The 56,731-nt window shown below is 55.9% G+C and carries 54 protein-coding genes and 1 tRNA gene (1 of these 55 running past the window's edge); 18 read left to right on the top strand and 37 right to left on the bottom strand.

The window, feature by feature from the left end:
- Positions 1–7 precede the first annotated feature (7 nt).
- Positions 8–940, bottom strand: a complete 933-nt coding sequence (locus BXY66_RS04465) for a pirin family protein (RefSeq protein WP_132858963.1) — start codon at positions 938–940, stop codon at positions 8–10.
- 96 nt (positions 941–1,036) lie between these two features.
- Positions 1,037–1,639 (bottom strand): LysE/ArgO family amino acid transporter, encoded by a 603-nt coding sequence (locus BXY66_RS04460; protein WP_132858962.1) that lies wholly within the window; start codon positions 1,637–1,639, stop codon positions 1,037–1,039.
- 88 nt (positions 1,640–1,727) lie between these two features.
- Between BXY66_RS04460 and BXY66_RS04455 the strand changes: the two genes are divergently transcribed.
- A complete protein-coding gene (locus BXY66_RS04455; RefSeq protein ID WP_132858961.1) occupies positions 1,728–2,603 on the top strand; it encodes a LysR family transcriptional regulator ArgP in 876 nt (291 codons plus the stop codon).
- Here BXY66_RS04455 and opgC read toward each other — a convergent pair.
- The 3 genes from opgC to BXY66_RS04440 all read right to left on the bottom strand — a co-directional run bounded on the left by opgC (position 2,600) and on the right by BXY66_RS04440 (position 5,250).
- Positions 2,600–3,685 (bottom strand): OpgC domain-containing protein, encoded by a 1,086-nt coding sequence (opgC, locus tag BXY66_RS04450; protein WP_132858960.1) that lies wholly within the window; start codon positions 3,683–3,685, stop codon positions 2,600–2,602. The two genes, BXY66_RS04455 and opgC, sit on opposite strands and share 4 nt — an antisense overlap.
- 105 nt (positions 3,686–3,790) lie before the next feature.
- Positions 3,791–4,321 carry a YdeI/OmpD-associated family protein gene (locus tag BXY66_RS04445; RefSeq protein ID WP_165929101.1) on the bottom strand — a complete coding sequence of 177 codons (531 nt, stop codon included), beginning with the start codon at positions 4,319–4,321 and terminating at the stop codon, positions 3,791–3,793.
- 188 nt (positions 4,322–4,509) lie between these two features.
- Positions 4,510–5,250, bottom strand: coding sequence for a YebC/PmpR family DNA-binding transcriptional regulator (locus BXY66_RS04440; RefSeq protein WP_132858958.1), 741 nt, complete (start codon positions 5,248–5,250; stop codon positions 4,510–4,512).
- Positions 5,251–5,389: 139 nt separating this feature from the next.
- Between BXY66_RS04440 and BXY66_RS04435 the strand changes: the two genes are divergently transcribed.
- Positions 5,390–7,162 carry an SLC13 family permease gene (locus BXY66_RS04435; RefSeq protein ID WP_132858957.1) on the top strand — a complete coding sequence of 591 codons (1,773 nt, stop codon included), beginning with the start codon at positions 5,390–5,392 and terminating at the stop codon, positions 7,160–7,162.
- A gap of 78 nt (positions 7,163–7,240) precedes the next feature.
- Here BXY66_RS04435 and BXY66_RS04430 read toward each other — a convergent pair whose 3' ends face one another.
- The 5 genes from BXY66_RS04430 to BXY66_RS04410 form a co-directional block, all read right to left on the bottom strand.
- Positions 7,241–9,517 (bottom strand): NADP-dependent malic enzyme, encoded by a 2,277-nt coding sequence (locus BXY66_RS04430; protein ID WP_132858956.1) that lies wholly within the window; start codon positions 9,515–9,517, stop codon positions 7,241–7,243.
- Positions 9,518–9,547: 30 nt separating this feature from the next.
- Positions 9,548–10,546 carry a type I glyceraldehyde-3-phosphate dehydrogenase gene (locus BXY66_RS04425; protein ID WP_132858955.1) on the bottom strand — a complete coding sequence of 333 codons (999 nt, stop codon included), beginning with the start codon at positions 10,544–10,546 and terminating at the stop codon, positions 9,548–9,550.
- 121 nt (positions 10,547–10,667) lie between these two features.
- Complete coding sequence (locus BXY66_RS04420; protein ID WP_132858954.1) at positions 10,668–11,822, bottom strand: DSD1 family PLP-dependent enzyme; 1,155 nt, start codon at positions 11,820–11,822, stop codon at positions 10,668–10,670.
- 29 nt (positions 11,823–11,851) lie between these two features.
- A complete protein-coding gene (locus BXY66_RS04415) occupies positions 11,852–12,673 on the bottom strand; it encodes a bifunctional allantoicase/(S)-ureidoglycine aminohydrolase (RefSeq protein ID WP_132858953.1) in 822 nt (273 codons plus the stop codon).
- Positions 12,674–12,801: 128 nt separating this feature from the next.
- A complete protein-coding gene (locus BXY66_RS04410) occupies positions 12,802–13,464 on the bottom strand; it encodes an SOS response-associated peptidase (protein ID WP_132860337.1) in 663 nt (220 codons plus the stop codon).
- Between the two features lie 125 nt (positions 13,465–13,589).
- On the opposite strand from BXY66_RS04410, the gene BXY66_RS04405 reads away from it, so the two are divergent.
- The gene (locus tag BXY66_RS04405) at positions 13,590–15,308 is read left to right on the top strand and encodes a tetratricopeptide repeat-containing sulfotransferase family protein (protein WP_165929100.1); all 1,719 of its coding nucleotides are present in this window, start codon (positions 13,590–13,592) and stop codon (positions 15,306–15,308) included.
- A 3-nt stretch (positions 15,309–15,311) separates the two neighbouring features.
- Here BXY66_RS04405 and BXY66_RS04400 read toward each other — a convergent pair whose 3' ends face one another.
- Entirely contained in the window at positions 15,312–15,617 is a 306-nt protein-coding gene (locus tag BXY66_RS04400) for a DnaJ family domain-containing protein (RefSeq protein WP_132858951.1), read from the bottom strand.
- Positions 15,618–15,680: 63 nt separating this feature from the next.
- Complete coding sequence (locus BXY66_RS04395) at positions 15,681–17,243, bottom strand: bifunctional metallophosphatase/5'-nucleotidase (protein WP_132858950.1); 1,563 nt, start codon at positions 17,241–17,243, stop codon at positions 15,681–15,683.
- A gap of 122 nt (positions 17,244–17,365) precedes the next feature.
- Between BXY66_RS04395 and BXY66_RS04390 the strand changes: the two genes are divergently transcribed.
- From BXY66_RS04390 to BXY66_RS04370, 5 genes are all read left to right on the top strand, one after another.
- Positions 17,366–17,707 carry a DUF952 domain-containing protein gene (locus BXY66_RS04390; RefSeq protein ID WP_132858949.1) on the top strand — a complete coding sequence of 114 codons (342 nt, stop codon included), beginning with the start codon at positions 17,366–17,368 and terminating at the stop codon, positions 17,705–17,707.
- 5 nt (positions 17,708–17,712) lie between these two features.
- Positions 17,713–18,771, top strand: a complete 1,059-nt coding sequence (locus BXY66_RS04385) for a quinone-dependent dihydroorotate dehydrogenase (RefSeq protein WP_132860336.1) — start codon at positions 17,713–17,715, stop codon at positions 18,769–18,771.
- On the top strand, positions 18,768–19,106 hold the full coding sequence (gene arsC / locus BXY66_RS04380; protein ID WP_132858948.1) for an arsenate reductase (glutaredoxin): 339 nt from the start codon (positions 18,768–18,770) through the stop codon (positions 19,104–19,106). Before BXY66_RS04385 ends, arsC begins: the two co-directional genes overlap by 4 nt.
- 99 nt (positions 19,107–19,205) lie before the next feature.
- Positions 19,206–20,606 carry a 30S ribosomal protein S12 methylthiotransferase RimO gene (rimO, locus tag BXY66_RS04375; protein WP_132858947.1) on the top strand — a complete coding sequence of 467 codons (1,401 nt, stop codon included), beginning with the start codon at positions 19,206–19,208 and terminating at the stop codon, positions 20,604–20,606.
- 41 nt (positions 20,607–20,647) lie between these two features.
- The gene (locus tag BXY66_RS04370) at positions 20,648–21,025 is read left to right on the top strand and encodes a thiol-disulfide oxidoreductase DCC family protein (RefSeq protein WP_132858946.1); all 378 of its coding nucleotides are present in this window, start codon (positions 20,648–20,650) and stop codon (positions 21,023–21,025) included.
- 5 nt (positions 21,026–21,030) lie between these two features.
- Here the strand turns inward: BXY66_RS04370 and BXY66_RS04365 are convergent, their stop codons facing one another.
- The 5 genes from BXY66_RS04365 to BXY66_RS04345 form a co-directional block, all read right to left on the bottom strand.
- Complete coding sequence (locus BXY66_RS04365; RefSeq protein ID WP_132858945.1) at positions 21,031–21,303, bottom strand: DUF6455 family protein; 273 nt, start codon at positions 21,301–21,303, stop codon at positions 21,031–21,033.
- Positions 21,300–21,575, bottom strand: coding sequence for a DUF6455 family protein (locus BXY66_RS04360; protein ID WP_132858944.1), 276 nt, complete (start codon positions 21,573–21,575; stop codon positions 21,300–21,302). The genes BXY66_RS04365 and BXY66_RS04360 overlap by 4 nt, the downstream gene beginning before the upstream one ends.
- On the bottom strand, positions 21,572–21,835 hold the full coding sequence (locus BXY66_RS04355) for a DUF6455 family protein (RefSeq protein ID WP_132858943.1): 264 nt from the start codon (positions 21,833–21,835) through the stop codon (positions 21,572–21,574). Before BXY66_RS04355 ends, BXY66_RS04360 begins: the two co-directional genes overlap by 4 nt.
- 62 nt (positions 21,836–21,897) lie before the next feature.
- Positions 21,898–22,251: a YigZ family protein gene (locus BXY66_RS04350; protein WP_132858942.1), complete on the bottom strand. Its 354-nt coding sequence runs from the start codon at positions 22,249–22,251 to the stop codon at positions 21,898–21,900.
- A gap of 2 nt (positions 22,252–22,253) precedes the next feature.
- A complete protein-coding gene (locus BXY66_RS04345) occupies positions 22,254–22,976 on the bottom strand; it encodes a M48 family metallopeptidase (RefSeq protein ID WP_207911286.1) in 723 nt (240 codons plus the stop codon).
- Positions 22,977–23,076: 100 nt separating this feature from the next.
- Between BXY66_RS04345 and BXY66_RS04340 the strand changes: the two genes are divergently transcribed.
- Entirely contained in the window at positions 23,077–23,316 is a 240-nt protein-coding gene (locus tag BXY66_RS04340; RefSeq protein ID WP_132858941.1) for a hypothetical protein, read from the top strand.
- On the opposite strand, the gene BXY66_RS04335 is transcribed toward BXY66_RS04340, so the two are convergent.
- The gene (locus BXY66_RS04335; protein ID WP_132860334.1) at positions 23,313–23,543 is read right to left on the bottom strand and encodes a DUF167 domain-containing protein; all 231 of its coding nucleotides are present in this window, start codon (positions 23,541–23,543) and stop codon (positions 23,313–23,315) included. The two genes, BXY66_RS04340 and BXY66_RS04335, sit on opposite strands and share 4 nt — an antisense overlap.
- Positions 23,544–23,637: 94 nt before the next feature.
- Between BXY66_RS04335 and BXY66_RS04330 the strand changes: the two genes are divergently transcribed.
- Genes BXY66_RS04330 through BXY66_RS04320 form a run of 3 tightly spaced genes read left to right on the top strand, consistent with a single transcriptional unit; the run spans position 23,638 to position 26,076 of the window.
- On the top strand, positions 23,638–24,759 hold the full coding sequence (locus BXY66_RS04330) for a class II histone deacetylase (protein ID WP_132858940.1): 1,122 nt from the start codon (positions 23,638–23,640) through the stop codon (positions 24,757–24,759).
- 52 nt (positions 24,760–24,811) lie between these two features.
- Positions 24,812–25,384, top strand: a complete 573-nt coding sequence (locus BXY66_RS04325; protein ID WP_132858939.1) for a nitroreductase family protein — start codon at positions 24,812–24,814, stop codon at positions 25,382–25,384.
- Positions 25,375–26,076, top strand: a complete 702-nt coding sequence (locus BXY66_RS04320; RefSeq protein WP_132858938.1) for an EI24 domain-containing protein — start codon at positions 25,375–25,377, stop codon at positions 26,074–26,076. The genes BXY66_RS04325 and BXY66_RS04320 overlap by 10 nt, the downstream gene beginning before the upstream one ends.
- Here the strand turns inward: BXY66_RS04320 and BXY66_RS04315 are convergent.
- Positions 26,042–26,347: a DUF1467 family protein gene (locus BXY66_RS04315; RefSeq protein ID WP_132858937.1), complete on the bottom strand. Its 306-nt coding sequence runs from the start codon at positions 26,345–26,347 to the stop codon at positions 26,042–26,044. The two genes, BXY66_RS04320 and BXY66_RS04315, sit on opposite strands and share 35 nt — an antisense overlap.
- Before the next feature lie 51 nt (positions 26,348–26,398).
- Entirely contained in the window at positions 26,399–26,803 is a 405-nt protein-coding gene (gene mce, locus BXY66_RS04310) for a methylmalonyl-CoA epimerase (protein WP_132858936.1), read from the bottom strand.
- Positions 26,804–26,967: 164 nt separating this feature from the next.
- On the opposite strand from mce, the gene BXY66_RS04305 reads away from it, so the two are divergent.
- Positions 26,968–27,687, top strand: a complete 720-nt coding sequence (locus BXY66_RS04305) for a response regulator (RefSeq protein WP_132858935.1) — start codon at positions 26,968–26,970, stop codon at positions 27,685–27,687.
- Here the strand turns inward: BXY66_RS04305 and BXY66_RS04300 are convergent.
- From BXY66_RS04300 to BXY66_RS04270, 7 genes are all read right to left on the bottom strand, one after another.
- Positions 27,684–28,397: a GNAT family N-acetyltransferase gene (locus BXY66_RS04300; RefSeq protein WP_132858934.1), complete on the bottom strand. Its 714-nt coding sequence runs from the start codon at positions 28,395–28,397 to the stop codon at positions 27,684–27,686. The genes BXY66_RS04305 and BXY66_RS04300 overlap by 4 nt on opposite strands.
- A 74-nt stretch (positions 28,398–28,471) precedes the next feature.
- Entirely contained in the window at positions 28,472–29,701 is a 1,230-nt protein-coding gene (locus BXY66_RS04295; protein ID WP_132858933.1) for a DUF1501 domain-containing protein, read from the bottom strand.
- Positions 29,702–29,708: 7 nt separating this feature from the next.
- The gene (locus tag BXY66_RS04290) at positions 29,709–31,103 is read right to left on the bottom strand and encodes a DUF1800 domain-containing protein (RefSeq protein ID WP_132858932.1); all 1,395 of its coding nucleotides are present in this window, start codon (positions 31,101–31,103) and stop codon (positions 29,709–29,711) included.
- 144 nt (positions 31,104–31,247) lie between these two features.
- Positions 31,248–33,104 (bottom strand): aspartate--tRNA ligase, encoded by a 1,857-nt coding sequence (gene aspS, locus BXY66_RS04285; protein ID WP_132858931.1) that lies wholly within the window; start codon positions 33,102–33,104, stop codon positions 31,248–31,250.
- Between the two features lie 91 nt (positions 33,105–33,195).
- On the bottom strand, positions 33,196–33,861 hold the full coding sequence (locus BXY66_RS04280; RefSeq protein ID WP_132858930.1) for a CPBP family intramembrane glutamic endopeptidase: 666 nt from the start codon (positions 33,859–33,861) through the stop codon (positions 33,196–33,198).
- 144 nt (positions 33,862–34,005) lie between these two features.
- Positions 34,006–34,671, bottom strand: coding sequence for an aminotransferase class IV family protein (locus BXY66_RS04275; protein WP_243694288.1), 666 nt, complete (start codon positions 34,669–34,671; stop codon positions 34,006–34,008).
- Positions 34,626–35,750, bottom strand: coding sequence for an aminodeoxychorismate synthase component I (locus tag BXY66_RS04270; protein ID WP_132858929.1), 1,125 nt, complete (start codon positions 35,748–35,750; stop codon positions 34,626–34,628). The genes BXY66_RS04275 and BXY66_RS04270 overlap by 46 nt, the downstream gene beginning before the upstream one ends.
- A gap of 207 nt (positions 35,751–35,957) precedes the next feature.
- Here BXY66_RS04270 and carB point away from each other — a divergent pair, with 207 nt between their 5' ends.
- Positions 35,958–39,299 (top strand): carbamoyl-phosphate synthase large subunit, encoded by a 3,342-nt coding sequence (gene carB / locus BXY66_RS04265; RefSeq protein ID WP_132858928.1) that lies wholly within the window; start codon positions 35,958–35,960, stop codon positions 39,297–39,299.
- A gap of 304 nt (positions 39,300–39,603) precedes the next feature.
- On the top strand, positions 39,604–40,842 hold the full coding sequence (locus BXY66_RS04260) for an Hsp70 family protein (protein ID WP_132858927.1): 1,239 nt from the start codon (positions 39,604–39,606) through the stop codon (positions 40,840–40,842).
- A 94-nt stretch (positions 40,843–40,936) separates the two neighbouring features.
- Here the strand turns inward: BXY66_RS04260 and BXY66_RS04255 are convergent, their stop codons facing one another.
- A complete protein-coding gene (locus tag BXY66_RS04255) occupies positions 40,937–42,166 on the bottom strand; it encodes an acyl-CoA dehydrogenase family protein (protein WP_132858926.1) in 1,230 nt (409 codons plus the stop codon).
- 200 nt (positions 42,167–42,366) lie between these two features.
- Here BXY66_RS04255 and BXY66_RS04250 point away from each other — a divergent pair.
- Positions 42,367–42,441 (top strand) — tRNA-Gln (locus BXY66_RS04250).
- 57 nt (positions 42,442–42,498) lie between these two features.
- On the opposite strand, the gene BXY66_RS04245 is transcribed toward BXY66_RS04250, so the two are convergent.
- The 4 genes from BXY66_RS04245 to BXY66_RS04230 are packed head-to-tail and all read right to left on the bottom strand — an operon-like array spanning position 42,499 to position 46,787.
- Positions 42,499–43,803 carry an alginate O-acetyltransferase AlgX-related protein gene (locus tag BXY66_RS04245; RefSeq protein WP_132858925.1) on the bottom strand — a complete coding sequence of 435 codons (1,305 nt, stop codon included), beginning with the start codon at positions 43,801–43,803 and terminating at the stop codon, positions 42,499–42,501.
- A gap of 4 nt (positions 43,804–43,807) precedes the next feature.
- On the bottom strand, positions 43,808–44,812 hold the full coding sequence (locus BXY66_RS04240; RefSeq protein ID WP_132858924.1) for an alginate O-acetyltransferase AlgX-related protein: 1,005 nt from the start codon (positions 44,810–44,812) through the stop codon (positions 43,808–43,810).
- A 10-nt stretch (positions 44,813–44,822) separates the two neighbouring features.
- Complete coding sequence (locus BXY66_RS04235) at positions 44,823–46,199, bottom strand: MBOAT family O-acyltransferase (protein WP_132858923.1); 1,377 nt, start codon at positions 46,197–46,199, stop codon at positions 44,823–44,825.
- 3 nt (positions 46,200–46,202) lie between these two features.
- A complete protein-coding gene (locus BXY66_RS04230; RefSeq protein ID WP_132858922.1) occupies positions 46,203–46,787 on the bottom strand; it encodes an alginate O-acetyltransferase AlgF in 585 nt (194 codons plus the stop codon).
- 339 nt (positions 46,788–47,126) lie between these two features.
- Between BXY66_RS04230 and BXY66_RS04225 the strand changes: the two genes are divergently transcribed.
- Positions 47,127–48,131, top strand: coding sequence for an AraC family transcriptional regulator (locus BXY66_RS04225; protein ID WP_165929099.1), 1,005 nt, complete (start codon positions 47,127–47,129; stop codon positions 48,129–48,131).
- A gap of 144 nt (positions 48,132–48,275) precedes the next feature.
- Here the strand turns inward: BXY66_RS04225 and BXY66_RS04220 are convergent, their stop codons facing one another.
- Positions 48,276–48,560, bottom strand: a complete 285-nt coding sequence (locus BXY66_RS04220; RefSeq protein WP_132858920.1) for a glycine zipper domain-containing protein — start codon at positions 48,558–48,560, stop codon at positions 48,276–48,278.
- A 233-nt stretch (positions 48,561–48,793) separates the two neighbouring features.
- Between BXY66_RS04220 and BXY66_RS04215 the strand changes: the two genes are divergently transcribed.
- Positions 48,794–50,614 (top strand): GGDEF domain-containing protein, encoded by a 1,821-nt coding sequence (locus BXY66_RS04215; RefSeq protein ID WP_132858919.1) that lies wholly within the window; start codon positions 48,794–48,796, stop codon positions 50,612–50,614.
- Between the two features lie 126 nt (positions 50,615–50,740).
- Here BXY66_RS04215 and BXY66_RS04210 read toward each other — a convergent pair whose 3' ends face one another.
- The 4 genes from BXY66_RS04210 to BXY66_RS04195 all read right to left on the bottom strand — a co-directional run.
- On the bottom strand, positions 50,741–52,216 hold the full coding sequence (locus BXY66_RS04210; protein ID WP_132858918.1) for a sulfotransferase family 2 domain-containing protein: 1,476 nt from the start codon (positions 52,214–52,216) through the stop codon (positions 50,741–50,743).
- A gap of 32 nt (positions 52,217–52,248) precedes the next feature.
- Positions 52,249–54,414, bottom strand: a complete 2,166-nt coding sequence (locus tag BXY66_RS04205) for an O-linked N-acetylglucosamine transferase, SPINDLY family protein (RefSeq protein WP_132858917.1) — start codon at positions 54,412–54,414, stop codon at positions 52,249–52,251.
- 499 nt (positions 54,415–54,913) lie between these two features.
- Positions 54,914–56,365 carry a vWA domain-containing protein gene (locus tag BXY66_RS04200; protein WP_132858916.1) on the bottom strand — a complete coding sequence of 484 codons (1,452 nt, stop codon included), beginning with the start codon at positions 56,363–56,365 and terminating at the stop codon, positions 54,914–54,916.
- A 5-nt stretch (positions 56,366–56,370) separates the two neighbouring features.
- Positions 56,371–56,731, bottom strand: the final stretch of a protein-coding gene (locus tag BXY66_RS04195; RefSeq protein WP_132858915.1) for a hypothetical protein. It continues 431 nt past the right edge of the window; the window shows 361 of its 792 coding nt (coding positions 432–792); its start codon lies off the right edge, out of view; its stop codon occupies positions 56,371–56,373.

Raw genomic sequence — 56,731 nt, 5'->3', positions numbered from 1 at the left:
TTATGTTTTAGGGCAAAGGAATAAACTCCGCATCGTCACCGGGAGGAAGCTGGAAGCGCCCGTGTTCCCAATCCCCTTCGGCCCAAGCCTGTTTGGCCGCTTCGATCTTCTCTTTGGAAGAACTCACAAAGTTCCACCAAATATGTCGCGGCCCATTCATTGTCTCGCCGCCCAGCGCCATCAATCGCGCGCCGGCAGGACCGGCCGTAACCGTGATCGCATCACCTGGGCGGAACACCATCATGCGACCCGCTTCAAACACTTCGCCAGCTATTTCAACCGAGCCTTCCGAAACATAGAGCCCACGGTCCTCGTGATCGTCAGGCATCGGGAGTTTCGCACCCGCCTGCAAGATCACGTCTGCATAGAATGTTTCGGACATCATCGTAACCGGGGCACGTTCGCCCCAAGCATTCCCGAGGATCAGGCGGAGCTGTTTTCCCTCGCCTTCCAGAAATGGAAGCGCTTCCTTGCCATGATGCTCAAACATTGCGGGATCGTCTTCACGATCTTCCGGCAAAGCAATCCAGGTCTGAATACCGAACAGACTTGACGGCGCTTTACGTGTTTCTTCGCTGGTGCGTTCCGAATGCGTCACACCGTTGCCCGCCACCATCCAGTTTACTTCACCCGGATAGATCATCTGGTGTGTCCCAAGGCTGTCGCGGTGCTCGAACTCGCCCTTGTAGAGATATGTGACAGTGCCAAGGCCAATGTGCGGATGTGGCCGGACGTCTACTCCAGAACCTGTGATGAACTCCGCAGGCCCTGCCTGATCGAAAAAAATGAATGGCCCAACCATCTGTCGTTTCGGAGCAGGGAGGGCGCGGCGTACTTCAAACCCGCCCAGATCCCGCGCGCGGGGCACAATAACGGTTTCGATCGAGTCGAGATTTGTAGTGTCGGGCATTGTTGGGTCAAGCGACGGGTTCCAGCTCATAACGTCCTCCACTGGTTGCTGTGCTTACAATATGCCATACGCACGGACGCACAAAACACCCACCCATCAACAGGGTATGTGCGAATTCGCAGCCCTCTAGAACGAGAAAACGAGGCTCGCTGCAATCACCCACATGGTCGTGCCAACGACGACATCCAGTACGCGCCAAGCTTGGGAACTTGTAAAAATCGGGCGCAAAAGACGGGCCCCAAAACCAAGCGAGAAGAAAAACACAAAGCTCGATAGGACCGCGCCAATACCAAACGCCCAACTTGGATCATATTGCGCCGAAATGCCTCCAAGCAGAACGACTGTGTCCAGATACACGTGTGGATTTGCCCAGGTCAGCGTCAGACAGGTGACCAGCGCGGCCTTTAACGACCCTGCCGTTCCACCCTTGTCATCAAGTTTGTCCCCCCCCTGAAATGCGGCCCGGAAATTCATGGCGCCGTAAACAAAAAGAAAGGCAGCTCCACCCCAACGAACAAGATTGAGCGCCCATGGATTGGCGGAAATCAACCCGCCAAAGCCAGCCACGCCTGCGGTGATCAGGATTGCGTCAGAAATCGCACATGTCAGAACCAGCGGCAGCACGTACTGCCCACGCAAGCCTTGACGCAAAACAAACGCATTCTGTGCGCCGATCGCCATTATGAGGGAAAACCCCAGAGCAAATCCTGCGCCCGCTGCCTCAAACATCCTGTCTCTCCATCGTTTGCACGGTTTGACTAAAGCGCGCCTGCGAATTACTCAAATTAAAACATCTTCACAGGCATTAGAGATACTAATGAACATTGATTACGCTCAACTGGCGGCACTTTCAGCCATTCTGCGCAATGGCTCCTTCGAAGGGGCCGCGAGCGAGTTAGGTATTACCCAATCGGCTGTGTCCCAGCGCCTCAAGGCGCTTGAAGACCGAGCAGGCACGCCTTTGGTGAAGCGCGGTCAACCCTGCGAAGGCACAGAAACAGGACGCAGACTCGCCGCTCACCTGGATCAGGTAGGTATGCTTGAAAACGCTTTGGCCCGTGACCTGGATGCCCTAACGCCTCGCTCCGCGCGTCTACGAATCGCAGTCACTGCCGACAGTCTTGCCACTTGGGTTTTACCCGCCATCGCCAGAGTACCCGACCTGTTGTTCGATCTGGTGGTCGATGATCAGGACTTCTCTGCTGACTGGCTGCGCCGCGGAGAAGTCGTCGCGGCTGTCACTTCGCACGAAGCGCCGGTCGCCGGTTGCGACAGCCTGCCATTGGGGGATATGGACTACGTCGCCTCCGCAAGCCCCGCCTTTGTCGCGCGCCACTTTCCGGATGGAGTAACAGCCGCAGCCATTTCAAAGGCGCCGATGCTGGTTTTTGACCCCAAGGACCGCCTTCAGCAAATTTGGATGGGCAAGTACCTCGGTGCAGCCCCCACACCACCTAGCCACAGGCTGCCATCCTCGAGCGGGTTCGTGGATGCCTGCCTTCTGGGGTTGGGGTGGGGCATGAATCCGGCGCCTCTCGTGGCTCCGCATTTGGCAAATGGAACACTTGTACCCTTGCTACCCAATGCGCCCCTTGCAACACCCCTGTTCTGGCAATCGACCCGCTTGCTTCGACCGGCACTTGAACCGCTCACACAAGCTATCAAGCAGACCGCCCGCGCCGCGCTGTCTTAGGCATTCGATCGTTTGACAAACAAAGGCAGCAAAACAGCTTTGTGAATCAGCCACGGCAACGCCATGAATACCGCCTGCGCAACAACCGCAAGCCACAAGGCCTCCTGGCCATTCAGCGATGGCCGAACGTAGGTAAATCCGGCAATCAGATACACGTGGATCACAAACATCTGTATCGCCCAAATTCCGCAATATCGCAGCAAAGGCAGGCTGAAGTACCACCTTAAAACGCGAGTCACCCAGCCGGTCCCGCGCATAGACCTTGTCATCGCCACGGTTACGAAGGCCACCACGGCCAAAGTGCGAAGTACATGCACAGGATGCAAATGCATGCGCGGCCAGTTATCCGCCACATCCGCAGGCAAACTTCCAACAGGCGGATAAACAAATGCCCATCTTTGCCCCAACGCGGCAATGGCCGTCACAACAAAAAGCAGCCCAAAGGCACGCGGGCTCAACCCGTTGATCCAATCCAGAACTGCACGAAACTTGTAGCCACAGACAAAGGCAATGCAAAACAGGAACTGCCACGCCACAAGGTCAAAAACGAGGTACCGCTGTCCCCACCCGAAAATTCCACCGCCGTAGTCAAAAAGGCTAACCGCGTAGAGTGCTCCAGACGGCACCAGAAGCAGCCATGGTGCCCGCCAACGCAACAACCACCGCCCCGCCCAAAGCAACGTGAAGCAGACGATGTAAATTGGCAAAATGTCTGAGTATGCACCACCATTCTGCAATACCGCGACCTCGCCCAGCCCGAACAGATAGGCAATCGGCCCTGCTCTCTCCATCAAGATAAAAATCAGGAAAGGCCCCGCTGACAAAAGGTAATACGCATATATTTTGTTGATCCGCTGTCCCAGAAAGGTGCCAAGCCGTTCCGGTGTCCGGAACTTTGTCACATAGAGGATCCCCACAAGCAGGCCGGAAAGAAACACCAGAAACTCGGCATCCAGCAACTGGATAATCCGTGTATGATGCACATCATAAAGGTAGCTCATACCGGGCTGAGCCGCCAAATGCGCCAGCATCATCATAAATAGCAGATGCCCGCGCACCCCGTCCAAAAGATCAAACCGCATCACCGGTCCACCTGTAATCAACCATTAACCAAGATCACTTGACGCTTGGTAAATCATGTAATTACGGCGAAACGGGGGCGCGGACTCCGCGCAACACGGGCAGTGTTACATCTGCGGCACACGCTGGTTGCGGGCGGTTGTGTCTACGACCACCGCCACCCTGCGGGCTCTTGTGTCCGACTTGCGGGCATTGTCGATCCATCGCAGCACGTTGCGGCGATAGGCAGGCGGCGCCGCGTCCCATAGCGCACGCGCACCACCGACGATTGCCAGCGCTTGTGCCAAATCCTCGGGTACTACCAGTTTGTCGACATGAGGAGACGCCCGCCAGAGACCCGCTTCCTTGGCTTCCGTCACCGCCTGCAGCCCGCGAGGACGCATCCATCCATTTTCGATCAGTCGCTCTGCACGTTCGCAGTAGCTTTCCGCCCAGGCGTTCTGCTTCCGCGGCCCGATAAGCTGCATCGTTCGTGCATCGTCCAACGCCATTCGCCGCCCGTCAATCCAGCCAAACGCCACCAGTGCATCCAGCACTTCATCACGGGACACATACGCTGCGCCCTGATGTCGTTTGTAAGTCACAAGCCACAAGCTGCTCCGCCTGCTCGCATTGGCTTCCAACCAGTCCCACAGCATTTGAGAATTCGTAATTTCCACCCGGTCGAACTTGTCCGCGTCCATTCCATCCCTTCCGGTAAACGCATCTAGAACTCATTACGCAGGGTAAGGGAAACCGGACCAAAAAAAATCGACAAAAGCGACAAAAAGCAAAAAACCCAGCGATTTTGACTGGGTTTTCTAGCAGTTCGCCGTGCATTCCGAACTCAGAGTTGCTCCATGACCTCGTCAGAAGCCTCAAAATTCGCAGTAACGCGCTGAACGTCGTCATCATCTTCCAAGGCGTCGATCAGCTTCATCAGCTTCTGCATGCCTTCAAGATCCATTTCGGTAGTCGTGGTCGGCTTCCACACCAGCTTGGTGCTTTCTGATTCACCCAGCGATGCCTCCAGCGCATTGGACACTTCGTTCAGATCCGTATCCTCACACCAGATTATGTGACCTTCCTCAGAGCTTTCCACGTCCTCGGCACCGGCCTCGATGGCGGCCTCAAAGATGCTATCGGCATCGCCCGCTTCCGCGTTGTAGGTCACTTCACCCTTGCGCTCGAACATAAAGCCAACAGACCCGGTTTCGCCAAGGTTGCCACCGTTTTTCGAGAAGGTGGAACGCACAGTCGATGCTGTGCGATTGCGGTTGTCGGTCATAGCCTCGACGATCACTGCGACGCCGTTGGGGCCATAACCCTCATAGCGGATTTCTTCGTAGTCGTCGCCTTCACCTGCCACAGATTTCTTGATCGCGCGTTCGATCACATCCTTGGGGACAGACTGGCTTTTGGCTTCTTTCACGGCCAGACGCAGGCGCGGGTTTTTCTCAGGATCAGGGTCGCCCATCTTGGCAGCCACGGTGATCTCTTTTGCAAGTTTAGAAAACAGCTTCGAGCGCGCAGCGTCCTGACGCCCTTTGCGGTGCTGAATGTTTGCCCATTTACTGTGGCCGGCCATGGATTGCCTCCGGATATCTTGGCTTTTCGCGTGTCAGGGGTCTCTATACGTCAAGGTCCACAAGGGTCGCAACCCGCTTGCTTTATGGGGCGTGCTGGGATTGACTCCGCGCAACAAGATTGCAAGCAGGCACATTTCCATGACCACCGACCAGATCATCCTTTTCAGCCTTTTTGGACTTGTCTTTGCGATGCTTCTCTGGGGCCGCTTCCGGTATGATCTGGTGGCCTTCGCCGCACTTATGGCCGGCGTTGTTCTTGGCGTTGTGCCTACCAAGGATGCCTTTTCCGGCTTCGGCCACCCCGCCACCCTGATTGTGGCTTTGGTTCTTGTGGTCTCGGCCGGGCTCGTGCGCTCCGGCGCCGTCTTCTTGATCACGCGAACTCTGGTGGACAGCGCGCGGTCTCTGGGCGCACACATCGCCATCATTGGCAGCATCGGCGCCGTACTTTCTGCATTTATGAACAACGTGGCCGCCCTTGCGCTCCTGATGCCCGTCGACATCCAGACCGCCCGCAAGGCAGGCCGCAGCCCCGCCAAATCGCTTATGCCGCTTAGCTTCGCCACCATTCTTGGCGGCATGGCCACCTTGATTGGTACCCCACCCAACATCATCATCGCCTCAATCCGCGAGGAAGCCACTGGGGAACCCTTCGGCATGTTCGACTTCGCGCCGGTCGGCGGTATCACCGCGATCGTTGGCCTCGCCTTTGTCGCCTTGATCGGCTGGCGCTTAATCCCCGCACGCGACGACGCCGGAAAAAAAGCCGCTGAAATTGGGCAATACATTGCCGAGCTCACGGTCCCTGCCGAAAGCAGATTGATCGGAAAGCGCCTCGCGGAACTGGAAAGCGACGCCGAAGACGCCGACGTCAATGTGATCGGCCTGATGCGAGACGGCAAACGCCGCTATGGCGCTGCGCGCAACTCAATACTACAGGAAGGCGATGCACTGGTTCTTGAGGCATCGCCGGACGCTCTGGACGAGTTTAGATCCGCCCTCTCCCTTAACTTTTCCGACCAGAAACGCGAGGAGCATCTCAAGGCTGCCGGAGACGGGCTGGACATCATCGAAGTCGTGGTGCCCGACAACGCCCGAATAGCAGGCAAGTCGGCGCAGGCTCTTGGTCTGGCGTGGCGTCAGGGCGCGGTTCTTATGGGGATTTCACGCGAAGGTCGCCGCATCCGGACCCAAATCCGAAAAACGGTTGTGCAACCCGGCGACATTCTCCTGATCCTCGTCCAGAAAAATCGCGGCGCCGACGTCACAGATTGGCTTGGATGTCTGCCGCTCGCTGACCGTGGCCTCGTCGTCACCGCCAACGGCAAAATGTGGCTGGCGATTGGGCTGTTTGTTGGCGCAGTTGCCGCCGCCTCACTGGGCTTGATCTATCTTCCTGTGGCGCTTGGATTGGTGGTCGTGGCTTACGTCTTGGCCAAAATCGTGCCGATCTCGGAACTATACACGCACATCGAATGGCCGGTGGTGGTGCTGCTCGGGTCTATGATCCCGCTGGGCGCTGCGCTGGACAGTTCGGGCGGTACTTCCCTCATCGCAAACGGGTTGGTCGATCTCACATCCGGCCTTCCGGCATGGGCAGTTTTGACGGTCCTGATGCTCGTGACAATGACACTGTCAGACGTTTTGAACAACACTGCGACCACGATCGTCGCCGCGCCTGTCGGCATTCAGATGGCAAATACACTTGGCGTCTCTGCCGACCCGTTTCTGATGGCAGTGGCTGTCGCGGCCAGCTCTGCCTTCCTGACGCCAATAGGCCACAAGAACAATACGCTGATCCTTGGCCCCGGCGGCTACCGCTTTGGCGACTACTGGAGGATGGGGTTGCCGCTGGAAATCCTCGTCGTGGCAGTCTCGATCCCCGCCATCCTCGTGTTCTGGCCAATGTAAGAAAGGGGCAGAGGTGCGTGCACCCTGCCCCATTTAGTCTCACCGACGCTATGCCGTCGTTTTACAGACGACCCCCGGTCATCCGTAAGTTGACACCGTAGTGCCAGCCAGTGCCGCCATATTCATCAAACCGCGAACCGTGATCGAAGGCGTCACAATATGCGCGCGGTTGCCCATTCCCATCAGAATAGGCCCAACCTCCAGACCGTCAGCGACAGACTTCAGAATATTGCGGGTCGCGCCCGCCGCATCCGTGTTTGAATAGACCAACACGTTGGCCTTCCCATTCAAGCGGCCACCCGGGAAAAGTCGGTCGCGCAGCTCTGGATCAAGGGCCGCATCCGTGTGCATTTCCCCTTCGTATTCAAAGTCATGTTCGTACTGGTCCAAAACATCCAATGCACCACGCATCACGCGGCCGGAATGGCTGTCCAGGTTACCAAACTGGCTTCCCGAACACAGCGCAATCTTGGGATCGACCCCGAACCGGCGTACATGGCGCGCTGCCGCAATCACGGTTTCGGCCACTTGCTCCGCAGTCGGTTCAATGTGGATGTGCGTGTCCGCAAGGAACAGAGGTCCTTTGTCGAGAATTATCAGTGACAGTGACCCAACCGGGTGCAACTCCTTGTTTTGCAACATTTCTGTCACGTAACGAAGATGCCAGCGATACTCTCCAAAGGTGCCGCAGATCATGCTATCGGCGTCGCCCCGTTCCACTGCCACAGCAGCAATCGCGGTTGCGTTTGTCCGCAGGATCGCCTTGGCGTTATCCGGGCTGACACCCTTGCGGCGCAGCTTGCTGTGATACGTCGTCCAATAGTCGCGATACCGCTCGTCCTGCTCGGGGTTGATCAATTCGAAATCCACGCCCGGTTTGATTTTGAGCCCTGCCTTTTCAAGGCGGTGCGCAACCACTTCGGGACGCCCGATTAGAACCGGTGTATCAACCGTGTCCTCAAGCATCGCCTGCGCCGTTCTCAGCACCCTCTCATCTTCACCCTCGGCAAAGATGATACGGCGCCGGGACATGCTTGCCGCTTCGTATACAGGCCGCATGATCATCGAAGAACGGAACACCTGAGCGCGCAGTTTTTCCTCGTACGCGTGCAAATCAATCGGCTTGCTCGCGACCTCGCTGTCCATCGCCGCCTTGGCTACAGCAACGGCCACAGTCGGCAGCAGACGCGGATCAAATGGTTTTGGAATCAGATAGTTGGGCCCGAATGTCAGCGTTTCACCACGGTAGGCCACACCCACTTCGGCACTGGTCGTTTCCCGTGCAAGCCCAGCAATCGCCTCAACGCATGCCAGTTTCATCGCATCGTTGATTTCCGTCGCGCCGACATCCAAGGCACCGCGGAAGATGAACGGGAAACACAGCACGTTGTTTACCTGGTTCGGATAGTCGGACCGCCCCGTGGCAATCAGCGCTCCGGGAGCCGCTTCACGGGCTTCTTCCGGCATGATTTCGGGCGTCGGGTTGGCCAGCGCAAAGATGATCGGATCATCCGCCATCTGCTCTACCATTTCCTTCGTTAGAAGCCCCGGACCGGACACCCCTAGGAAAAGGTCTGCGCCTTCCATGGCCTCCATGGTGGTACGCTTGTCAGTCGGTTGTGCAAACTCGGCTTTCTCGGGCGACAGATCATTGCGTTGCGTGTGCACAACACCCTTGCTGTCCAGCATAAGGATGTTTTCGTGCTGGACGCCCATGGTCATCAGCATCTTCAGACAGGCGATTCCTGCTGCGCCCGCTCCCAGCGCGACAACCTTGATTTCCTCGACCTTTTTCTTGGCCACAATCAAAGCGTTGTAGGCAGCCGCGGCTGCAACGATAGCAGTACCGTGCTGGTCATCGTGGAACACCGGAATATTCATCCGCTCTTTGCAAATGCGTTCCACCAGAAAACAGTCAGGCGCTTTGATGTCCTCAAGGTTCACAGCCCCAAAGGTTGGCTCCAGCCGGCACACGAGATCGGCAAGTTTTTCCGGATCAGGCTCGTTCACTTCAATGTCAAAGCAATCAATGCCAGCAAATTTTTTGAATAAGACGGCTTTGCCTTCCATCACGGGCTTACTTGCCTGGGCACCGATATTACCCAAACCAAGCACGGCTGTTCCGTTCGAGATCACCGCGACAAGGTTACCTTTGGATGTATACCTTGTTGCATCTGCGGGGTTCTTCTCGATCTCGACGCAGGCCTCCGCCACGCCGGGGCTGTATGCCCGGCTCAGATCCCGTCCAGTCGCCATTGGCTTGGTCGCACGGATCTCAAGCTTACCCGGCTTTGGAAATTCGTGATAATCCAGCGCCGCCTGACGTGCGCGATCCTGATCCTTGGTGTTGCTCATCTTTCCTCTCCGAAATCCCCTCGCCCGGCGTTACCGCCGCCCCATTCGCTCGGCCATATCCAACATGCGATTGGAAAAGCCCCATTCGTTGTCATACCACCCGAAAACCCGAAGCAACCCGCCTACGGACACCGACGTTTCCGGCCCGCTAAGAACCAAGGATTCGGGCCGCGCCCGAAGATCCGTGCTCACGAGAGGTTTCTCGGTCCAGCCTATCAGATGCGTATTCTCCGCTTCCGCTCGCAAGGCTGAATTAACCGCCTCTACAGAAACGGCTTTTTCGGCCTGAATGGTCAAGTCAATTGCTGATACAGACGCCGTAGGCACGCGGATCGCCCGCGCTTCTACCCGTCCCTTTAGAGCCGGCAAAACCTTATCGATCATGCGTTGCGCAGATGTTGTAGTCGGCACCATAGAAAGCGCGGCCGCGCGGCTACGCGCCAAATCAGCCCGCGGCTTATCCACTGTTGGCTGGCTGCCCGTATAACAGTGCACCGTCGTCATATGCCCGCTGATAAGTCCAAAATTCTGATCAAGTACCCGCAGAAGCGGCGCGAGCGCGTTTGTCGTGCAGGATGCGTTGGAAACGATTTTCTGATCTTGGAGGTCACCCTCGTTGGCCCCCATCACGATTGTCACATCCGCCTCATCGGACGGTCCTGAAATCAACACAGCTCCTGCGCCTGCCGCCAAGCCACGCTCCGCCACGGCTCTGGCACCAGCCATCCCGGTGCATTCCAGAACAACGTCAACATCGCTCAGATCCATTGCGCTCAGGTCTTGCTCGGCATGAAAGGGAATGTGCAAGCCGTCAACGGCAAGCATCCCGTCTTCCGCGATCACCTCTCCTCGGTAAGCGCCAAAAACACTGTCGTATTCAAAAAGGTAGGCACAGGTCTGCAAAGACTCGATATCGTTAATCCCTACGACGTCGAACTGGGAGTGCGCGCCTTGCGCCAGGATGCGCAAAACAGTCCGGCCGATCCGGCCAAACCCGTTGATGAATATCTTGATCTTCGGCGCGCTCATCGCACTGGTCCTTTCCTGAAAGGCCAATTGATAGGGTTTGCAGGCAAAAGACCACCCTTAATGGGGAGCGAAATCGCCGCAGAAGATGGTGTTAGCGCAATCATTCCGCAACGTTTGAACTTCAGAAGACTTTGCCCCTTGCGGTCACGGGCCAAAGACATTCGACAACCCCATTTCGCACCCCGACATACCAGTCGTGGAGATTGCACGTCGGGTCACAATGCCCGGGAACGAGTCGGACTTTGTCGGTCGCTGATAGAACATTGTCCAGGTCGGAGATGGTGCCATGCTCGTCGGACGCTTCAACGTATGTGAGCCCCTCTTTGGTCGCGACCAACGGCAGTCCACTTTCCATGCTCATTGCCTTGAGCCCCGCATCCACAACTGCTTGGCCACGACGCGCCGTGCTCATTACGGAACTCAACACGAACAGCGCGTTTTCCCATGAGCCTTCATCCAACCGTTCGCCATCTTCGTTCAGCAACCGCCCATAGTCAGCGTCCATAAATGCGTAAGACCCGCATTGCAGTTCGCCATAGAGCCCCGAGGCGCTTTCGAATTGGAACGAACCGGTTCCGCCGCCCGTTACAAGGTTGGGGTCAAGTCCAGCATTTCGCAGAGCGTCCAAAACGCGGCGCACGATACCATGCGCAGCTTCCGCGGCGGACTTGCGTTCGTCAAACGTCTCCAGATGCTGCATTGCCCCTTGATAGGCCTGAATACCCACAAAACTCAGACCGTCTGCAATCTCGATCGCTTGCGCAATTTCGACAGCATCCTGCGCACTTGAAACGCCGCATCGACCGGCTCCACAGTCAATCTCGACAAAGGCCTGAAGCTCTGTACCAGCACTCTCTGCAGCAGCTGATAGCTCGCTCACATTGCGTAGGTCATCAATGCAAACACTGACAGTTGCCCCGAGCTTCGGTAGACGCGCCAAGCGCTCAATCATCCTTGGATCGCGCACTTGGTTGCTTATCAGAACATCTGAGATGCCACCTCTCACAAAGGCTTCCGCCTCGCTGACCTTCTGGCAACAAACTCCGGCTGCACCGCCTAGCTCGATTTGCAGCTTTGCGACGTCCACGGACTTATGCATCTTGCCATGAACGCGATGGCGCAGACCATGAGCACGGACAAAGTTTCCCATTTTAGAAATGTTGCGCTCCAACGCATCCAGATCCAGAACAAGCGCAGGTGTGAAAACCTCTTCTTCGGACATGCCAACACGCGCAGGAATATCGTACCCGAGTTCCAGTTCTTCCAACTCAGCCATGTTCGCCACCTCCGTTGCCTGCGGGAACCTTAGCGGAGTTTCATGTGCCGGTTCACGTCCTTGTACAGCAAGTAGCGGAACTTCGCCGGACCACCGGCGTAGCAGGCCTGCGGGCAAAAGGCGCGCAGCCACATATAATCACCGGCTTCAACTTCGACCCAGTCCTGATTAAGTCGATAAACCGCTTTGCCCTCAAGCACATACAACCCATGTTCCATGACATGCGTTTCCAGGAACGGGATCACGCCGCCAGGTTCAAATGTCACGATGTTTACGTGCATGTCGTGGCGCATGTCGTCCGGATCGACAAACCGCGTCGTAGCCCAGCGCCCATCGGTATCAGGCATCGCAATTGGATCAACTTCATGATCGGACGTGACGAAGGCGTCAGGCGCATCGATTCCATCCACAGCTTCATAGGCCTTTCGAATCCAGTGGAACTTGACCGGCGCGGCGCTTTCATTTTTGAGGTGCCATTCCTGTCCCGCCGGAAGATAGGCATATCCGCCCTCGGTCAACTCATGGCGCGACGTGCCAATATGCAAAACCGCTGTCCCTTCCACAACGAACAGCACGCCCTGTGCTTGCGCGTCCAACTCCGGTTTTTCGCTACCGCCACCCGGCGCGACTTCAACGATATAATGCGAAAACGTCTCCGAAAACCCGCTCATTGGACGGGCAATCACCCAGACGCGGGTATCCGTCCAGAACGGCAAGTTCGACGTCACGATGTCTGTCATTGTGCCTTTGGGGATCACCGCAAAACTCTCGGTGAACATGGCCCTATCGGTCAAAAGCTGGGTCTGCGGCGGCAAACCACCCTTGGGTGCAAAATACGACGAACGAGACATTCAGACACTCCTTGAAACACTGGTCTCATCATCCGTTCTAAGGGGCGGAACGCCAGCCCATATCCCCCTGAAGGATTGTTCCACATTTCTTGAAAATGCTCCGGCGTCCTTTCGGCGTTTCCAATAGATTACGCCTCAATCGGATTTATCAATTCTGCTCCCGACGCGCGATTGGAATTCACAGCCCTGTCAACTTGATGAAATGACAAAAGGTCTTCTTCCGCAGCTTTCATCAGGGTCGCAGCCCCGTGTCCCTGCTCACCCAACCAAAGTCCCCAGTCACCTTCGTCAATAACAACAGGCATGCGGTGATGCACCTGTGACATGGTTTGGTTGGCACCTGTTGTCACTATCGCGCAGGTTACTTGTCGAGCCTCCTCGGGCCCCCACTCCTGCCAAACACCAGCCAGTGCCAAAGTTTCGGCGCCGTGAATGTACCACGGCCATCGCGTTCCATCGTCGTCTTTGGTCCATTCATAAAATCCCGTTACGGGGATCAGGCATCGCCGCTCCCGGCAAGCCGTTCGAAACGCAGGCTTCTCTGCAATTGTCTCCGCACGCGCATTGATCAGCAGCGGCCCGTCGGTTGGAGACTTGTACCACTTCGGTAAAAAACCCCAGCGCATTGACACCAAGCGCCGCTCAGTTTCCGCAGCCCCCAACACGACGTGAACCTGAGTGGTTGGACATACGTTGTAGTTTGGCACCGCAGGCAAGTTGTTGGCCGGCACGGCCGAGAACAGCTGCGCCATGGCATCGGTCGGGAGAGTGATCGCAAATCGTCCGCACATTTTTCCAAAATGCCAACCTCGAGCTTGAATGTCACCGCTCAAGCCAATGGGTCCCCCAAACTCTGGCACTCGTGAGCGAGACCTAATATCAATGACTTGAAGTCTCGCGACCGGGGGAAGTTTTGGTGCAAGCGCAACTGCAGGCTATTTTTGCCAAATTGAAGGCCGGCGACTTCGTTTCCGCGGCAAAGCAAGCACGCCAGAGCGTAAAAAAATATCCGAAAGAACCTGCATTCCGGAAGTTTGCCGGCGTCGCGCTACGCCTGTCTGGGAGACCGAAAGAAGCGCTCAAATTTCTTGCGGAGGCAAACAAGGCAACTCCCGGCGATTTGGAAATCCGGCAACATCTGATCGGTACTCTGGTGTCTCTCGACCAAACGGAGAAAGCCAATTCTCTTCTTTCAAAATGGCTGGATGCATCCCCGACAGACGTTCAACTATCGCTGCTTGCCGCAGGCACTCAACTGGAACTTGGATCACTTGAGGCTGCGCTTGGGAACGCTCAACGTGCCATCGCCATCGCTCCGGAAAACACACAAGCCCGTAGCTTTCTGGCCTTGATCCTTTTCGAGATGCGCAACTTCCGAGAGGCTTGCGCTGAGTTTGAGAAGGTCACCTTGGCCGCACCGATGAACGCTGAGGCACACGGAAACTACGGATCTGCCCTGAATGAACTCCACCGGTTCGAAGACGCGACCGCCGCCTTCGGCAAAGCCGTGAAACTCGCGCCTGAAAATGTGGATTACCGCTACAGTTTGGCATTGCTACAGTCGCAACTGGCGCAATTTGAGGCTGCCAAACGGAATTTCCAACGCATTATCAAGACAACGCCTGCTCACGACGACTCGATTTCTTCGCTCGTAGAGATCTCCAGCGAAGACGAAATACCTTCTTTGAGGTTGGTCTGCGAAAAGGCCCTGAAAGACAAAAACCTGTCGGAAGAACAACGTGCTGCGATTGAACTCTCTTTGGCTAAGGCCCTGCTAAAACAGGGTAAAACAGACGCTGCCCTGGAGCAATTTCAAGTGTCCAACGTGCGGCGCGCTCGTGCGCTACCGTATGATCGAAAACGGGCGGATGCCGACTTCAAAGCTGCCCTGAACTGGTCTGAGAAAAACCCCACGTCGTTCGAGAGCCACGCGCAAGCCTCATCGATCACCAAGATTTTTGTGATCGGCATGCCGCGGTCCGGGACAACTCTTGCCGAACTGATGATATCCAATCACTCCAGAGTTCAGGGTTTGGGTGAGTTCGGGATCAACACCCGTTTCGATGACTTTGAAGCGGACCCTATCGCGCTTGCAAGTCACTACGTAAACGAAATGCCAGACTTGCCAGCTGGAACGCAGGCGGTCGTTGACAAGACACCGGGGCAATACGAGACAGCCGGAAAAATCGCAGAGTGTTTCCCAGAGGCCCGCTTTATCAACATCTGCCGTGACCCACGTGAAATTGCCTTCTCTATGTGGCAACGGCATTTGTCAGGATGGCGGACATATTACACTTCGGACATGCGCTGGATTGCGCACGCCTTAAATAACTACCGCAAGTACACTCAACTATGGGAAACTCAGTTGGGCCAGCGTTTTGTGTCGATCAAGTATGCGGATCTTGTGAAAGATCCGGAGGCCGCGACGCGACACCTTGCTTCCTTTTGCGATCTTGAATGGGAGCCAGCAATGGCGCGGCCTGAGACCAATCCACAGTCAGTAGCAACCGCCTCAATCAGCGAAGTGAGAAGCGAAATCCATACCCGTTCACTCGGTAAGTGGCGGGCGCACGCCGACTTGATGCGGCCCCTTGTCGACAACCTTGATCCAGACCTGTGGCCGGACCTCGACTAGCCTTCACCGACCGCCTTTTCGGGCAAGGTCAATGCGCGCCTCCATCATCGACATCTCTTTCATGATCTCAGACCGTTTTGTGCGGTCGCCGGTTTCCCTCAACTCGTCCCTCAGTTTGCTCAGTTCACGCGACAAGGAAACAAATTCAGGCACTGCACCATTTTCCTCCATGAGGCGGTTTATCAGTGCGTTTTCGGGATCGTCATGGCGCGGCAACGGCTTGCCGGAACCTTGCAGGTCGTCGAATTCACCAGCCGCCTCGGCATCCCGGATTTTCTGATTTATCAGATCGATGAGCGGATGATCCATGGCCCCTCACAAAAAACCCCCGCCAGTTTCCTGGCGAGGGCCTAACTCGTCAAGCAAGTTTCCCTACTTCGCAGTAATGCGTCCATCTAGCATCGGCTTGAACGGGCCGTTGGCTGCCAGATATTCGGCAGTCACGTCTGCAAGGTCGGGGCCAAAGTCGTATGCGTTCTGCGCGGCACGGAACATTTTGTAGCCGTCACCACCGTTCCGCACATAGTTGTTGGACACAACGCCATAAACTTTGCCAAGCTCGATTGGCTCACCACCAACCATGACGTCGCTCACGCGGCTACCAACAGGGCGGGTCACGTCAAAGGCATAGGTCATGCCCGCAACCTGAGCAAAGCGGCCGGCGCCCTCCTCGTGCTTCGACACACCGTTCTCCAGCGCAGCCACGATTGCTTCACCGGTAACTTCAAAGGTGGACAGAGTGTTCTGGAACGGCAGAACAGTCAGCACTTCACCCATGGTGATTTCACCTGCGTCGATGGACGCGCGCAAACCGCCCCCGTTCTGAATAGCGATCTGGATACCTTGATCCTTCACGCGGTCTAGCATGGCGTCCGCCACCAGGTTGCCCATTGCGCATTCCATAGCCCGGCAAGAGCCGCGTTCGCCGTCGATGGCCTCGGCTGCTTCTGCAACAACACGGTTTTTCATCTCGTCAATCGGGCCTGCCAATTCGGCAACACGCGCGACGATTTCCGGATCTTCGGCAACCGAAGCATCCAGCAGGATCGTGTCGCCCGTCGCGGACGTCACATTGCCCTCGTCGTCAAAGGTCAGCACCAAATGACCAACGTATTTGGAATAGGCATAGGCCTGTACCACTGGTACGCCTCCAACCATCGTCGGATAGGCCATCGCGCCTTCTTCGGTGTTGGAGAACTTGGTGTGGCTATGGCCTCCTACAACCGCATCGACGCCTTTCACAGCTTCCGCGATTTCCATGTCCTTTTTCACGCCAACGTGGTTCAGCGCGATAATTTTTGTGACACCTTCCGCTGTCAGCGCATCGACATCGGCTTGCAATGATTGGATTTCATCCTGAAAAATCACAGCTTCGCCTGGGCTGGAAGTCTCGGCAGTATCTGTCGCAAGCGCCGAAATGATCCCAATTTTTTCACCACCGACCTCGAGCACGACGTGGTTCTGCACCTTGCCCGCAAGCACGTTGGATTTGCTCACATCAAGGTTGCCGGAAATCACAGGGAAAGACACACCCTCGATCAGCTTCAAAAGGCCTTCCGGACCGTCGTCAAATTCGTGGTTGCCCACGGCCATCGCATCAAAGCCAACCTTCTCGGCCATCTCGATTTCCACGTCGCCTTTGTAGGTCGTGTACATCAGAGAGCCCTGATACTGGTCTCCAGCGTCCAGAACGATCAGGTTTTCATCTGCCAATTGCGCGCGCAACTCGGCAATTTTGGTCGCCACCCGGGCATAGCCGCCAAAGCACTTACCTTCGGCATTGTCCTCTGCTTTGCAGGTTGAGTCGTATTTGTTAATCGGCTCAATCCGGCTGTGTAGGTCATTAATGTGTACGACGTGAAGCTTATACTCTGCGGCGGCCATGCCTGCTGTCACGGCCAGCGCAGCGGCTCCGGTCATCAATCTGGAAATCATGGGAATCCCCCTCTGTTTTTATCATTCAGTCAATATCGTGCAATCTAACCACCTGTGATGTCAAAGGCATAACACCGCCTAGGCAACTTGACCTGACTGCTAGTGCAAGGCATTTGAGCAGCATGCTGATTTTCAAGATCTTCCGTGCCGACGAATGGGCGGCCTTGCGCGCAGATGGCCAAACGGCCGGTGCGCCGATCGATGTAGCTGACGGCTATGTTCATTTTTCAACGTCGGAACAAGTCACCGAGACCGCAGACAAACACTTCGCCGGTGAGGAAGACTTGTTTTTGCTCTGTGTTGAAGCGGCAACTCTGGGCGACGCTCTCAAATGGGAGAAATCCCGAGGCGGCGCGGACTTCCCGCATCTTTATCGGGAATTGCGTCTCTCGGATGTGTCATGGGCGCAGCCCCTTCCGCTGGTAGACGGCAGTCACCAATTTCCGGCTGGAGTGATCACATGACACTGATGCGCTCGATGGAGCAATTGGGCATGAAGGCTCTGCGCAGCGTGGATCCTGAAGTGTCCCACGGATTGGCCATCAAAGCCTTACAACTCGGTTTGGCACATGCCCCCGGAACGATCACATCGCCACGATTGCGCTCGTCTCTTGCTGGACTTGATTTGCCAAATCCGGTGGGAATCGCAGCGGGTTTCGACAAAAACGCAACCGCGCTCAAAGGATTGTCTGTGTCCGGTTTCGGCTTTGCCGAGGTCGGCGCGGCCACCCCGCGAGCGCAACCCGGAAATCCCAAGCCCCGCCTGTTTCGCCTCATGGAAGATAAAGCCGCAATCAATCGCTTCGGCTTTAACAACGACGGCATGGAAGCTATTGCGAAGCGCCTTGCAAACCGCCCCGCACAAGGCGTGATCGGCTTGAACCTCGGAGCCAACAAAGACAGCAACGATCGCGCTGCTGACTTTGCAAAGGTGCTGGCGCATTGTGGTGCACATCTCGATTTTGCGACCGTGAACGTTTCCAGCCCCAACACTGAAAAACTGAGGGATCTGCAAGGCAAGGCGGCACTTTCCGCGCTGCTGGCGGGTGTCATGCAAACGCGCGATAAGCTCGCACGCAAAATTCCGGTCTTCCTGAAAATTGCGCCTGACCTGAGCGATGGAGAACTTTCCGAAATTGCCGAGGTGGCGATTGAAAGCGGTGTTGATGCAGTGATCGCGACGAACACCACATTGTCGCGCGATGGCGTGCTCAATCCGCAAAAATCCGAGGCTGGCGGGCTTTCTGGCAAACCGTTGTTTGAGAAATCTACGCGCGTTCTGGCCCGACTAAGCCAACTGACAGACGGCGAACTGCCTTTGATCGGCGTGGGCGGCGTAAGTTCTGCGGAAGATGCCTACGCAAAAATCTGTGCGGGCGCGTCGGCGGTTCAGGTCTACACCGCTCTGGTCTTTGGCGGGTTCTCGCTCGGTGAGGATATCGTTCGCGGCCTTGACGCGCTTCTGGAACGGGACGGCTTTGCCAATGTGGCCGACGCCATTGGGACCAAGCGGGGGGACTGGCTTTGATCACAATCTGGCACAATCCGCGCTGCACAAAGTCACGGCAAACGCTGGCGCTGATCGAAGGCAAGGGCGACGTCTCCGTTCGCCGCTACCTTGAGGATACGCCTTCGCTGGACGAGCTTGAAAAAATGCGCGTGCGACTAGGTGTTTCGGTCATCGACATGATGCGCCCCAAGGAAAAGCTGTTCAAGGAACTTGGCTTGTCCAAATCCGACGACGAAGCGGTGTTATTGGCAGCTATGGCCGAAAACCCAATCCTGATCGAACGACCTATTGTCATTCACGGAGACAAAGCTGCAATCGGGCGTCCACCTGAGGCAGTTCTGAACATTCTCTGACCGGATTCGTTTGCATCTCCCGGATGTGTCCCGTTCAGGCCAAACGGCCTGAACCTTTCCCCCTTTGCCAAACGGGGCACACTCGCCTATATGCCGCGCATGAGCCAGTCTTCCAGCAATCCGCCCGACCTTCGCCCAGATCTCGCCCGCGCCACCGTGACCGGCGACAGCCGTCCGGGACAGCCGACCATAGGCATGGTGTCGCTGGGCTGCCCGAAGGCACTGGTGGACAGTGAACGCATTCTGACCCGCCTGCGCGCGGAAGGATATGGCGTCTCGCCAGATTACTCAGGCGCGGACGCAGTGATCGTGAACACCTGCGGCTTTCTGGACTCGGCCAAAGCGGAAAGTTTGGAAGCGATCGGCGAAGCCATTCAAGAAAACGGCAAGGTGATTGTGACCGGTTGTCTGGGCGCTGAACCCGAATACATCACCGGCGCGCACCCCAAAGTGCTCGCCGTCACCGGTCCTCATCAATACGAGCAGGTTCTGGACGCCGTCCACGGCGCGGTGCCACCGTCGCCTGATCCTTTTGTAGATTTGCTTCCCGCTTCAGGTGTCAGCCTCACGCCCCGCCACTACAGCTATTTGAAAATCTCGGAAGGCTGTAATCACAAGTGCAAATTCTGCATCATTCCCGACATGCGCGGCAAATTGGCGTCTCGCCCGGTCCACGCGGTGCTGCGCGAGGCAGAAAAGCTGGTTGAAAACGGTGTGCGCGAACTCCTGGTGATTTCACAGGACACATCGGCATATGGTTTGGATCGCAAATACTCGACCCACCCTTGGAAAGACCGCGAAGTACGCAGTCATATCACCGATCTGGCACGCGAACTCGGTCAATTCGACGCTTGGGTGCGCCTGCACTACGTGTACCCCTACCCGCATGTACGCGACCTGGTTCCGCTAATGGCTGATGGCCTGATCTTGCCTTATCTGGACATTCCGTTTCAGCACAGCCACCCGGATACCCTCAAGCGCATGGCCCGGCCTGCGCATACATCCAAAACGCTCACCGAAATCGCGGCATGGCGCGACATCTGTCCGGACATCACTCTGCGTTCGACTTTCATCGTCGGATATCCCGGAGAAACCGAAGCAGAGTTCCAGCATCTTCTCGAGTGGATGGACGAAGCCCAACTCGATCGCGTCGGATGTTTCCAATATGAAAACGTAGACGGAGCCCGCTCCAACGACCTGCCTGACCATGTCCCCGCCGAGGTTAAACAAGAACGCTGGGAGCGTTTCATGGAAAAAGCACAAGCCATTTCCGAAGCCAAGCTTGCGGCAAAGGTTGGCCAGGTGACGGATGTTATTGTGGACGATATCGACGAAGACGGCATCGCGACTTGCAGAACCAAAGCCGATGCGCCTGAAATCGATGGCAACCTTTTCATCGACGAAGACACCGATGGCTTAAAGGTCGGTGACATCGTTTCCGTCGAAGTCGACGAAGCAGGCGAATATGATCTTTGGGGGCGCCGGCTGAGCCAAAACTGATCGCGCAGCGTATCCACTCTGTATCAACAGTCGGAAACGTAATGCCCTCAGAAACACGCGTACTCTTCAACGCCCAATGTCCGGTCTGTAACGCGGAAATCTGTCACTACCGCACCTATTCCGAAAAACAGAACCTCACGATCAGGTTTGACGACCTCAACTCCGATGCACTTTCTCAGTGGGGAATAGATGCAGAAGACGCCGCGCGGCGCCTGCATGTTGCACACGAAGGGCAGCTCTTTTCAGGCGTACCGGCGTTTATCGTTTTGTGGAATGAAATGCCGCGATACCAATGGCTGGCCAAACTGGTTGGCCTCCCTATTGTGCGCACAATTGCGGCATTCGTCTATGATCGCGCATTGGCACCTGCCCTATACAAGCGGCACAAACGCAGGATGGCTCAAGCGTCCTCTGCCTGACGCGGTTAGACCGCGTCGATCAGATCGCTCAACGTTTTCGCATGGCGACAAAATTCAGGCGCACATGCAGAGACGCCCTGCTGCGCCCCGAGCCATGCCTGACAGTCCTGCACATAGGGGCATTGGCGGCAACGTGTGACCATCTGGGCATAGTCTGCGGCGCTCATGACGCCCGTTGCCATCGCTTCAGAGAACGAGACCCCCACAACGCGTGCCATGGAACGCGTCAGCCAAAAATGTGTAGCGGGGTCGCCTAGGTGGGCAATCTGTGCCGTCATTCTTCTTCACCATTTGTTGCGGCCAACTCCATGAGCCGGTCGCGGTTCACACACCCCTCCGGAATATCCACAGGTCCCTCTAAGCGCCCACGCGCCAGAAACCGGGCGCAGCCTTCATCCCAATCGCACGCTCGACATTTTTCAACCATCCGGGCCCAGTCTTCCTGTGACAAAACACCGTCCTCCGCTGCGCCTTGCAAATCAGCACCGGCCACTTTGGCCATGGAGCGGATTTTCATCAGGTGCTCTGGTGCCTTCCCCAGTGGTTTCATGTCAGCACCGCGCCGACACGGGAAAACATCACCTTGTTCCGGCAAAACTCCGGCAAATCGCCTTTTGTGCCTGGGCCTTTCATTAGCCATGCTTCGCAGGCGTCGGGCTTCGGACAATTCGTACAACGCACAACCGCGTCGGATATCTCGTCCACACGCAAAGCGCCACGAATGGCAGCTTCCTGAAGATCCATGCCGACCCGACGGGCGGCATTGTCCATCAGCGCCACATGACGTCTGAGATTTTGGGCCTTTGGCATTGCGCTCTCCTTTTGACAGGACAGCGCATACCACCCAAGGGTTCAAAAACCATTGATGTGGGTCAATCCATCTCCGCGAAATAAGCGTCGACACAATCCTGAACGCGCCGAAACCGGTCACCGCCCAGTTTCACGCCACCATACCAGCGCGTCACGACGATCACGTGATTGGTCAGTTGTTGGCGCTCCAGCATGCGCAGGATCACCAGACCCGCTCCGCTTTCTCCGTCATCCCCCTTCAAGGGCGTTCCATCTTCCATCAATGCCGCCCAGGTGTTGTGAGTGGCCTTAGCGAATTTCTTGTTCTTCTTGAGGTTTTTTAGAAAGGCATCCACATCCTTTCGCCCGCTCACCGGTCCGCCGGACACCGCGTACTTTGAGCCGCGATCGCTCACCACGTTCATGAGTTGCAACATCTTCAGAGCTTGGCTACCGTTTCTCGTACGATCTGCATCCGCGCCGCATTTGGCGGGTGGGTGCCAAGAAACTGGTTGCCCGGATCAGGGATACGCGCAAAGAATTCGGCACCACGCACAGGATTGTACCCGGATTTATGTGCGATAATCGTGCCAAGGGCATCCGCTTCCAGCTCGAAGTTCTTCGAATAAGCGCGGCCGCCAATCTGTGCCCCCGTGTTCACAGCCATGTCCAATGCGCTGCCGTCCACACCGGCAGCCGCAGCAGCCGCCCCCAGCAGAATCGCGCCGAGTGCCGCGTTGTTCTGCGTCTTGCCAATATGTCCGGCAATGTGGTGAGCCGCTTCATGTCCCATCACAAAGGCCAGTTCATCCTGATTACGGGTCTGCGCAATCAAGGTCGGAGTGAAGATGATCAGGGGGCGCCCGGTCTTGTCCAGGGTCTGATATGCATTCGCCGGCTGGTTCGGACGCTCGTCCACGGAAATCTTGTAGTCACAGTTTGTACCGGCAGGCGTGCGCGCCCGGCACTCCCGCTCTGCAACGCCTTCCATTCGCGCGGTAATTGGTGCGAGCTTGGCCTTGGCCTGTGACAGAGTGATCGAAGCAGGCGCTGCGCGCGCCGCCTGTTGCTGAGGCGGTGGAGACGTCGTGCTGACACACCCTGCCAGCACCAAAACTGGCAAAATTCTCAACGCTCTCAATGGCTTTACGACACTGCGCATCCCATCCCTCCCAATCGATGCCAACCAACCTAATTCGGCATCCGCGCAGGTTCTAGTGGGAAAACCTTGCGATTTGACACATCCACGCTAGGCTTGAGGTATGTTCAGCATCGAGCACGAATTTGACTCAACCGTTGTGACCCTCGTGGATGAAGGCGATGCGCCTTTGGGCGAAGATGTGGTGATCAACATGTTTGAAGACTGCGTCACCATCGAACAATACGATGCGCGCACAGACACAATGCAGAAAATCACCCTGTCCACCAATCAGGTGCAGGATCTCGCCGCCGCTCTGGATCTGCCTGAAGGTGTCTACATGCTCAAACGCGATCCGACCTAGGTCACGCGGAAAACTTTGTCTCGCGACGTGGTTCCTCGGACAAGTTCCAATCGGGACTTGGACACACCCAATGCCTTGGCCACTAGCTTCTGCACCTCTGCGTTGGCTTTACCGCCCTCGGGAACTGTTGTGACATAAACCCGAAGCTTGCCGTCTTGCGTCACAAGCGCATTGCGCGACGCCTTGGGAGTCACACGCACCGCGATCAGTGTTCCAGCAACGGCCATATGGCTCAGGTCAGCGATCAATTTCACCTCGCCAATTTACAAAGCCCGACCATCGGGCAACAGTGTCGCGCAACTATCTGCGAGCGAGGCTGACATGACCACAGGTTTCTACTTTGACGAACGCTGCTTCTGGCACAGCGGCGGCAACTACGCGCTCACTTTGCCCGTTGGCGACCTTGTCCAACCTCTCGCTGCTGGGGGCTTGCCGGAAAGCCCCGAAACAAAGCGTCGGCTCAAGAATCTACTGGACGTCAGCGGTCTCGCGGCCGAACTGACGCTACGCTCTGCCACTCCTGCGGACCGCTCCGCGCTGGAAAGAGTGCATCCGGCCGATCTACTGGACCGATTCAAGGAAATGTCTGATGCCGGTGGCGGCGAACTCGGACTGCGCACGCCCTTTGGAAAAGGTGGCTATGAGATCGCGGTGCTGTCTGCCGGTCTCGCCACGGAAGCAGTGCGCTCCGTCGCCAAGGGCGATCTTCAGAACGCCTATGCGCTGTCGCGCCCTCCGGGGCACCACTGCCTGCCAGACTGGCCCAACGGATTCTGTCTGCTCGCCAATATCGCTATCGCGATTGAAACCGCCAAGGCTGAGGGGCTGGTAGACCGAGTTGCCGTTCTAGACTGGGACGTGCACCACGGAAACGGCACCGAAGCCATTTTCTACGATCGTGATGACGTACTCACGATTTCGCTCCACCAGGAAAAAAACTATCCGCTCGACACCGGTGATCTTGAGCATCGTGGCAAAGGCGCAGGCCTCGGCTTTAACATCAACATTCCCCTCCCCCCGGGCGGCGGTCACAACACCTATCTTCACGCGATGGAAAAAGTTGTTCTGCCGGCACTCGCGGACTACAAACCCGACCTCATCATCGTTGCTTGCGGATTTGACGCCTCTGCCTTTGACCCGCTTTCTCGGATGCTTGCCACCGCCGATACATTCCGCCAAATGACCAAACAGGTCATGGCCAGCGCGCAGGCCATGTGCGATGGCAAACTTGTGCTTGTTCACGAGGGCGGGTACTCCGAAGCCTATGTTCCGTTCTGCGGACATGCCGTCATTGAAGAGCTTTCGGGCTCGGCGATCACTGCCGACGATCCTATGGCCGCTTCTCTGGCGACACGCCAGCCCAACGCCCGCGTAGAAGCCTTTTTTGCCGAATTGATCGACGAAATGGCTGATTTCTTTGCAAAACCGCCCGAAGGCGGTTGAAAACACGCGGGAAAAGCCTGACCTATCCCGCAACGATCTGAGGGAGACATTCATGCCCACTCCAAATCCGGCGGCGCTGGAATTCTTGCAAACCCGCCGTTCGCGCCCAGCCAAGACACTGGTGGCGCCGGCACCAACGCGCGACCAACTCGAACCGCTCTTGCAGGCCGCCCTGCGCAGTCCTGACCATGGCAAACTCGAGCCTTGGCGCCTGATTGTTCTCACAAGGGACAGCTTGGACAAACTAGCCAACCTCGCGCGACTGCGTGGTGAGGAATTGGGCGTTGATGAAGACAAGATCACCAAGGCATACGCGCAATTCGCCAACGCTGATCTGGCCGTCGCCGTCATCGAAGCTCCGGTAATCTCGGAAAAGGTTCCTGCGATCGAACAGACCTACTCAGCCGGTGCTGTTTGCCTTCAACTTCTCAATGCCGCGCTTGCGGCCGGCTGGGGCGCTAACTGGCTATCGGGCTGGGCCAGCCACGACCGCACGTTTGTGGAACGCGGCCTTGATCTCTCGCCCCGCGAAAAAGTAGCCGGTTTCATCCATATCGGAACCGAGAAAGTTGCGCCGCCCGAACGCCCGCGGCCCGACATGGAGGCCAAAGTCTCATGGCAGTAACAACCGTTGTCGGATCCTTTTTTGCAGCCCTCGGCCAAGTCGGAGATCCCCGATTCCGCCGCGTACTTTTCAAGGGTATTGGGCTCACGTTCGCTCTCTTGGTCGCCGCCTATGCCGGCTTTCTTATTTTGCTGAACTGGCTTGGCGCCGCCATGTGGGTGCAAGAGTTGCTCGGCAACATCAGTTGGGTGGGCGATTTATTCACATGGACATCATTCTTCCTGATGGTTGCCTTGTCCGTTTTCTTGATGGTGCCTGTCGCCTCGGCCATAACATCGATGTTTCTTGATGAAGTCGCTGAAGCTGTAGAAGAGCGGCACTACCCCCACATTCCCAAGGTCCCGCCGGTGCCCTTTGCCGAAGGTTTGAAAGACACTGTCAATTTTCTCGGGGTTTTGATTTTCGCCAATATCGTCGCGTTGATCGTCTACGCGTTGTTTCCGCCGTTTGCGCTGTTCATCTTCTGGGGCATGAACGGTTTTCTGCTTGGGCGGGAATACTTCACACTTGCAGCGATGCGTCACCTGGGTCGCGATGGCGCTAAGCAGCTGCGAAAGAAGCATGGCGGCACGATCTGGCTGGCTGGAACACTCATGGCAATGCCGCTTTCGATACCGCTGATCAACCTCGTGATCCCGATCCTAGGCGCAGCGACCTTTACCCATCTGTATCACCGACTGGAGCCTCGATAGCTTCAGGCGCCATTCGGTTGAACCAGTCCAGATCCCGTACGGTGATGATCCCCGATGTGATGATCAGATAGAGGATCACCCAGACCACCGCTGCAACGACAGTGGTAATCTTGGCTTTCGTTTTGAGGAAATGATGCTCCGGCGCACCTGCCTGTGTGCCGGGCACAACTTCGCCAAGATCTCCCTGCGTTTGCAGGCGGATCGGGATCGCAATCAAAAAGATCATGAACCAACAGACCGCGTAAAGAACGAGTGCTGACGTGATACCCATAGCGTTTCCTCTTGTCGGCCCCGCACACAGCACGAGGCCTGATGTTACGGCTTACACCTGCTCGAGTTCGACCAAGCAGCCGTTGAAGTCTTTCGGATGCAGGAACAACACCGGCTTGCCGTGTGCGCCGATCTTCGGCTCTCCGTTTCCTAGCACCCGGGCGCCAGATTCTTTAAGGTGATCGCGCGCGGCAATGATGTCTTCAACCTCATAGCACACGTGGTGAATGCCACCCGACGGGTTCTTTTCGAGAAACCCGTTGATCGGGCTGTCTTCTCCCAGCGGATAAAGCAGTTCGATTTTGGTGTTCGGCAATTCGATAAATACCACGGTTACACCATGATCAGGTTCGTCCTGAGGCGCACCGACTTTGGCCCCAAGGGCGCTGCGGTATTGCTCACTTGCCGCTTCAAGATCCGGCACGGCAATGGCGACGTGGTTCAAACGTCCAATCATATCTCTCTCCCAAAGAGTCAGCCCTCGCTTCGCCCGTCCTTATGCGGTGCTGCAGGCCCGCGCGCAAGCGGCACAGGGTCGCGGCGCGATTAACGTTCCGTTAGCCACGACTCCCTATGGTGAGTCGCGAAAATTTTTATCTGTCAGAATGTCAGGAACCCAATATGAACGACCCGCTGCCGCTGTCGCCCCTGTTCACGCCCACCGCCCAACGTCCGCTGTTGGGCATGGCCGTTCTCGTTGTCGAGGACAGCCGTTTTGCATCAGATGCCCTGCGCATGATGTGTGTGCGCTCCGGTGCACGTATCCGCCGTGCCGACAGCCTTGCCGCCGCTCACCGTCACCTCAAGACCTATATGCCTTCGGTGGTGATTGTCGATCTCGGCCTGCCCGACGGTTCCGGCACCGAGCTGATCGAGGAACTGGCACAGGCAACCCCGCGGGTCGAAGTGCTTCTCGCCACCTCGGGCGACGACTTTTCCGAAGAAGCAGCGATGGCCGCTGGTGCCGACGGCTTTATCGCCAAACCGCTGACCGGCCTGGCGCAATTCCAGTCGGAGATCCTCTCACGCCTGCCGAAAGACCGGCAACCCAAAGGCCCGCGCCGCCTTCCGGAAGACGTGATGGAAGCCGATCCGGTTGCACTCCGCGACGACTTGCTTCACGCGTCCGACACCCTGTCCACCCACCCCGGCGACGCCCATGTCGTTGACTACGTGGCCCAATTCCTTTCGAGCATCGCACACAGCGCCCGTGATGACGCCCTTCTCGGGGCGGTAAAGACCGTCTCCGCTGCACAGCACTCCGGAGCGGAGTTGGCCAAGGATGTATCTCGGCTGAACGACCTGCTGAAACACCGCCTCGAAGAGACCGCAGTGATCTAAAGCGTCGGATCGTCCGCCGCGCGCACCAGCCGAGTCAGATCGCTAAGCTTTTCACGCTGTTGCCCCGCCTCATCGAAATTGCGCGGCGACAGCCAAAGCTCGAATGCTTCTTTCAAAGCGGGCCATTCCTTGTCGATCGCTGCAAACCAAGCCGTGTCACGGTTCCGCCCTTTATACACGGTGGCCTGGCGAAAAATGCCCTCATAGCTCAAGCCCAAGCGCTGTGCCGCACGGCGCGACGGCTTGTTGAGCGCATCGCATTTCCACTCGTAACGACGATACCCTGACTCAAAAGCCCATTTCATCATCAGAAACATGGTCTCTGTCGCCACAGGCGTGCCTTGCATTACCGGCGCGAAATTGATGTTACCGACTTCGATGGAGCCTGCCTCGGGTGCGATCCTCAAATACGACGCAACGCCTGTATAGATTCCCTTTGCCTTGTCAAAAATTGCATAGAAAAAGGGATCCGTTTCCGCTTCGGCTTCATGCACCCAACGGTGATAGGCCGCCGCTGAATGAAACGGGCCATAAGGCAAATAGTCCCACACCGCGTCATCTGCCTGATAAGCACGAAACAAAAGGGCGGCATGACGCTGTGCGCTCAAAGGCTCAAGGCGGGCATGGTCCCCTTCAAGCACTGCGCCTTTCGGCGCAGAGGGCGGCGTCCAATCGGGCACCGCAAAACCAATCGGTCTAGCGTCAGTCATTCGGCCTGCTCCAGTCTTTTGAGCATCAGTGGCACAAAGGTCGCGTGCTGCCAAGAAAAAGGCATCGCACCGCGTCAGGCGAGCAGTTTCGGATCGTCTCCCATGTCCAGACCCGGAAAGACCTGCGTTTCCAGTAGACTACGCTCCAAACCGAAACTTGATCGCAAGGCCCAAGCCGCCCACCGCCGCACGTCCTGAGTGGGCCGAAGGTCGCGGCGTTTGTACAAATCCGCCTCATCCAGCCCGGGCCATTTGCCAAGGACCGCGGCGCCTCGCAGTGCGCCGCCAGCCAGAACCATGGCACCGCCCGTGCCGTGATCGGTGCCACGTGTACCATTCTCCGCCGCGGTGCGCCCGAACTCGGTCATCGCAACCACGGTTGTCCGCTGCCAGGCGGCTGCGCCCATGCCGCCTTTGAGGGTCAACAGCGTGTCGACCAACTGCCCCAAAGGCCGGCGCAATGCCCTGCTTTGACCGGCGTGCGTGTCCCACCCACCCAACGAAAAGCATGCAATCCGCGCGTCAGCCCGCAACTGCTCTGCCGCGAAAGAGGCAACTCTCAAATGCGCCTTGCCGGCCCCCTTGCCCGACGTGTCCATCATCGCGTCCATGGCCTCTTCCATGTCGCCGATTTCGGCATTCGCGCCCATCCCGCCGAAACTGGCCAGCCCCAATGCCGTTCCCATGGCGTGAGCCATTTCAGGGTCGCCGCGCATGGTCTGCTGCATCAAGGAAATCCCCTGCTCCGAAAGAACAAAATCAACATCCGGCGACCAACTCGTCATTTCCGCCGGTCCACGGCTCAAAAGCATCGGGTCAGCGCCAATGGCATAGGCCGTCTGGACACCCATCCCTCCCATCGCGCTGATTGCCCGATTGAGCCAGCCATCGCGGGCCGGGCCGTCCAACGCGCCAAGACCAGCTTCGAGCAAGTCTTGTCCATCAAAATGGCTGCGTTTGTCGCGGTAAGGCGTGGACACGGCCTGAACAAAGGCAAGCTCGCCCGCCTGCCACATGGGATAAAGTGGTGCGCACTCAGGATGTAGGGCAAAGCCATCCTGAAGCGGAATTTCCGAGTCGGAGGAGGCTGCCAGCGTTGGGCGCAACGTCGACAGGATCTTTTCATGTCGGGGGCGTACCAGATCAAGCCCATCAAGACCGCCGCGCAAGATGATCACCACCAGACGATGGTCAGTTGGCGCAGCAGCAAAACTCACCTGTGTGATCAACGGCGACGCCGCCAACGAGCACCCAACCAACGCACCCTGCGCCAGAAAACGTCGTCGTGTCAGTCCCTTAGCCATCGCGCCCTCATACCCTTTGAAATGCTGGAGACATCAACACCAGCGCCACACCTTCGCGCCGACTTTCAGCCGCCTGCGCGGCAAATAGTACTTCGGGAGGCACATCCTCGCCCAGAACATCCACGACAAAGGCCCTCGGATCCGGCAACGGATCCGTTAGCGCGGATGGCACGGACAGGCTCCATTGCAATCGGGCTCCCAGCCCCTGTGGACTCAGCCAATGCGCATCGCCTTCTTCAAATCCGTCTGGCCCGAGAGGGCGCCCCAAAGGCTGTCCCATCGTGGAAAGCGGTCGCCGGACAAATCTGTAAAGCTGACCTTGCCGCATCTCCTGAAGCGTTTGCGGCTCAACCCCCAGCCCCCGTAAGGCCGACGCAACGAACACCAGCGGCTGCTTGAAGTTCCGCCGCTCGGGGCTCCAAGCCGTTGGGTTTTTCAGCATGGCTTCCGTCATAACAGCCAGGTCGCCCTGCGAGTCCAGATAGGCTGCCTTCATATCCTCAACCAAGTCCCTGTCCGGTGCGTCGGCAATGAAGTGGATCGCCATTTTCTCTGCCAGATGTCTGGCCGTATCCGGATGTCGGGCTAGGTCTCGCAGTGCATCCGTTACATCCTCCAGACTGGCCCGACGCGAACCGCCGTAAGACTTTCCAAGAATGGTTTCAGCACCGGGTTCGGCTCTGTTCGCATCAAACTGCATTTCCTTGTCGCGGATTGCCCGCACTCCGGTGAGCAGTTCTGCAAGTTCCCGCACATCCACCTGAGTGTAGCTGCCCCCGACGCCAAGCGTGTGTAGTTCGAGAATTTCACGCGCAAGATTTTCATTGAGGCCGACAACCCGATCTTTTCGCCTGTCCGAAAAACTGCTGTTTGGCCCGATCGACAAGGTCTGATCCAGGAAATGAAGCATCTGCGGATGCAACGCTGCAGCAATCAACATGTCCTCAAAGCGACCGGCAACATAGGGTCTGATGGCGACCTCTACATAGTTTTCCTCATTGGTTCTGCGCTCGTAGTCCTTACCGGGCGCCGCAAAATGATCGGCCCAAAAATCGACAAGTCGCTCACGAAAGCCGTCTTCTGCCCAAACCCGCCGCGTAAGACGTTGTTTAGACCAGTTGGCGACCACCGGCCGTGTTCTTTTGTGAAAGTTTCGAAGAGCTTCCGCGTCTACTCCGTCTGGGTCGCCCGCCTCAACCGCCATCCGCTTCGATTTGCGAAGGGCTCTGAATTCGGCAGTCACAGCGTGGACTTCTTCGGTCGAAGGAAGCGGAAACCGTTGGGCAGCAACATCTGGCCCGTTCAACGACTTCAACATCGCATTAACAGAAGCGGGTGGCTTCTGAACCGGAGATAGTCCGTATCCGAACCTTTGTGCCGCCAAAACAGGAGTAAAAGACATAGTGACTCTCTTCGCTTCGTGCACAGCCAGTGTACGCGAGTTCGGATCGATTCACAGCACCGGATCGCTCACAGAAAACAACCGGCAAGAAAAAGCCGCCTCTGGACACCAGAGGCGGCTAAAGACTTTGCGATCAAACAAGGATCACTCCTGGGGAATGACCCGCAGGTTCAACTCCATCAACTGTTCTGCGGCAGGCTCAGACGGCGCATTCATCATGAGGTCTTCCGCACGTTGGTTCATCGGGAAGAGCATCACTTCACGGATGTTTTGCTGGTCGGCCAGCAACATCACAATACGATCCACACCCGCGGCACAGCCGCCGTGCGGCGGAGCGCCGTACTGGAAGGCTTTATAAAGGGCCCCAAAACGGGATTTCACTTCGTTTTCGTCATAACCGGCGAGTTCAAACGCTTTCAACATGATCTCGGGCTTGTGGTTCCGGATCGCCCCCGACACCAGTTCATACCCGTTGCAAGCCAAGTCGTACTGATAGCCTTTCACCGCCAGAGGATCTCCGTTCAGCGCATCAAGCCCACCTTGCGGCATAGAGAACGGATTGTGCTCAAAGTCGATCTTGCCTGTCTCTTCGTCCGCCTCATAGATCGGGAAGTCCACGATCCATGCGAAGGCGAAACGGTTTTTGTCGGTCAGGCCAAGCTCTTCGCCAATCACGTTCCGGGCACGGCCTGCAACCGGCTCAAACGCCTTCGGCTTGCCACCAAGGAAGAAGGCCGCGTCGCCCACGCCCAACCCAAGCTGTTGACGGATCGCCTCGGTGCGTTCCGGGCCGATGTTCTTGGCCAGAGGCCCGGCGGCCTCCTCACCAAGGACGATTTCACCGGCTTTGATCTTGGCATTCACTTCCTTAACGGAAATGCCCTGCTCCTGCGCGATGGTGTCCGCAGACTGTTTGCGCCAGAAGATGTAGCCCATGCCCGGCAAACCTTCCTGCTGGGCAAATTTGTTCATGCGGTCACAGAACTTGCGGCTTCCACCGGTCGGCGCCGGAATAGCCCGCACTTCGGTACCTTCCTGTTCCAGAAGCTTGGCAAAGATCGCAAAGCCGGAACCGGCAAAATGTTCGGACACCACTTGCATTTCGATGGGGTTGCGAAGGTCAGGCTTGTCCGAACCATACTTCAACGCCGCTTCGGCATAGGGAATTTGAGGCCAATCCTGCGGTGCATCTACCTTACGATCACCACCGAACTCTTCGAACACGCCCGCCAAAACCGGCGCGATGGTGTCAAAGACGTCCTGCTGCTCCACAAACGACATTTCCATATCGAGCTGGTAGAAATCGGTTGGGGAACGGTCCGCACGCGGGTCTTCGTCACGGAAGCAAGGCGCGATCTGGAAATACTTGTCAAAACCCGCAACCATCATCAGCTGTTTGAACTGCTGCGGCGCCTGCGGCAGAGCATAGAATTTACCGGGATGCAGACGGGAGGGGACGAGGAAGTCGCGCGCACCTTCTGGCGAGGATGCGGTAATAATCGGAGTCTGGTACTCGCGGAAGTTCTTGTCCCACATGCGCTTGCGCATGGAGGCAACCACATCAGAACGCAATGTCATGTTCTGTTGCATCTGCTCGCGACGCAAATCAAGGAACCGGTACTTCAGTCTGGTCTCTTCGGGATACTCCTGATCACCAAAGACCATCAGCGGCAGTTCGTCGGCATCGCCCAAAACCTCGAGATCGCGCACAAAGACTTCGATCTCCCCGGTCGGGATCTTGTCATTCACCAAATCCTCGTCACGCGCCTTCACATTGCCATCGATGCGGATACACCATTCGCTGCGCACCTTTTCCATCTCGGAAAAAACCGGACTGTCCGGATCACACAGAACCTGAGTGATGCCGTAGTGATCGCGCAGGTCGACAAACAGGATACCGCCGTGGTCGCGGATGCGGTGCACCCAGCCGGACAGGCGGACGGTCTCGCCCACATTGGATTTGTTCAGGTCGGCGCAGGTGTGGCTGCGAAAGGCGTGCATGTGCGGGCCCTCTTTCAGGGTGAATATCTACAGTCGCGCCGATACACCTGTTTGGGCGGCCAAAGTCAAGGGAACAGCCTTCCAAAATGGTTCAAAACGGCCGGACCACGTTGCCGGAATAGAAAAACACGCCCAAGCCCACCAAAAAGATGATATTGCCCGCGATGGCGTGCTGCAGCACCGCGAGCGGCAGCGAACGCCTTTCTTTGTAGGAATGGGCGAATATTAGACCTCCAATGAAGGTCATGATCGCAACGATCCAACTCCAGTACATCAGATGCGCCAGCGAAAACAGCGCTGCATTCAGCCAGATCGACGCCGCGCCGTCAGGCAGGATTGCCTTATAGCGGCGGAAGAAAAGAGGGCGAAAAACCAGCTCCTGCGGCAACGCGGACACGATTGGGTAGAAAATCAGTATCATCAGCAACAAAAGTGGCTCGTTGCGCAGCAAAAAGAACGCGGCTTCCGATGCAAAAATTCGCATCACACCGAAACAGGCGATGAACATCAAAGCTGTGAAAACCAAAGTTTCCCCAAGCTTGATTTCCGATATTCCCTCGCGCAGAAAATGCCAGCGAAAGCCTAGCGTAATATGCAAAAGCCCTAATCCCAATGCCGTCAACGCGAACAAGGCTGTGAACATGACGGTCGCTGGCAAAAGCGTTGCGATCAGAACTGGCGCCGCAACAAAAAGAAGGCAGAACTCGACGCAAAGCTGCCAACGATAATTCTGGGATATGGTCGATTGAGTGCCCATGCCTGTTTTCCCTGCTGCGCGGTGTCACATGAAGACACTTACGGGATTCGGACAAGTCCGGATTGACCGGCGAAGAGGCATTTCAGAACCCGAGCACGATCAGTTCGGACATAGCAAAAGGTACGCCTTGGATTGTTGCTCCGCTCACCGAAAGAAACTGCAGTTGCAATCCCAATGTGCATTCGTCGATCCACGCAATGAATTCACTAGGTTGATGCTCTTGGCACACCTCAGGTCCTCAAGGGTCAAACGCGCTTCAACCAACAAGCCCTTTCGCAATCGGCTCTCCCGGTAAACCCCGGGCAAACATCCGGCCGCGATCGGAGGCGTCAGTCGTTCGCCCTCCTGCGTTGTGACCGTAATGTTCGTGATGGTCCCTTCACAAACTTCGCCATGCTCGTTGAGGAACACCCACTCCTGAACACCATCCGGCAAATCCGCCCGCCAACGGTCATACACGGCACGGCGCGTCGTCTTGTATTGTAGATAGGGATCGGCAGATGAAAGACTCTCCTCGGCGATGCGAAAAACCCAAGGCGCGTTTGCCGCAGGCGGCATTGCGGCAGTTGTGATTTCAACATCCCCTGCGGCTCCAAGCGTCAGCCTGCAGCGCAACGCCTCTTTGCCACGGATCTCCGCCACTGCTGTTTGAACGGCCTTTGGCTCAAACTCAAATCCCAGCGCCGCGGCGGACCGCTCAAGCCGCTTGAGATGAAGGTCAAGACGGGCAATGCCCTGTCCCGGCCGGTAACCGAAGGTTTCGATCAGGCGGGTGCCATCTCTCTGAGCTTCGCAAAACGGGCTTTCCACAGCGCCTCCTCGTATTCGGCTCCCGCAGTGCTGTCCCACACAATACCACCACCGACATTCAATACTGCCAGACCATCCTCAATCATCAGTGTTCGGATCGCCACGTTAAATTCGGAACGCCCATCCGGTGCAGCCCAACCGATTGTCCCGCAGTAAATCTCGCGCGGTGTCTGCTCCAGATCGTGAATAATCTCCATTGCACGGAGTTTTGGCGCCCCTGTGATTGATCCGCATGGAAACAAAGCCCTCAGAATGCCGGCCAACCCAACGCCATCCTGCAATTCGGCAGCCACAGTCGATACCATCTGATGGACCGTCGCGTAGCTTTCAACTTCGAACAACTGCGGCACATGCACCGTGCCGGCCTTGGCCACGCGGCTGATGTCATTGCGCAGCAAGTCCACGATCATCAAGTTCTCGGCACGGTTCTTTTCGTCTGTTGCCAGCCATGCTTTGGCACGGATGTCTTCAACCGGATCGTTGCTGCGAGGCTGGGTACCTTTCATGGGACGCGTTTCGATGCGCCCTGCCGCGTCGGTTCGAAAGAAGAGCTCAGGCGATCGCGACAAAATGGCTGGAAGTCCGTCCGCTTCCAAAAACACACCGTGGCCGACTGCCTGTTGCGCAACTAGCCTTGCATAAAGGGCGCGCACTTGACCACTGTACTCGGCCACCAACGGGAACGTCAGATTGGCCTGATAGATATCGCCGGCGCCTATGTAGGCATGCACATCCTGAAAAGCGCTGTCATAAGCCGCAGCGTCCCATCCGGCCTGCCACGACAATCCCTCAAGGCTTGCCTCAGGCATAACTATGGCCGGCCGCGGCGCATCGAACACGCCAAAACACAGCAACGGCAATCGCCGCGCATCTGGCAGGTGCGCCGAAAGACGCGGTTCAAGCGTATACCCGAGTTCATAAGAACAGAAACCGGCGACCCATCGCCCCTCATCGCGTGCCTGATCCAGCGCCGCCAGTGCACCGGGTACTTCAGCGGCTTGGTCTGCACGGATTATGCGTTCAGGCCGCGCGAATTCCGTCGCGGCGCCTTCCGGACCTTGGTCAAACCGAATCTGCACGCATTGCTCCCACTTCAGGTGCCGCCCCTATAAAGACCTCCTACCTAAAGCGCACCTCACATTTACAATCGCGCAAAAACGGCGAAAACCGTCAAAATCCGGCTCTCTTGCCGAACCCCCTTGCGCCTTTCTTAATGATACGTATAACCCACGACAATTTGCGCATTTGGCGACTCCTGCCCGTCGCCCACCAGCCCGAGGTCCACCATGCCCAAAAGAACAGATATCTCCTCGATCATGATCATCGGGGCCGGCCCCATTGTGATTGGCCAGGCCTGCGAGTTTGACTACTCCGGTGCCCAAGCGTGTAAAGCGCTCCGAGAAGAGGGATATCGCGTCATCCTGGTGAACTCGAATCCGGCAACAATCATGACCGACCCGAACATGGCGGACGCGACCTATATCGAGCCGATCACACCCGAAGTTGTCGCCAAGATCATCGAAAAAGAGCGCCCCGACGCGCTGCTCCCGACCATGGGCGGCCAGACCGGCCTCAACACCGCCCTCGCGGTCGAGGAAATGGGTGTACTGGAAAAATTCGGCGTTGAGATGATTGGCGCGGACAGAAACGCCATCGAAATGGCCGAAGACCGCAAACTGTTCCGCGAAGCCATGGACCGGCTTGGCATCGAAAACCCCAAGGCTGAAATCGTCACCGCGCCGAAGCGCGAAGACGGCAGCACCGATCTGGACGCTGGCGTGAACGAAGCGCTTCAGGTTCTTGATCACGTCGGCCTGCCCGCAATCATCCGCCCCGCCTTTACCATGGGCGGAACAGGCGGCGGTGTGGCCTATAACCGCGAAGACTACATCCACATTTGCCGCACGGGCATGGACGCCTCTCCGGTCAACCAGATCCTCGTCGACGAAAGCCTGCTTGGCTGGAAGGAATACGAGATGGAAGTTGTGCGCGACAAAGCCGACAATGCCATCATCGTCTGTTCCATCGAAAACGTCGATCCAATGGGTGTGCACACCGGCGACTCCATCACAGTGGCCCCTGCCCTGACGCTGACCGACAAAGAATACCAGATCATGCGCAACCACTCGATCGCGGTCCTGCGCGAGATTGGCGTGGAAACCGGGGGCTCCAACGTGCAGTGGGCGGTGAACCCCGCCGACGGCCGGATGGTTGTGATCGAAATGAACCCGCGTGTGTCGCGTTCCTCCGCGCTTGCCTCCAAAGCGACCGGTTTCCCGATTGCCAAGATCGCGGCCAAACTGGCTGTTGGCTTCACCCTGGACGAGCTGGACAATGACATCACCAAAGTCACCCCCGCCTCGTTTGAGCCGACCATTGACTATGTGGTCACCAAAATCCCGAAATTCGCTTTCGAGAAGTTCCCGGGGTCCGAACCGAACCTGACCACAGCGATGAAATCCGTCGGTGAGGCCATGTCCATCGGCCGGACCATCCACGAATCCATGCAAAAAGCTCTCGCGTCGATGGAAAGCGGCCTGACCGGTTTTGACGAGATCGAAATCGAAGGGGCGGATGACACCCCGTCAGGCAAAGCCGCGATCATCAAAGCGATCAGTGTCGCGACACCGGACCGCCTCAGGACCATCGCACAGGCCATGCGCCACGGCCTATCCAATGACGAAATCAACGCGGTTACCATGTTTGATCCGTGGTTCCTCGACCGCATCCGGGAAATCGTGGACGCCGAGGCCGATGTCATCTCCAATGGTTTGCCTGTCACCGAAGAAGGCCTCCGCCGCCTCAAGATGCTCGGCTTCACGGATGCACGTCTGGCCAAGCTTTCCGGCCGCGACGAGGACAACGTGCGTCGAGCGCGTATGAATCTCGGCGTAACCGCAGTGTTCAAGCGTATCGACACCTGCGCGGCCGAGTTCGAAGCGCAGACTCCTTATATGTACTCCACCTACGAAGCTCCAATGATGGGCGAAGTGGAATGTGAGGCCCGTCCAAGCGACCGCAAAAAAGTGGTGATCCTTGGCGGCGGCCCCAACCGGATCGGTCAGGGCATCGAATTCGACTACTGCTGCTGTCATGCCTGCTACGCCCTTACGGAGCAGGGCTATGAAACCATTATGATCAACTGCAACCCCGAGACCGTGTCCACCGACTATGACACCTCGGACCGCCTGTATTTCGAGCCGCTCACCTTTGAGCACGTTATGGAAATCCTGCGTGTAGAGCAGGAAAACGGCACACTGCATGGCGTAATTGTCCAGTTTGGAGGCCAAACGCCGCTGAAGCTCGCCAATGCCCTGCATGACGAAGGCATCCCGATCCTCGGCACCACACCGGACGCGATTGACCTTGCCGAAGACCGCGAGCGCTTCCAGGCGCTGGTCAACGAACTCGGTCTTAAGCAACCGAAAAACGGCATCGCCTCCACCGACGCCGAAGCGCTGTCCATTGCAGGCGACATCGGCTTCCCATTGGTGATCCGTCCTTCCTACGTTCTGGGTGGTCGCGCGATGGAAATTGTGCGCGATATGGCACAACTGGAACGCTACATCGCCGAAGCCGTCGTCGTTTCCGGTGATAGCCCGGTACTGCTGGACAGCTACCTGGCTGGCGCGGTCGAACTTGACGTCGATGCGCTGTGTGACGGCAACGACGTGCATATTTCAGGCATCATGCAACACATCGAAGAGGCCGGTGTGCACTCCGGTGACTCTGCTTGCTCATTACCTCCATACTCGCTGGACAAGGGCACGATCGAGGAAATCAAACGCCAGACACACGCGCTGGCCATCGCGCTGAATGTGGTTGGCCTTATGAACGTGCAATTCGCGGTCAAAAACGGCGAAATCTACCTGATCGAAGTCAACCCGCGCGCATCGCGGACCGTGCCTTTTGTAGCAAAGTCCACCGATAGCGCGATTGCCTCCATCGCGGCACGCATCATGGCCGGCGAACCGCTGTCGAACTTCCCGCAGCGCCCGCCCTACAAGGAAGAAGACGCTACCAAAGATCAGCCGATCGCCGACCAGATGACGCTGGCGGATCCGGACATGCCTTGGTTCTCCGTAAAAGAAGCCGTTCTGCCCTTCGCCCGGTTCCCGGGTGTGGACACCATCCTTGGGCCGGAAATGCGTTCAACCGGTGAAGTCATGGGCTGGGACCGCAGCTTTGCGCGCGCCTTCCTCAAGGCACAAATGGGCGCAGGTATGCACCTGCCCGACTCCGGCAAAGTCTTTTTCTCCATCAAGGACGACGACAAGACGCCACAACTTGTGGAAACCGCCAAAACACTCGTCGATCTTGGTTTCGGCATCGTTGCCACACGCGGTACCGCCGCCTTCCTCGAAGGTCAGGAAATCGCCTGCGAAGTGGTCAACAAGGTCTATGAAGGGCGCCCCAACGTCGTCGACATGCTCAAGGATGGCGAGATTTCTCTGGTGATGAACACCACCGAAGATACACAAGCGGTTGAAGACAGTCGCGAAATCCGCGCCGTCGCGCTCTATGACAAGATCCCTTACTACACCACGGCCGCTGCGAGCCACGCCGCCGCGCAAGCCATGCAGGCCCGTCGCGAAGAGGATTTGGACGTGCGCAGCCTCCAAGGTTGATCGCCGGATTACACAAGAAGAGATAAGGCGGCCCACGGGCCGCCTTTTTCGTTTCCGGATACACATCCAAACCGTAAGCAGTACAGCGATGCGCGGTCTTGATTTTGCTCGACAGGGAACGATGCGAGAGGATTGGACAAGGCTTCCTCGGCCTCCGGATTGAAGTCGCAATCTATGTGAGAAAACTCTTCAGTAGCAAAAGCCCCGCGTCGCTTTGACGAACACTTCTTTGCGCCCCATTGACGCTCACCGGCCTCTTCTTTAAAGACCGCGCCTTCGCTGACCGGAATTCGGAGGCCCAGACATGACCCGCTCCCTTGGTATTGACTTTGGAACGTCCAACTCAGCCGCCGGCTTCATGCAGGACGGACAGCCACGCCTGATCACTTTCGACGGCGCGCCGACACTGCCTACCACGTTCTTTTTTGATTTCGACACTCGTCAAACGCTTTTGGGTGAACCTGCAAACCAGGCACTGCTGGAAGGTTTCGAAGGCCGTTTCATGCGAGCGCTCAAGCGGGTGCTCGGCACTACGCTCATGCACGAGAAGCGCCAGATATTGAACTCACGCGTGACGTTTGTTGAGATCATTGCCCGCTTCCTCAAACACATCAAAACACAGGCAGAGCGCCAAACCGGCCTGACATTCGACCGCGCTGTTGCCGGACGCCCGGTTGTTTTTCACGGCACAGGTGACCCACGCGAACAACAAGCCGAAGACGATTTGCGTACCTGCTATCTTGCCGCCGGTTTTTCCGAAGTCACCTTCGTTCCAGAACCCGAGGCAGCAGCAATTGCCGACGGAGCCCTGGTCGAATCCGATGGGCTCGGGTTGATCGTCGATATTGGAGGCGGCACCTCGGATTTTTCTCTGTTCCGGACATCTAGCGGATCGGTCGATATTCTCGCCAATCACGGCGTGCGCATCGGTGGCACTGACTTTGACCGTGCCCTGAGTTTTTCCGAAGTCATGCCATATCTTGGAAAAGGCTCGCTTCTGCGCGATCAGTTCGGTCCGGGGCGGTTCCCGGCACCGAATGCTATCTTCAATGACCTCGCCACTTGGGAGAAAATCCCTTTCCTGTACACGGCGCAAATCCGGCGCAAGGTGGCCGACATGGAAAAACAGGCGGTTGAACCGGAGAAACTCGGCCGCCTTGCAGACGTCCTGCGTGACGAATTGGGGCATGACATAGCCTTCGCTACAGAACGCGGCAAGATTGCCGCCAACGACTTGCTCAACGATCCTCGGATCGACCTCACACCTGTTGAAAGCGGACTGTCTGTCCCCCTGCCAACAGCAACACTTACGGAAATTCTTGCCCCGTTTGGCGAGGACCTGCGCCAAGGGGTTCAAGACACCTTGAAAATGGCAAACCTGAGCACCGGCCAGATTGACCGCGTAATTTACGTGGGCGGCTCAAGTATGCTCCACGTGGTTTCCGATGCGGTTAAATCCGTCACACCGGAGGCTGATCACAGTTTTTCGGAAGTTTTCACCGCGGTCACGGACGGGCTGGCTCGGGCGACAGATTTCACCTGACCTTAGGATCAAAAGGGAAAAAGGGGCCCATCTGGGCCCCTTTTCCAACACCGACGTAATACCGACGTTTTGCAGACGTTTTGCAGACCAGATTTTACACCTTCTGCTGGGTATATTTACGCAGCTCAGTACGAGCCACTTGGCGCCTATGCACCGCGTCCGGCCCATCCGCCAGTCGAAGGGTCCGTACTCCCGTCCAGGCAGCGGCAAGCGGTGTATCCTGACTGACACCCGTACCACCGTGCATCTGCACAGCCTCATCGATCACTTTGAGAGCTACATTAGGGGCTACCACCTTGATTTTACTGATCCAAGGCGCTGCCGCCCGCGGGTCACCCTGATCCATCATCCAGGCCGCTTTCAGACACAGCAATCGCGCCTGCTCGATCTCCATCCGACACTCTGCGATGATGTCATAGTTAGCCCCCAAGTGCGCCAACTGCTTACCAAATGCCTCGCGATCCAGCGACCGGCGGATCATCTGCGCCAACGCTGTTTCCGCTTGCCCGATTGCCCTCATACAGTGATGGATACGACCCGGCCCAAGCCGTCCCTGTGCAATTTCGAAGCCACGTCCTTCACCCAGCAGAATACTGTCGGCTGGCACCCGAACATTGGTAAAACGAATGTGCATGTGGCCGTGTGGCGCATCGTCTTGGCCATAGACCAACATCGGACGCAGAACTTCAATTCCTTCCGCGTCTGCGGGCACAACAATCATCGATTGACGCTTATGAACAGGCAGGTCATCCCCGCCAGTTTTGACCATGACGATATAGACTTTGCAGCGAGGATCGCCTGCGCCGGAAGACCAATACTTTTCGCCATTTAGCACGTATTCGTCTCCGTCTCGCACGCATTCCATAGAGATGTTGGTCGCGTCCGACGAAGCCACATCCGGCTCGGTCATCAGATAGGCTGAGCGGATATTGCCTTCGAGCAAGGGGGCCAGCCACTTCTCTTTCATATCCTCGGTGCCGTACCGCTCGAACACTTCCATGTTACCGGTATCGGGGGCCGAGCAGTTGAACACCTCTGCGCCCAGTGGGGTTTTGCCCATTTCCTCGGCAAAAAACGCGTATTCCACCGTCGTCAAACCGAAACCACGTTCGCTGTCCGTGAGCCAGAAGTTCCAGAGCCCGCGCTCCTTTGCTTTGGCTTTCAAGCCCTCAAGAATTTCGGTCTGGCGCTCTGTAAACTGCCAGCGATCCCCGGTCGCAACTTCTTTGTGGTACTCTTCTTCCAGAGGCATGACCTCGTTCTGGATCATGTCTCTAACCTGCTCGAGCAGGTTTTCCATCTCCGGACGGATGCCTAGAAACATCGTCTCTCTCCTCAAATTATCTGAAAAGACCTTGCCGTGCGTTGTCAGCACTTGTCCATTGGTCTGCGCCTAAAATGACGCTGGGTCCAATTGGTCGAAGGGATAAAGAAAGGCTGAAGAGAAAAGCGAAAATTTCCACAACAAATCTCGATTCAGGTCTTGCGCCCGAAAGCAAGCCACAGTAATTAGCCGCTCACCGTTGGGGTGTAGCCAAGTGGTAAGGCAACGGTTTTTGGTACCGCGTACCGTAGGTTCGAATCCTACCACCCCAGCCACTTTCTCTAGATCAGCACAACAAGACCTAGGCGCAAGTTTCTCTCGCTTGTTTTCGTCTAGTAGACCCCGACGTCCGCCATGTCCGCTCCGTTTAGAGGGGACACCAATATTTCGAGCGGTTTTCGGTCTCCGAAAAAGGATAAGTTGCTCGAAAGGCTCTTGGATCGCAATTGGACTGGTACCGAATTGCGCCTTCCAAGATAGACTTTGGATGTCGAGCCATTGTCAAAACGGATCTCCAGGTTGAAGCTTTGCTTGGACAGGTCAGACGTGGCGATTTCAATTCCTGCAATGGGTGATCCGTCGAGCGATCTGACCAAACTCGATCCTGATTCCATTGAAATCTCTACCGAATTCAGAGTCTCGCTTTCCTTGCGAAGCGCTCCAAGCAACTGACGCAAAAACGAATGTGAATTGAAACTCTCTGTGTATGGCAATTCCCAAATGACCAACTCATGATCGCGTCGGTCAAGCGCGCCAGATAAAATGTAAGCTTCAATCGCACCGATCGGCCCGCCACCGGAGACAGACATATTTTCGACGTCTGCGTCAAACGCACGAGACAATGCATCCGCAAATCTGTAGTGGTCCCGCTTGTCGCGGTTTGAAAAACTACTGCCCAGCAAGGCAATTTGGGCACCATTGGTTGTCTCATCCAATAGTCCGCCGCTGCGGGTGAGGTCGTATGTTTGTGCCGTTTCGGCTGGCAGGCTCTTTTCGCAAGCTGCAAGCACGATTTCTGTCAGCGATCCCTCCTCATCGATCGATCCAGACGCGGCCAAATCCTGCACATTGAACTGCCCGTCGTTTGGAAACATTTCTGGAGACACATCGTTTACGCTTTTTGCAAGCGCAATTGCGCTGACTGCAGCCCCTGTTGTTGTCCAGTGCGTGTCCCTTTGAAAGTAGAACTTTTCTCTGACAAGCGGTTCAGCCATGGCCGCGTTCAGCAAATTCGGCACGATGGCTCCGGCAACCTCCAATCCGTCAATTAGGTCATCAAACGACGCCCTAGCCGCGGACACGTCATACAAATTTCCACCCATGGCAGAATCGAGTTGCTCTTGTCCGGCAACAATGGGGCGCGGCGGCGCCACTACTATTGCCAACGGAACGTTGCGTTTTGTAAACTCGTCGACGATCGCAGTTACCAGTTTTTGCGATGTCGCCTTCATGTCATAGCGATCCTTCAACTGGTCACTGGTGAAGATCCAGCCGTTGGTCACGTCGCTGAAGATAGGAGCAACCTTAGCGTATTTCTTTGGCAGCGTTTCTTTGTGCAACAGACTCTCACAGTAAGGTTCCGACTGTGCGGTCGTGGCGGCAAGAATAATGGAAAGTAAGGGGAACAAGCGCTTCATTTGGCTACCTCTGACTGGAAAGAAAACGTTCGGGAATTTCCCAGACGACGACGGATGGCAGACTGGAGAGTTTTGATATTTCGTCCAAAAAAGTGTCCATCGGGACGAAAGGGCCTTGCCCCACACTGCTTGCGTTTAGAACGTCAGCCTGCAGAGCTTGCTTAAGGAAACCCTCAAAATGGAACTCTTGCTTGGCGGAAAAACTCGTGCCCACCAATGCAACAGGGATCGTAACCTCTTGGAAGAGGTCCCCCGCAGGTGTCACTGACGTCTCGAATGTTTTGATATATTCTCGTGGTGGACCTACACGAGCGCGAAACTGACCAGTTGGAACAAATGCTATGAGGTCGCCTTCAAAAAGTACGCTCCCGGTTTCAACGGTTGTAACGTTTGTGTGTGGAAAGTCGTAAATCGACACCACGGCAGCAATTTCCAAAGCTGCACGCCGCGCGCCTTCGGGGCTCCAATGTGTGTCGGTGCGTTTGAAACTGTCCGGAAAGCTGAGTGCATCACGTAAATCTACTCCGACTAGTCCAGCTGCTTTGATCGAAGAAAGCGCGCGATCGTATCTCGAAGCAAATTTTTCGGAGCGGCCGCGGGCCAAATGGTGCTCATGCATCCTCGCCTTATCTGGCACAATCACTGGGACGAGAGAGATGCCATATTTTGCCAAGATCTTTCCGACTCGAGCCAATTCCTCACGCAAGTCACGGGTTTCTCCAGGTTCAGAAAACTCTTCAGCGGTGAACAACCACCCGTCCTTGCTTGCCACGGCCCCTGTAGACATCTCCTGGAAAAGAGACCATTTGACAGCCGCCCAAAGCGCGACAGCCCCGTCGTTTGCGGGAACGGACCGCTCAAACCGGCTTTCATAGCCTCTTTGATAGGTGCCCTTTAGCCATCCATGGGTCGGGTCACCGGCATGTGTGTTCGAGATTGCGCCCAATGAAAATACTACCGTCAAGGCGACAATACAGAGCGTGCTAATTGTATCGGAATGGGACTGCATCCGGCTCGTCCTAAAATTGGAAGTAGAGGAAGGGGCTGTTTGTTCGCACTTGCAAGGCGACAAAACAAAGGATCGAGAGGGTCGCGAATTGCAGGGCTGGCGACGGCTCAAACCGTGGAAGATTCAGACGCGGCGCGATCGAGAGCACGACGCCCAGAAGAAGAAACAGAAGCTCCGAAGTGGTCGTGAGCGTGACCACCTCCAAACGCAAGGAGGCTCCGTTTGCTCCCAACATTCCGGCGTACATTGCGACTGCTTCGCCAAGTGTCTCTGCGCGAAAGACAACCCACCCAAGAAGGACGAACACCATAGTCAACGGCCAAGCGATGACTTTTGGCCAGGCAAAGCTGCGGTGTTTGGCAACCAAAGCCCTTTCAACAGCCATCAACCCACCATGCCAAATCCCCCAAATGACGAAAGTCCAGTTTGCTCCGTGCCAAATTCCACCAAGGACCATCGTCAAAAGAAGGTTTCGGTATGTCTTAAAGTTGCCAGATCGGTTGCCACCCAATGGAATGTAGAGATAGTCGCGCAACCAAGTAGACAAGCTAATGTGCCATCGGCGCCAGAACTCTGTAATCGAACTGCTGGTGTAGGGATTGGCAAAGTTTTCTGGGAAGCGGAAGCCGATCATCAAGCCAAGCCCGATAGCCATCGATGAATATCCGGAAAAATCAAAAAACAACTGTACCGAAAAGGCCAATGCGCCGAGCCAAGCCTCTGCCATGGACGGATCCGGTAGGGCAAACATCCTGTCTGCCAAGGGGGCAACGCCGTCGGCAACAAGCAGCTTCATCGCAAGTCCTTGAAGAAACCTGCGCAAACCGGCGGAAAACAGAAGAAGCGAGTGTTTTCTGTGCGCAAACTGATGCGCAAGGTCCTTGTAGCGTAGCACCGGGCCCGCAATCAGCTGCGGAAACAGTGTGGAAAATGCTAAAAAATCCGAAAGTTTTTTTGCTACCGGCGCATCGCCTCGAGCAACATCAACAATGTAGCTGATCGATTGAAACGCCAAAAACGAAAGACCAATGGGCAGGATGATTTCTGGCACCACCAAAGCATCCCCACCCAAGGCGGTGTTGAGGTTTCCAAGCAGGAAAGTCGTGTACTTGAACCAGAACAAGACGGCGAGATTGAAGCAGACGCCTACACGGACCGCCCAAATTTTGACTGCAGCATGTGTGGTACGAGATACGACGTGACCCGAGAGAAAGCTACCGCCCGCGATTGCATAAAGAACGAAAAGCGCATCTGCACGCCACCACGCGTAAAATAGTGTGGACGCCAACAAAATCAGCCAGTTCCTCGCCTTAGATGGAAGCACGTAGTAGGTGGCCAAAAAGGCTGGCAAAAACCCGAACACGAAGATGGGTGTCGAAAAGACCATTTGTCAGCCCTCGATGTTTGGACCAAACCGGTTTTCGATGAGTTCCGCTCCCTCCGGACGAGCCACAAACGTTATGTTTTGCCCCCGACGTAGCTGAACGTCAAAAACGCCAAGAACGGCATCCGACACAGAAAGGACAGAGAGCTTGGCTGAAACAGGATTGACTGATCGCCCGCCCGCTGCATTGGCCGCAGTGGCGCCAATGACATCGACTTTTTGATCAGTTAGTACCAAACGGACCGGGTTGTTCGTCAGGTTTAACAAAGTGACTAGGACTTTGGATTTGTCGGCACGTGGAGGTTCTTCCACGACCACTAAATGCCCCAATGCGTTTACTGCCGCAGTGTAAAATGCTCCGACACTCGCACCGTCCGTCAAAGCTACTGAAACAGGGTGAAAGGCATCACCGTCCAGACCAAGTGAACGTACGCCCAGAACCTCCGGTGCGGGATCGGTGTCGATCCATCTAATGAAGGCCGCATCGTCAGGTGGGGGCGCATCATACAGCTCGTTGTCGGCTGTTCGGCCGAGGGTTCCAACGCTCACAAAAGACAGAGCAATGAGTGGATAGAGTTTGAATTTGATCATTGTGGGACTCCTTCGCCAGAGTTTTAGCTACGAGGGAGCGTCAGTGGTGCACTCGAAAGAATAGTTAGGACGCGTGAAAGGTTATCAGGTTGAGCTTTTGAACGGCTACGCGAACCGCGACGAAGTTGCTGGAATGCGATGCCACAAGGGAGCGACCAGACTGCTGTCTAATCCACGATGTCTCAGCGAACGTGCCTATCGCATTAGACTTTTTGTGGAGTAGTCTCGTTGTGCATCCCTTAATCTTAGATGCCACTGACGCGAGACCTACAGGATCAAGAAGCTCTGAAAGAATGACCGAAACTTTGACATCAAACATAAAACACCGGCGAAGTCCAAGTGCCTGAGGTTTCAATTCAGCGGCTTCGCTTACTCGCCAGCGTTTTTGAAAAGGAGTACGGGCCTGCCGGCCCCTTACTGCGCGCGTGCGGCATCTCGACAGCAAAAATGTCTGACCCGACGAGCAGGATCGCCATTCGACAAGAAGCCGAGTTTGTCAAAAAAGCTTGTGAGATCTTGAACGATCCGCTTTTTGCAGCCAGGGCCGGACTGGACAACAGAGATGCCATTACTTTGGCGGCGTATGTCGCCAAGAGTTGTGAAACGCTTGAACAAGCAATCCAGTACGCATCTAAGTATTTGCGATTGTCAGATACAGACACACAATTGGAAGTCATCAAAAGAGATGGGCAACCCTTCTGTGTTTTGCGAAGCCGCAGTGGCACGACGGAGGCTGAACATCGACATCGTGAATTTTTGCTTTTTGCGTTACTCGCGCGCCTTCGCAGAATCTCAGGTGCCGCTTTTGCAGCAAAGGGTATGGCGTTCAAACATAACATCCGCGCTCATAGGGCCGGAATGGAAAAACTGGCCGGATGTCCGGTTTTGATCGACCAACCTGAGTCCGGTCTTATGTTGACGCAGTCGACTTTGAACCTTCCAATCTCAACTGCCGATCCGGAGCTTCGCGCCTTCCTATTGCAATATGGCGACAATGTTGCTGATAACCGTGCCAGCGCGAACCCGCCTCTTGCAGATCAAGTTGAAGCCGTTTTCCAACAAAGTCTCCCGGGACGATTGCCAACCGCGGAGCAAGTGGCACAACGTGTGGGCCTGAGCCGACGAAGCCTTACTCGCAAGCTTACATTGTCTGGGCGCCCATACCGTACAATTCGCGATGACGTCCGCCGCACTCTGGCGCAAACTTGGCTGCGTGACACACATACCTTAGCCGAGATTGCTTTCCTATTGGACTACGCAGATCAAGCGGCATTTACCACGGCATTCAAGCGCTGGACGGGTATGACCCCGAACGCCTATCGTTCCTCAGTCAGCGTCGAATAGCTTCTGAGTGTTGTTGCTAAGCAAGTCGGTGCGCGCGGTGCCTGCGTATTCTGGAAGAAAAATTCAACCAACAAACCCGGCAAACTGTACGTTTACCGGGCTTGAAGCAGAGGCCGGAACAGTCCGGCGTCAGGTTGGAAACTATCAGTTTCTGCGATCGTTCTGGCGGTTGTCGCGGTTGTTCTGCCGGTCGTCAACACGATCCTCAACATTGTTCTTATCGGACGCGCCGGCGATTGCGCCCACTGCCGCGCCAACCGCGGCGCCTTCAGCTGCGTCGCCGCCCGCGATCTCAGCAACAGCAGCTCCAGCTACCGCGCCTTTCACCGCCTTTTCCGCCACGTAGTCAGCATGTGCCGTCATAGGCAGCGCGAAAACAGACGCGGCAGTGATTGCGGAAAATAGAGCTGTTTTGAAAGTGTTTGTCATGGGGTCCAACCTTTTCTGACTTTGGCAACCACCTTGGCTGCCTTCTGATCCAAATTTGGATGCCCGCCTATTCAATTTATTTCAATTACTGGCCAGTATATTTTTATTTTAGGCCAAAGTCGGAGCAATTGACCAGTGGAGTTCGCTTCAGGAAAACCGACAGCTTGGGGGGTTAACCGACCAATAAAGAATAAGCGTTAGGAACATGGCTCCAGTAACACTTTCGGTCTCTCATGCCTGCCAAAGTAAAATCTCTTTTGCGCGTCCTTGTGCTTTTCGGTTTGATGACTGTGCAGGCCGTTTGCGCGCAGGCGGAGCGTGCTACATTTGACCTGCGCCAGACGGACTTCGCGGCCGGCTCCGTTGTGGATTTACAAGGCGAATGGCACTTCAAATGGGGTGAGTTTCTTCCTCCCGACCAAGCGTCGGAAGCGATTGATAGAAACGTGATGGTGCGGGTCGAAGTGCCATCTCGATGGGGCCACTACTCGTCCGAAATTGCTCAAAGCTCTGATAAACCGGGAAAGGCAACTTTCATCGCTCACCTTGCGTTGCCTGAAAACCTTGGAAAACCACTTGTATTGTTACTGCCTGAAGTCCGGGACGGATACCGACTTTTCTGGCAACCAGATGAACCGGACGGAAGTACTCGCCTGTTGGCCGAAGAGGGTTCTCTCAGCGCACCGCAGCAAGTCGCACAGAGGATGCTGACTCATCCCGCAGATATTAGTGGAAGCGGCTTTCTCGTGCTGCATGTGTTCAAAGAGACGGCGTCCCGTGGCGGCCTTAGAAAGGCGCCACAACTTTCAGCCGCGAAACCCAACAATACGCGAATTGGTCTCAAAACTCTGGAAACCGGCTTCGTCATTGGCGCAATGTTCCTGATCGTTTGGAACAATATGATGCTTTATTTGGGCCATGCTCGGGACAAGGCCGCATTGATCCTTGGACTTGGCACATTGGGTCTCATGCTGCGTACGCTGGCGACATCAAACGCAATCGAGATGGCTTTTGGTACTGAGTGGTACCAGTTCCGGTATCGCCTGGAGATTGCCCTGATGCCTCTATTGGCTTGGGCTGCAGCGGCGATCAACCAGAACCTCAGTGAAAACTTTTTGCCAAACTGGCTCATGAGGTCGATCGCAGCAGCCTCGATCGGTTTAGCCTGTCTAACGATGGTGGCAACGTTCTCAATATTGTCACCAATTGTGCCCATTGTGCAGGTTCATTTGCTGGGTGTATTTGGCATCTGTATTGTTCGTTTTGCAATCGGTTTGCTGAGACGCGAGCATAAGACAGGAAAGCTGGCTTTTGCGCTGTTCGCTTGTGCTGCCACTGGGGTGAACGACGTTGTCGTTGCGCTTTCCAACACTTACCAGATGCTTCTTGCCCCCTACTCCATTCTTATCTTGATGGCAGTTTACAGTCAGGCAATTTTCAAACGCGCTTCGGAATCTCTAGCTCGAAACGCGATACTCGAGGGCGAGAAGGAACAACTGGCAAAAGCTCACGAAGATGCTTTGTTTTGGGCAACTCATGACCACTTGACCGGCTTAATGAACAGGCAAGGCCTATCAAAGGCGCTAAAGGAAAGATGGGCAGACAGGCGCTCTCAAAACCAACCGGCATCACTGGTGCTCTTCGATGTCGACCATTTCAAGTCCGTCAATGACACCTTCGGGCACGATATAGGGGACAAGGTCTTGATCGGCCTCAGTAGACTGCTGAAAGAGGCAAACCTTCGCCGTGACGACCGCTTCGTGCGCTTTGGCGGAGAGGAGTTCCTTCTTTTTCTGCCCGACACCTCATTGGCCGAGGCCACCGTGATCGCGGAACGTTTGCGTCAAACGATCGCAAGTACGCCCATTCTCGGCAATCCAGACGAACTCAACCTGACGTGCAGCTTTGGAGTAGCCGAAACCCCTGATGCCGCGACGATGTCAGCGGACCGCCTTCTCAAACTGGCAGATGAAGCACTTTATGCTGCCAAACACGCCGGCAGAAACTGTGTAAGGGCGGCTGAGCGCTCCATAAAAATCGAACAGGCGGCGTAGCGAATACGCCGACTATCTGGGCAGGATCAAACGCTGCCCCGTCGGCTTTTGGCGTCTAATTTTCAACGGCGACCGCAGAGGCTTCACGGCCTGCCACGTCACTTGGAACCGATATTCTTTCAGCGCTTAAATCAGAGCTAGTTTTTTTCCGTTGCGAATGTAGCTCTCGGCGATCTTGGCGGGGTCGAATTGAATCGTTTCCACGATCTTGCGAATTTCTTTTTTTAAGTTTTCCAAGCCGGCTTGGTCTGCGGTCGCGTTGGCACGCTCCGGTAGCGACACGGGTCCTGTGTGCCCAAAATTTGAAAGGAATTCCTGTGCTCCATTCAATGTCGAAACTTCTTCGAGTGTTGTTTCCACAAACTGGATACGGGTACCAAAAAGTTGCTTGTAGTAGGCGTATCGAGCCTCCATTTCGAAGCAATACCACAGAGCCCGACCGACGGCTCCGCGCGGCAGAAAAGCCGAAGGATCAACCATCACGTTGCGGTACTGAGGCGAGAGGTACCATTGCCATTCAAGCGTGACATTGTTGAAATCGCCTCGAGCAATATAGCTACTACACTGGTCGACAATGTCGCGTCGCAGAACCACCACCTTTGTCCGTTCGGCCAAAGGATGCAAAGCAAGCGTCTCGATCAGGCCGCATTTACCCAGAGTGTGATTTGACTCGGCATATCCGCCAGAAATCGAACCAAGTTTTTTTGACCAAAAGTCCCTGACATTCCGGGTTATGCCATAGCTGTTGAATTCGCGCATTGTACGGATATCGGGCATTTCTGTCCCGAAGTCAGAGGGTAACAAAGGTTCGTGGATCGATTTCAGATCCAGATTGTCATCAAGTAAGCGCGCAAGCCACGCGGTGCCGGTGCGTCCAGCGGAAAGTGTGAAAATCACTTGTTCATCAGTGCCATCACCGACTGAAGCAACCGCCGTCACCGGCTTGCTGTACCCGAACCTTTGTAGGAGGTGCGCGCACTCGTCAGCGACGATGTCCGCAGCTTTTGGGAACGTTGCATAGGTTTCTGAGACCCCAGCACCTTTATCTGGCCGTTGGTTTGATTTGGCCCGCAAGCCGGAAAACTCTTTGCCAAGACCATCAATCTTAAGAGTTTCGATTTCAGCGGACAAATTCTCGTAACGCAGGTAATCGTCCAGTTCGACGGAACCGTCCAGCGGAGCGATGATGTCGTTCTCGCCTAGCAGCACTCTGGCTGCATCCACGAACGTTCCAAAATCCAGCCCCGTCTTGTCACCACCTTCCCACCAGTAGCGCGAAATGGCCGCGTCAAAAGGATCGCGAACGATTGTTATCTTTCGGTAGTTGTCCCAAATTTTTGCTGGGACCATGCGACGGACTTCAGCCGCCGGAATGTGATTATAGAAATTTGAATGGGTTTCGCTGCCGTCTGGCCAGACTTGTGCAGCATGGTTCTGCGCAGTTTTTCCTGTCCGGTCTTTGCGTAGGTTCTCGTCGACATTCGAAATTGGCGTGATGACGCACTCTGGCCCACAAAAGCGGGACAACGCGATCTCAAATGACGTGCCCGCCGTTTTCTTTGTTTTGATAAAGATCAGCTTCAGAGGATGACAAATAATCACTGTCTTTGCTCACTTTTCTATATGTTGATTGGTCAGGCTGGTACGCGAATATCAATCGGCCCATGGCCGTCTCGCCAGTTTTCCCAAGCCGTGCGGTACCCTGCCTCAAGATGGCGCGTGTATTCAGTGGTTTGAAAGAGCGGCGCAGTTGGCAAGTTTCTTGCCAGTTCGGCCTTAGCAGATCTAAGAGCCTTTGGATCCTGCGCCAATCGGCAGATGATTTCTTCGTATTCCGATATGTCACTTGCAACGAGGTCGTGCATGCCGACCGCCTTTGAAAGGCTTGCCCCTACTCTTGAGGCGAATTGTTTTCCAGGCAACGTCACAATCGGAAGACCTGCATACAACGCATCGCTGGCAGTGGTGTGCGCGTTCACATTGAATGTATCCAGAAACAGGTCAGCCAACCTATGTCGTGCCAAGTGTTGATCACGAGGCGCCTTTGGGGCGAAAATCACCCGACTGGCGTCAATACCGCGCGCTTCCGCTTCACGTTGCAAGTTGGTTTTCGCGACCTCGCCGCAGTCTAACAACCACAGAACCGAATTCTTGTTCTGCGCCATCACGCGCATCCATACGTCAAACTCGCGCGGCGTGACCTTGTAGGCACTGTTAAAACAGCACAGCACAACAGCCTCTTCCGGCAAGCCAACGTCGGCGCGTGTCGGTGTATCGGCAATTTGCTGAACCCGATCATTAGGCTGATAGGCGTTCGGCAATTCGATTATCGCTTCGCTGTAACCCGCACGGTGAAAATCAGGAATGACCGTCGAATCTGCAACAATATAGTCAAAGGCGCCTGAACCCAGTGACCCAGGGTATCCGAGATAGTTGACCTGCACAGGTGCAAGTCCAGCGAAGAACAAGCCTGCGCGTGCGCTTTCTGTGTATCCTTTCAAATCGACGGCCACATCGAGCTTGTCGCGTCGGACAGCAAACACCGCTTCTTCATCGCCCAGATGCTGCAAATCAACAAAGCGGTCCACTGCGTTTTGCAAACGCGTGAAAAGCTTTCCGGGCTTGGGCGCGTTCAACCCATAGAAAATGATTTCGAAGTCAGAACGGTCATGCTTCTCCAACACGCCACAAAGTAAGGTGAGCGTCGCGTGGTCCGACAAATCTGCTGAAAAATAACCTACCCGTACCTTGTCTCGTAACCGCAGCCTTTCGAATTGCGGTCGCGCTAGATTCCATTGACGAGCAAAGTTTTTCGACCGTTTTAGTTGCTTGGCAGGGTCGTCTTCGAACACCAAGAACGCCCATGGCTGAAGGCCATCGCCCACAACGCCTAAGTTTGGGCAGAACTTTTCAAATTCGCGAAAAGCTTCCCAGTCGCAAATATTAGCTTGGGCATGGAGTTTTCCCGCGAGAGCCGCTTCGTTGTCGGAATCAATTTCCACAGCCTTGCCGTAGAATTTGGCCGCTGCATCAAGTGACTTCGCAACAAAATGTGCGTTTGCAAGACTGTGATATGCTTGGCCAAGTTGATTTCGCAGATTGGCGTAAGATGGCGTCATCTCGAATTGCGTCTCCAAAGAGGCTACGGTTTTTTCAAGTTCCGTAATCGCACGAGTATGCTCGCCGGCCTGCCTCAACGCGTCACCCAAGAGCTGTCTGGCCTTCAAGTTCTTCCCATCAACGGACAAGCAAGCCTCAAGATCCTGGACGGCCTCGTGGATTTGTCCCAGCACAAGATGGGCATTGCCCCGTGAGAGCAGGTATTTTGCGGAGGTCGGTTCCAGCGAAACCGCTTTCGAAAAAGGGGCGATCGCCTCTTCAAACCGACCTAAACGCTCCAGCACGGTTCCATAATTCGCATGACTGGAAGAAAAGTTCGGGTTGACTTCAATTGCTTGCTCAAAAGCGTGCAAGGCGCGATCATGCTGTCCAAGTTCTTCAGCAGCTGCTCCAACAAGGTTCCAAGCTTTGTCCGAACGTGGAAAGCCTTTCTTCTGGGTTTCTGAGAGCGCAAGGATGTCTGCAAAACGACCTTCACGATAAAGCCCAATCAGATTTCGCAACATGTCGCCTGAGGGTGCCCCATGGTTCCGGCGCAAGTTTGCCAACGCTTGACGCGCTTTTGCGTTTTTGGGGTAGTCCTGCAGGATTGCTTCATAGCACGCTTGCGCCTCGGCGAACTGTCCGTTTTTTTCGAAGGAACGCGCCTTGCGCAATTCCCCTGAGACTTTCACTGCCATTCTGGCCCCCAACAAGCTTCGCGGCACAATGGCCGAATCTTTGGTTCGAACTTATTGGCGACGTAGTTAATTTTTGGTGAGCCGCCTCCGCTGTTCGCTAGTTTTTGCCAAAAGAAAAGACGCCCCAAAAACACCAACGGTAGGAGATTACGAACTACGGTTCTAACCAGTACAGGCCATTTCTACGTCCCAAGATCATACGATCGCAGGCCCCGCGAGATGTCACCGCCTGCAGGAAGGACTACGCCCCCCTCAAACGGCATTTAAAATACCGTCACCAGAGATAATGCAGCCGCCCAGATATTTGATGCGAAGCCCAATTTCAGCAATGCCAATGCGATCAATGCGCAACCAAATTTGATCACACGAGGACTAGAAAGGGAGTAGATCAACCAATCGGCCTTCGGCACGGTCAATCCGAAGACCAACATAGGATGACCCGGTTTCCTCCCTGCGGGACCGATCCGCTGAATCGCAGCGGTGAGAAACTTTCCCCCACTTACTCTACAATCAGAGGAAGGGCGCGGACGATCCGATCACCTTCCGCAAAAAAGTATCGGATTTCATATTGTCCCGGAACATCAGGAGCCTGCAGTTTAACAAAATTTCCTGTGTCAGTATGTGCATATGACTGTATGTGCGGGAGCTCGTCATCGGCGATAGCTATTGCGATATAGTCCCGGTGGTTGCTCGATTTGATACCACTCCAAAGAATTGGGACATCCGCTCCGGCCTGAACTTTGTCTGGTGCAACAAGCTCCAACGGAGGATCAACAATTTCGACAGGAAAGCGATCAACAATTTCGGGCGGATCGGTGTAAGCGATGTAGCGCACTTCGTACTCTCCAGGATGTGACGGCATCCGAAGGTTCTGTTCCGCCGCGCCTTCTGTATGAAAATAGAACATGGTTTCCGGCAAGCTTGCCCCAACCTTTGCAATCGTAACTATGTCGCCAGCGTCACCGCGCCCGCTCCACCTAATCGCGACACTGCCGCCTGCTATGGCCGAAGTTGGGCCTTCGATACCCGCGCTCATCGGCGCCACAGTGATCGGTCTGGTCGCCAGCACCTCTCCTGTCCCATGGCGCACATAAACCAATTCATGGGCACCATCATTGGGCGGCGCTGGAACCGTGAGAGGATTGCCACCGATTATGTCCGCTCTGCTCAGGAAATTGCCGTCGCGGGTACCATCGAGAACGATGCCAATCCAATCCCCTTGCTCTGCGGGTCCTTGCCATTGCACGTTGAACTCCGTACCTGCCACAACCTTCTCAGGCGCGGATAAAGTCGCAGTCACCTTGTCTACTTCTGGTTCTGGCGCAACCAATGCGACCTCGCTCAAGGCCTGTGCCAACCCGCTTGCGTCATTTGCACTCCGGTAACTTCCACCGGTGTTTTCCGCCAAACACTGCAACTGTCTGCGGGTAGTTTCATTTGCGATCGCAAACCCAATGGCATGTAGCGTAAAGTCCACACCAGTTGCTTCGAGCTGCTTCCCGACCTCACATGGGTCATACCCACAAGTCTCTTCCCCATCCGAGATCAGGATCACTGTGGCTTTATCTTCGGTGTGCTTCAGCGAATTGGCAGCTTGCATAACTGCCGCTGAAAGAGGCGTTTTACCCTTTGGGCTGACCGCATTTACCGCCGCCAATATTTCCGAATGTTGGCCGCGGGCTGGTGCAACAACGCCTTCAATATCGCTGCAATCGCCTTTTCGACGGTGGCCATAGACCGTCAAACCGAGCGCCTGTGTCTCAGGTAACTGTTTCAGCAGATCGCCTACAACATCCTGCGCGATGGTTATTTTGGCCACTCCGTCTACCTGCCCCCACATCGAGCCCGACGCATCGAGCACAAGGCTTGTTTTTGTGTCTTGTGCTTGTGACTGCGACGCTAGCAATGAAGATACGAAAGCGAAGGCGCTCCAAATATCAGATGCACGCATTTTCTCTACTCCTCTACGCGGCGCCAAAACCCGGTTGCCTTTGCCGAGCAATGATCCGTGCCAAATGCGGCAACAGCTTCAGGTGGCAACACAAATGTCAATTTGGACGTGTGACTGATTGAGTCAGGTGTCAGGACCTCAATAGTCCAAAGCAACTCGCTCCTCTTGCCTCCGTGGCTCGGCATTGCCGAAAAGATGTGTTCCATGGCACGGGCTTGCCATTGCGCGTCACCCATCGCGGCCCACTCCAATGGAAACCGCGAACTCATTTCCAATTGATCCGGGTGAAAGGGAACTTGAAAAGATAACGGTTGAGGTGTGGCCACCTCTGCCGGCAAAGCCACGAGGTCTGCGGGCACCGCTTGC

The organism is Shimia isoporae (assembly GCF_004346865.1).
Classification (GTDB): domain Bacteria; phylum Pseudomonadota; class Alphaproteobacteria; order Rhodobacterales; family Rhodobacteraceae; genus Shimia; species Shimia isoporae.
This window is presented reverse-complemented; position numbering and strand designations above follow the sequence as displayed.

Bases quoted from the DNA above. Each gene is read 5' to 3' on its own strand.
- BXY66_RS04465 (WP_132858963.1), bottom strand. From the start codon at position 940: ATGAGCTGGAACCCGTCGCTTGACCCAACAATGCCCGACACTACAAAT.
- BXY66_RS04460 (WP_132858962.1), bottom strand. From the start codon at position 1,639: ATGTTTGAGGCAGCGGGCGCAGGATTTGCTCTGGGGTTTTCCCTCATA.
- BXY66_RS04455 (WP_132858961.1), top strand. From the start codon at position 1,728: ATGAACATTGATTACGCTCAACTGGCGGCACTTTCAGCCATTCTGCGC.
- opgC (WP_132858960.1), bottom strand. From the start codon at position 3,685: ATGCGGTTTGATCTTTTGGACGGGGTGCGCGGGCATCTGCTATTTATG.
- BXY66_RS04445 (WP_165929101.1), bottom strand. From the start codon at position 4,321: ATGCTGTGGGACTGGTTGGAAGCCAATGCGAGCAGGCGGAGCAGCTTG.
- BXY66_RS04440 (WP_132858958.1), bottom strand. From the start codon at position 5,250: ATGGCCGGCCACAGTAAATGGGCAAACATTCAGCACCGCAAAGGGCGT.
- BXY66_RS04435 (WP_132858957.1), top strand. From the start codon at position 5,390: ATGACCACCGACCAGATCATCCTTTTCAGCCTTTTTGGACTTGTCTTT.
- BXY66_RS04430 (WP_132858956.1), bottom strand. From the start codon at position 9,517: ATGAGCAACACCAAGGATCAGGATCGCGCACGTCAGGCGGCGCTGGAT.
- BXY66_RS04425 (WP_132858955.1), bottom strand. From the start codon at position 10,546: ATGAGCGCGCCGAAGATCAAGATATTCATCAACGGGTTTGGCCGGATC.
- BXY66_RS04420 (WP_132858954.1), bottom strand. From the start codon at position 11,822: ATGGCTGAGTTGGAAGAACTGGAACTCGGGTACGATATTCCTGCGCGT.
- BXY66_RS04415 (WP_132858953.1), bottom strand. From the start codon at position 12,673: ATGTCTCGTTCGTCGTATTTTGCACCCAAGGGTGGTTTGCCGCCGCAG.
- BXY66_RS04410 (WP_132860337.1), bottom strand. From the start codon at position 13,464: ATGTGCGGACGATTTGCGATCACTCTCCCGACCGATGCCATGGCGCAG.
- BXY66_RS04400 (WP_132858951.1), bottom strand. From the start codon at position 15,617: ATGGATCATCCGCTCATCGATCTGATAAATCAGAAAATCCGGGATGCC.
- BXY66_RS04395 (WP_132858950.1), bottom strand. From the start codon at position 17,243: ATGATTTCCAGATTGATGACCGGAGCCGCTGCGCTGGCCGTGACAGCA.
- BXY66_RS04390 (WP_132858949.1), top strand. From the start codon at position 17,366: ATGCTGATTTTCAAGATCTTCCGTGCCGACGAATGGGCGGCCTTGCGC.
- BXY66_RS04385 (WP_132860336.1), top strand. From the start codon at position 17,713: ATGCGCTCGATGGAGCAATTGGGCATGAAGGCTCTGCGCAGCGTGGAT.
- rimO (WP_132858947.1), top strand. From the start codon at position 19,206: ATGAGCCAGTCTTCCAGCAATCCGCCCGACCTTCGCCCAGATCTCGCC.
- BXY66_RS04370 (WP_132858946.1), top strand. From the start codon at position 20,648: ATGCCCTCAGAAACACGCGTACTCTTCAACGCCCAATGTCCGGTCTGT.
- BXY66_RS04365 (WP_132858945.1), bottom strand. From the start codon at position 21,303: ATGACGGCACAGATTGCCCACCTAGGCGACCCCGCTACACATTTTTGG.
- BXY66_RS04360 (WP_132858944.1), bottom strand. From the start codon at position 21,575: ATGAAACCACTGGGGAAGGCACCAGAGCACCTGATGAAAATCCGCTCC.
- BXY66_RS04355 (WP_132858943.1), bottom strand. From the start codon at position 21,835: ATGCCAAAGGCCCAAAATCTCAGACGTCATGTGGCGCTGATGGACAAT.
- BXY66_RS04350 (WP_132858942.1), bottom strand. From the start codon at position 22,251: ATGTTGCAACTCATGAACGTGGTGAGCGATCGCGGCTCAAAGTACGCG.
- BXY66_RS04345 (WP_207911286.1), bottom strand. From the start codon at position 22,976: ATGCGCAGTGTCGTAAAGCCATTGAGAGCGTTGAGAATTTTGCCAGTT.
- BXY66_RS04340 (WP_132858941.1), top strand. From the start codon at position 23,077: ATGTTCAGCATCGAGCACGAATTTGACTCAACCGTTGTGACCCTCGTG.
- BXY66_RS04335 (WP_132860334.1), bottom strand. From the start codon at position 23,543: ATGGCCGTTGCTGGAACACTGATCGCGGTGCGTGTGACTCCCAAGGCG.
- BXY66_RS04330 (WP_132858940.1), top strand. From the start codon at position 23,638: ATGACCACAGGTTTCTACTTTGACGAACGCTGCTTCTGGCACAGCGGC.
- BXY66_RS04325 (WP_132858939.1), top strand. From the start codon at position 24,812: ATGCCCACTCCAAATCCGGCGGCGCTGGAATTCTTGCAAACCCGCCGT.
- BXY66_RS04320 (WP_132858938.1), top strand. From the start codon at position 25,375: ATGGCAGTAACAACCGTTGTCGGATCCTTTTTTGCAGCCCTCGGCCAA.
- BXY66_RS04315 (WP_132858937.1), bottom strand. From the start codon at position 26,347: ATGGGTATCACGTCAGCACTCGTTCTTTACGCGGTCTGTTGGTTCATG.
- mce (WP_132858936.1), bottom strand. From the start codon at position 26,803: ATGATTGGACGTTTGAACCACGTCGCCATTGCCGTGCCGGATCTTGAA.
- BXY66_RS04305 (WP_132858935.1), top strand. From the start codon at position 26,968: ATGAACGACCCGCTGCCGCTGTCGCCCCTGTTCACGCCCACCGCCCAA.
- BXY66_RS04300 (WP_132858934.1), bottom strand. From the start codon at position 28,397: ATGACTGACGCTAGACCGATTGGTTTTGCGGTGCCCGATTGGACGCCG.
- BXY66_RS04295 (WP_132858933.1), bottom strand. From the start codon at position 29,701: ATGGCTAAGGGACTGACACGACGACGTTTTCTGGCGCAGGGTGCGTTG.
- BXY66_RS04290 (WP_132858932.1), bottom strand. From the start codon at position 31,103: ATGTCTTTTACTCCTGTTTTGGCGGCACAAAGGTTCGGATACGGACTA.
- aspS (WP_132858931.1), bottom strand. From the start codon at position 33,104: ATGCACGCCTTTCGCAGCCACACCTGCGCCGACCTGAACAAATCCAAT.
- BXY66_RS04280 (WP_132858930.1), bottom strand. From the start codon at position 33,861: ATGGGCACTCAATCGACCATATCCCAGAATTATCGTTGGCAGCTTTGC.
- carB (WP_132858928.1), top strand. From the start codon at position 35,958: ATGCCCAAAAGAACAGATATCTCCTCGATCATGATCATCGGGGCCGGC.
- BXY66_RS04260 (WP_132858927.1), top strand. From the start codon at position 39,604: ATGACCCGCTCCCTTGGTATTGACTTTGGAACGTCCAACTCAGCCGCC.
- BXY66_RS04255 (WP_132858926.1), bottom strand. From the start codon at position 42,166: ATGTTTCTAGGCATCCGTCCGGAGATGGAAAACCTGCTCGAGCAGGTT.
- BXY66_RS04245 (WP_132858925.1), bottom strand. From the start codon at position 43,803: ATGAAGCGCTTGTTCCCCTTACTTTCCATTATTCTTGCCGCCACGACC.
- BXY66_RS04240 (WP_132858924.1), bottom strand. From the start codon at position 44,812: ATGCAGTCCCATTCCGATACAATTAGCACGCTCTGTATTGTCGCCTTG.
- BXY66_RS04235 (WP_132858923.1), bottom strand. From the start codon at position 46,199: ATGGTCTTTTCGACACCCATCTTCGTGTTCGGGTTTTTGCCAGCCTTT.
- BXY66_RS04230 (WP_132858922.1), bottom strand. From the start codon at position 46,787: ATGATCAAATTCAAACTCTATCCACTCATTGCTCTGTCTTTTGTGAGC.
- BXY66_RS04220 (WP_132858920.1), bottom strand. From the start codon at position 48,560: ATGACAAACACTTTCAAAACAGCTCTATTTTCCGCAATCACTGCCGCG.
- BXY66_RS04215 (WP_132858919.1), top strand. From the start codon at position 48,794: ATGCCTGCCAAAGTAAAATCTCTTTTGCGCGTCCTTGTGCTTTTCGGT.
- BXY66_RS04205 (WP_132858917.1), bottom strand. From the start codon at position 54,414: ATGGCAGTGAAAGTCTCAGGGGAATTGCGCAAGGCGCGTTCCTTCGAA.
- BXY66_RS04200 (WP_132858916.1), bottom strand. From the start codon at position 56,365: ATGCGTGCATCTGATATTTGGAGCGCCTTCGCTTTCGTATCTTCATTG.